This window comes from Streptomyces sp. PA03-5A (genome assembly GCF_033792725.1).
Lineage (GTDB): Bacteria > Actinomycetota > Actinomycetes > Streptomycetales > Streptomycetaceae > Actinacidiphila.
This window is the reverse complement of record NZ_JARAVL010000001.1, coordinates 225,154-281,431: the sequence shown is the minus strand read 5'-3', so window position 1 is coordinate 281,431 and position 56,278 is coordinate 225,154. Positions and strand designations below refer to the sequence as shown.

At 73.4% G+C, this 56,278-nt stretch carries 50 protein-coding genes (2 of these 50 running past the window's edge); 26 read left to right on the top strand and 24 right to left on the bottom strand.

All coding sequences use genetic code 11. The annotated features are described in order from the left end of the window. From PV410_RS01295 to PV410_RS01280, 4 genes are all read right to left on the bottom strand, one after another. Window positions 1-782 carry the 5' portion of a GH1 family beta-glucosidase gene (locus PV410_RS01295; protein ID WP_500321710.1) on the bottom strand. It extends 628 nt beyond the left edge of the window, so only the first 782 of its 1,410 coding nucleotides appear in the window; it begins with the start codon at window positions 780-782; its stop codon lies beyond the left edge, outside the window. A gap of 540 nt (window positions 783-1,322) precedes the next feature. Beyond that, window positions 1,323-2,228 carry a carbohydrate ABC transporter permease gene (locus PV410_RS01290; RefSeq protein WP_500321709.1) on the bottom strand — a complete coding sequence of 302 codons (906 nt, stop codon included), beginning with the start codon at window positions 2,226-2,228 and terminating at the stop codon, window positions 1,323-1,325. After that, a complete protein-coding gene (locus PV410_RS01285; protein ID WP_500321707.1) occupies window positions 2,225-3,181 on the bottom strand; it encodes a carbohydrate ABC transporter permease in 957 nt (318 codons plus the stop codon). The genes PV410_RS01290 and PV410_RS01285 overlap by 4 nt, the downstream gene beginning before the upstream one ends. 96 nt (window positions 3,182-3,277) lie before the next feature. Then, window positions 3,278-4,582, bottom strand: a complete 1,305-nt coding sequence (locus PV410_RS01280) for an ABC transporter substrate-binding protein (RefSeq protein WP_500321706.1) — start codon at window positions 4,580-4,582, stop codon at window positions 3,278-3,280. Between the two features lie 471 nt (window positions 4,583-5,053). On the opposite strand from PV410_RS01280, the gene PV410_RS01275 reads away from it, so the two are divergent. The 3 genes from PV410_RS01275 (at window position 5,054) to PV410_RS01265 (ending at window position 7,058) form a co-directional block, all read left to right on the top strand. Next, the gene (locus PV410_RS01275) at window positions 5,054-6,088 is read left to right on the top strand and encodes a MarR family transcriptional regulator (RefSeq protein ID WP_500321705.1); all 1,035 of its coding nucleotides are present in this window, start codon (window positions 5,054-5,056) and stop codon (window positions 6,086-6,088) included. A 60-nt stretch (window positions 6,089-6,148) separates the two neighbouring features. Next, the gene (locus PV410_RS01270) at window positions 6,149-6,583 is read left to right on the top strand and encodes a roadblock/LC7 domain-containing protein (RefSeq protein ID WP_500321704.1); all 435 of its coding nucleotides are present in this window, start codon (window positions 6,149-6,151) and stop codon (window positions 6,581-6,583) included. An 85-nt stretch (window positions 6,584-6,668) separates the two neighbouring features. Next, window positions 6,669-7,058, top strand: coding sequence for a hypothetical protein (locus tag PV410_RS01265; RefSeq protein ID WP_500321992.1), 390 nt, complete (start codon window positions 6,669-6,671; stop codon window positions 7,056-7,058). Window positions 7,059-7,069: 11 nt separating this feature from the next. On the opposite strand, the gene PV410_RS01260 is transcribed toward PV410_RS01265, so the two are convergent. The 4 genes from PV410_RS01260 to PV410_RS01245 form a co-directional block, all read right to left on the bottom strand. After that, the gene (locus PV410_RS01260; RefSeq protein WP_499514682.1) at window positions 7,070-8,119 is read right to left on the bottom strand and encodes a LacI family DNA-binding transcriptional regulator; all 1,050 of its coding nucleotides are present in this window, start codon (window positions 8,117-8,119) and stop codon (window positions 7,070-7,072) included. Window positions 8,120-8,246: 127 nt separating this feature from the next. Continuing rightward, the gene (locus tag PV410_RS01255; RefSeq protein WP_500321703.1) at window positions 8,247-9,068 is read right to left on the bottom strand and encodes a polysaccharide deacetylase family protein; all 822 of its coding nucleotides are present in this window, start codon (window positions 9,066-9,068) and stop codon (window positions 8,247-8,249) included. A 185-nt stretch (window positions 9,069-9,253) separates the two neighbouring features. Next, a complete protein-coding gene (locus tag PV410_RS01250) occupies window positions 9,254-9,736 on the bottom strand; it encodes a DUF456 domain-containing protein (protein ID WP_500321702.1) in 483 nt (160 codons plus the stop codon). Between the two features lie 79 nt (window positions 9,737-9,815). Then, window positions 9,816-10,805, bottom strand: a complete 990-nt coding sequence (locus PV410_RS01245) for a helix-turn-helix domain-containing protein (RefSeq protein ID WP_500321701.1) — start codon at window positions 10,803-10,805, stop codon at window positions 9,816-9,818. Between the two features lie 224 nt (window positions 10,806-11,029). Between PV410_RS01245 and PV410_RS01240 the strand changes: the two genes are divergently transcribed. Then, window positions 11,030-12,457: a protein phosphatase 2C domain-containing protein gene (locus PV410_RS01240; protein ID WP_500321700.1), complete on the top strand. Its 1,428-nt coding sequence runs from the start codon at window positions 11,030-11,032 to the stop codon at window positions 12,455-12,457. On the opposite strand, the gene PV410_RS01235 is transcribed toward PV410_RS01240, so the two are convergent. Beyond that, window positions 12,415-15,597, bottom strand: a complete 3,183-nt coding sequence (locus PV410_RS01235) for an alpha-mannosidase (RefSeq protein WP_500321699.1) — start codon at window positions 15,595-15,597, stop codon at window positions 12,415-12,417. The genes PV410_RS01240 and PV410_RS01235 overlap by 43 nt on opposite strands. Window positions 15,598-15,687: 90 nt before the next feature. On the opposite strand from PV410_RS01235, the gene PV410_RS01230 reads away from it, so the two are divergent. Continuing rightward, entirely contained in the window at window positions 15,688-17,103 is a 1,416-nt protein-coding gene (locus PV410_RS01230) for a glycoside hydrolase family 47 protein (RefSeq protein ID WP_500321698.1), read from the top strand. Between the two features lie 28 nt (window positions 17,104-17,131). Here the strand turns inward: PV410_RS01230 and PV410_RS01225 are convergent, their stop codons facing one another. After that, complete coding sequence (locus PV410_RS01225) at window positions 17,132-17,626, bottom strand: OsmC family protein (protein ID WP_500321697.1); 495 nt, start codon at window positions 17,624-17,626, stop codon at window positions 17,132-17,134. Between the two features lie 2 nt (window positions 17,627-17,628). After that, a complete protein-coding gene (locus PV410_RS01220; protein ID WP_499514690.1) occupies window positions 17,629-18,282 on the bottom strand; it encodes a GntR family transcriptional regulator in 654 nt (217 codons plus the stop codon). A 156-nt stretch (window positions 18,283-18,438) separates the two neighbouring features. On the opposite strand from PV410_RS01220, the gene PV410_RS01215 reads away from it, so the two are divergent. Continuing rightward, on the top strand, window positions 18,439-18,888 hold the full coding sequence (locus PV410_RS01215; RefSeq protein WP_500321696.1) for an ATP-binding protein: 450 nt from the start codon (window positions 18,439-18,441) through the stop codon (window positions 18,886-18,888). A 100-nt stretch (window positions 18,889-18,988) separates the two neighbouring features. On the opposite strand, the gene PV410_RS01210 is transcribed toward PV410_RS01215, so the two are convergent. Then, window positions 18,989-20,026 (bottom strand): DUF2637 domain-containing protein, encoded by a 1,038-nt coding sequence (locus PV410_RS01210; RefSeq protein ID WP_500321695.1) that lies wholly within the window; start codon window positions 20,024-20,026, stop codon window positions 18,989-18,991. 386 nt (window positions 20,027-20,412) lie between these two features. Between PV410_RS01210 and PV410_RS01205 the strand changes: the two genes are divergently transcribed. Next, a complete protein-coding gene (locus PV410_RS01205) occupies window positions 20,413-21,225 on the top strand; it encodes a GntR family transcriptional regulator (protein WP_500321694.1) in 813 nt (270 codons plus the stop codon). 3 nt (window positions 21,226-21,228) lie between these two features. Here PV410_RS01205 and PV410_RS01200 read toward each other — a convergent pair whose 3' ends face one another. Further along, window positions 21,229-21,996 carry a hypothetical protein gene (locus PV410_RS01200; RefSeq protein ID WP_500321990.1) on the bottom strand — a complete coding sequence of 256 codons (768 nt, stop codon included), beginning with the start codon at window positions 21,994-21,996 and terminating at the stop codon, window positions 21,229-21,231. A 250-nt stretch (window positions 21,997-22,246) separates the two neighbouring features. Between PV410_RS01200 and PV410_RS01195 the strand changes: the two genes are divergently transcribed. After that, complete coding sequence (locus PV410_RS01195) at window positions 22,247-22,633, top strand: peptidoglycan-binding domain-containing protein (RefSeq protein ID WP_500321693.1); 387 nt, start codon at window positions 22,247-22,249, stop codon at window positions 22,631-22,633. A 473-nt stretch (window positions 22,634-23,106) separates the two neighbouring features. On the opposite strand, the gene PV410_RS01190 is transcribed toward PV410_RS01195, so the two are convergent. Next, window positions 23,107-24,753, bottom strand: coding sequence for a PucR family transcriptional regulator (locus PV410_RS01190; RefSeq protein ID WP_500321692.1), 1,647 nt, complete (start codon window positions 24,751-24,753; stop codon window positions 23,107-23,109). Window positions 24,754-25,018: 265 nt separating this feature from the next. Between PV410_RS01190 and PV410_RS01185 the strand changes: the two genes are divergently transcribed. The 5 genes from PV410_RS01185 (at window position 25,019) to PV410_RS01165 (ending at window position 31,592) form a co-directional block, all read left to right on the top strand. Beyond that, window positions 25,019-25,906: an FAD binding domain-containing protein gene (locus PV410_RS01185; protein ID WP_500321691.1), complete on the top strand. Its 888-nt coding sequence runs from the start codon at window positions 25,019-25,021 to the stop codon at window positions 25,904-25,906. Further along, window positions 25,897-26,457, top strand: a complete 561-nt coding sequence (locus tag PV410_RS01180) for a (2Fe-2S)-binding protein (RefSeq protein ID WP_500321690.1) — start codon at window positions 25,897-25,899, stop codon at window positions 26,455-26,457. The genes PV410_RS01185 and PV410_RS01180 overlap by 10 nt, the downstream gene beginning before the upstream one ends. 4 nt (window positions 26,458-26,461) lie before the next feature. Next, window positions 26,462-28,843: a xanthine dehydrogenase subunit D gene (gene pucD / locus PV410_RS01175; RefSeq protein WP_500321689.1), complete on the top strand. Its 2,382-nt coding sequence runs from the start codon at window positions 26,462-26,464 to the stop codon at window positions 28,841-28,843. A gap of 143 nt (window positions 28,844-28,986) precedes the next feature. Beyond that, the gene (locus tag PV410_RS01170; protein WP_500321688.1) at window positions 28,987-30,450 is read left to right on the top strand and encodes an NCS2 family permease; all 1,464 of its coding nucleotides are present in this window, start codon (window positions 28,987-28,989) and stop codon (window positions 30,448-30,450) included. 14 nt (window positions 30,451-30,464) lie between these two features. After that, entirely contained in the window at window positions 30,465-31,592 is a 1,128-nt protein-coding gene (locus PV410_RS01165) for an XdhC family protein (RefSeq protein ID WP_500321687.1), read from the top strand. A gap of 96 nt (window positions 31,593-31,688) precedes the next feature. Here PV410_RS01165 and PV410_RS01160 read toward each other — a convergent pair whose 3' ends face one another. Continuing rightward, entirely contained in the window at window positions 31,689-34,376 is a 2,688-nt protein-coding gene (locus tag PV410_RS01160; protein ID WP_500321686.1) for a SpoIIE family protein phosphatase, read from the bottom strand. A 75-nt stretch (window positions 34,377-34,451) separates the two neighbouring features. Here PV410_RS01160 and PV410_RS01155 point away from each other — a divergent pair, with 75 nt between their 5' ends. After that, window positions 34,452-35,561, top strand: a complete 1,110-nt coding sequence (locus tag PV410_RS01155) for a winged helix DNA-binding domain-containing protein (protein WP_500321685.1) — start codon at window positions 34,452-34,454, stop codon at window positions 35,559-35,561. A 93-nt stretch (window positions 35,562-35,654) separates the two neighbouring features. On the opposite strand, the gene PV410_RS01150 is transcribed toward PV410_RS01155, so the two are convergent. Then, window positions 35,655-36,215 carry an NADPH-dependent FMN reductase gene (locus PV410_RS01150; protein WP_500321684.1) on the bottom strand — a complete coding sequence of 187 codons (561 nt, stop codon included), beginning with the start codon at window positions 36,213-36,215 and terminating at the stop codon, window positions 35,655-35,657. Between the two features lie 122 nt (window positions 36,216-36,337). Between PV410_RS01150 and PV410_RS01145 the strand changes: the two genes are divergently transcribed. Then, a complete protein-coding gene (locus PV410_RS01145; RefSeq protein WP_500321683.1) occupies window positions 36,338-36,844 on the top strand; it encodes a MarR family winged helix-turn-helix transcriptional regulator in 507 nt (168 codons plus the stop codon). A 452-nt stretch (window positions 36,845-37,296) separates the two neighbouring features. On the opposite strand, the gene PV410_RS01140 is transcribed toward PV410_RS01145, so the two are convergent. Further along, complete coding sequence (locus PV410_RS01140) at window positions 37,297-40,101, bottom strand: helix-turn-helix transcriptional regulator (protein WP_500321682.1); 2,805 nt, start codon at window positions 40,099-40,101, stop codon at window positions 37,297-37,299. Window positions 40,102-40,536: 435 nt separating this feature from the next. Continuing rightward, the gene (locus PV410_RS01135) at window positions 40,537-41,385 is read right to left on the bottom strand and encodes a helix-turn-helix transcriptional regulator (protein ID WP_500321681.1); all 849 of its coding nucleotides are present in this window, start codon (window positions 41,383-41,385) and stop codon (window positions 40,537-40,539) included. Between the two features lie 94 nt (window positions 41,386-41,479). Here PV410_RS01135 and PV410_RS01130 point away from each other — a divergent pair, with 94 nt between their 5' ends. Both PV410_RS01130 and PV410_RS01125 read left to right on the top strand, forming a co-directional pair. After that, the gene (locus tag PV410_RS01130) at window positions 41,480-43,156 is read left to right on the top strand and encodes an AMP-binding protein (RefSeq protein ID WP_500321680.1); all 1,677 of its coding nucleotides are present in this window, start codon (window positions 41,480-41,482) and stop codon (window positions 43,154-43,156) included. Then, entirely contained in the window at window positions 43,153-44,778 is a 1,626-nt protein-coding gene (locus PV410_RS01125) for an AMP-binding protein (RefSeq protein ID WP_500321679.1), read from the top strand. The genes PV410_RS01130 and PV410_RS01125 overlap by 4 nt, the downstream gene beginning before the upstream one ends. On the opposite strand, the gene PV410_RS01120 is transcribed toward PV410_RS01125, so the two are convergent. Continuing rightward, on the bottom strand, window positions 44,765-45,286 hold the full coding sequence (locus tag PV410_RS01120) for an AAA family ATPase (RefSeq protein ID WP_500321678.1): 522 nt from the start codon (window positions 45,284-45,286) through the stop codon (window positions 44,765-44,767). The two genes, PV410_RS01125 and PV410_RS01120, sit on opposite strands and share 14 nt — an antisense overlap. Window positions 45,287-45,357: 71 nt before the next feature. Here PV410_RS01120 and PV410_RS01115 point away from each other — a divergent pair, with 71 nt between their 5' ends. Further along, window positions 45,358-45,882: a hypothetical protein gene (locus tag PV410_RS01115; RefSeq protein ID WP_500321677.1), complete on the top strand. Its 525-nt coding sequence runs from the start codon at window positions 45,358-45,360 to the stop codon at window positions 45,880-45,882. Between the two features lie 228 nt (window positions 45,883-46,110). After that, window positions 46,111-47,223, top strand: coding sequence for a ricin-type beta-trefoil lectin domain protein (locus PV410_RS01110; RefSeq protein ID WP_500321676.1), 1,113 nt, complete (start codon window positions 46,111-46,113; stop codon window positions 47,221-47,223). Window positions 47,224-47,254: 31 nt separating this feature from the next. Here the strand turns inward: PV410_RS01110 and PV410_RS01105 are convergent, their stop codons facing one another. Next, on the bottom strand, window positions 47,255-48,004 hold the full coding sequence (locus tag PV410_RS01105; protein ID WP_500321675.1) for an LppU/SCO3897 family protein: 750 nt from the start codon (window positions 48,002-48,004) through the stop codon (window positions 47,255-47,257). A 237-nt stretch (window positions 48,005-48,241) separates the two neighbouring features. Here PV410_RS01105 and gcl point away from each other — a divergent pair, with 237 nt between their 5' ends. Then, entirely contained in the window at window positions 48,242-50,029 is a 1,788-nt protein-coding gene (gene gcl, locus PV410_RS01100; RefSeq protein ID WP_500321674.1) for a glyoxylate carboligase, read from the top strand. Window positions 50,030-50,125: 96 nt separating this feature from the next. On the opposite strand, the gene PV410_RS01095 is transcribed toward gcl, so the two are convergent. The 4 genes from PV410_RS01095 to PV410_RS01080 form a co-directional block, all read right to left on the bottom strand. After that, complete coding sequence (locus PV410_RS01095; RefSeq protein WP_499514715.1) at window positions 50,126-50,671, bottom strand: EF-hand domain-containing protein; 546 nt, start codon at window positions 50,669-50,671, stop codon at window positions 50,126-50,128. A 129-nt stretch (window positions 50,672-50,800) separates the two neighbouring features. After that, a complete protein-coding gene (locus tag PV410_RS01090) occupies window positions 50,801-51,529 on the bottom strand; it encodes a hypothetical protein (RefSeq protein WP_500321673.1) in 729 nt (242 codons plus the stop codon). Window positions 51,530-51,840: 311 nt separating this feature from the next. Continuing rightward, the gene (locus PV410_RS01085) at window positions 51,841-52,740 is read right to left on the bottom strand and encodes a 2-hydroxy-3-oxopropionate reductase (protein ID WP_500321672.1); all 900 of its coding nucleotides are present in this window, start codon (window positions 52,738-52,740) and stop codon (window positions 51,841-51,843) included. A 15-nt stretch (window positions 52,741-52,755) separates the two neighbouring features. Then, a complete protein-coding gene (locus tag PV410_RS01080; protein WP_500321671.1) occupies window positions 52,756-53,586 on the bottom strand; it encodes a TIM barrel protein in 831 nt (276 codons plus the stop codon). Between the two features lie 118 nt (window positions 53,587-53,704). Between PV410_RS01080 and PV410_RS01075 the strand changes: the two genes are divergently transcribed. The 6 genes from PV410_RS01075 to PV410_RS01050 form a co-directional block, all read left to right on the top strand. After that, on the top strand, window positions 53,705-53,956 hold the full coding sequence (locus PV410_RS01075; protein WP_499514719.1) for a YkoF family thiamine-binding protein: 252 nt from the start codon (window positions 53,705-53,707) through the stop codon (window positions 53,954-53,956). After that, complete coding sequence (locus PV410_RS01070) at window positions 53,953-54,333, top strand: helix-turn-helix domain-containing protein (protein ID WP_500321670.1); 381 nt, start codon at window positions 53,953-53,955, stop codon at window positions 54,331-54,333. Before PV410_RS01075 ends, PV410_RS01070 begins: the two co-directional genes overlap by 4 nt. Before the next feature lie 88 nt (window positions 54,334-54,421). Further along, window positions 54,422-54,934: a 2-oxo-4-hydroxy-4-carboxy-5-ureidoimidazoline decarboxylase gene (uraD, locus tag PV410_RS01065; RefSeq protein WP_500321669.1), complete on the top strand. Its 513-nt coding sequence runs from the start codon at window positions 54,422-54,424 to the stop codon at window positions 54,932-54,934. After that, on the top strand, window positions 54,931-55,323 hold the full coding sequence (gene uraH, locus PV410_RS01060; protein WP_500321668.1) for a hydroxyisourate hydrolase: 393 nt from the start codon (window positions 54,931-54,933) through the stop codon (window positions 55,321-55,323). The genes uraD and uraH overlap by 4 nt, the downstream gene beginning before the upstream one ends. Before the next feature lie 7 nt (window positions 55,324-55,330). After that, complete coding sequence (gene pucL / locus PV410_RS01055) at window positions 55,331-56,218, top strand: factor-independent urate hydroxylase (RefSeq protein WP_500321667.1); 888 nt, start codon at window positions 55,331-55,333, stop codon at window positions 56,216-56,218. 11 nt (window positions 56,219-56,229) lie between these two features. Next, on the top strand, window positions 56,230-56,278 hold the start of the coding sequence (locus PV410_RS01050; protein ID WP_500321666.1) for an 8-oxoguanine deaminase. Its footprint extends 1,337 nt past the window's final position; only the first 49 of its 1,386 coding nucleotides appear in the window; it begins with the start codon at window positions 56,230-56,232; the stop codon falls past the right edge of the window.

Sequence of the window (56,278 nt, the reverse complement as noted above, 5' to 3'; positions counted from 1 at the left end):
CGGTTGGCCAGCGCGTCGACCCGCCGGGCGGCGTCCTGGTCGGCGGCGCTCCCGGTGTGCGGACGTACCGCCGCGAGGTTCAGCGTCAGCGACACCTGGGCCGGTACCGGGAGCCGTTCACGCAGCACGCCGACCGCGAGGCCGTGCCCCAGCAGCAGGTGGTGGGCCGCCCGCAGCGCCGCCTCCGGCTCCGTCCGGCCCGGGGCGTGCACGCCCTGCGCGTACCCCAGGAACGCCGAGCACCACGGCTCGTTCAGCGTCGTCCACAACGGCACCCGGTCACCGAGCGCGTCCGCGACGAGCCCCGCGTACTCCGCGAAGCGCTCCGCGGTGCCGCGCGCGGGCCAGCCGCCGGCGTCCTCCAGCTCCTGCGGGAGGTCCCAGTGGTACAGGGTCAGGACGGGGCGGATGCGGTGGTCCAGCAGCTCGTCGACCAGTGCGCGGTAGAAGTCGAGCCCCTTCTGCACGGCCGGGCCCCGGCCCGTCGGCTGCACGCGCGGCCACGACACGGAGAAGCGGTAGTCCGTGAGGCCCAGCTCTGCCATCAGCGCGACGTCCTCGCGCATGCGGTGGTAGTGGTCCGCGGCGATGTCCCCGGTGTCGCCGTTGCGCACCTTGCCGGGCGTGCGGCTGAAGGTGTCCCAGATCGAGGGGGTGCGGCCGTCCTCGGCGGCGGCGCCCTCGATCTGGTAGGCCGCGGTGGCGGCGCCCCACCGGAACCCTTCGGGGAAGGCCGGTGTCGTGTGCGGGGCGTTGGTCGTCCGGGCTGCGGTCGTGGTCATCCGGGGCTCCTTGTGTGCGGTCCGTTGCTGTGTGCGGGTCGTTTGCGCCCGCGGTGGGCGTCCGCCCGCCCTCCCGATTGCCCGGCGCGGTCAGTGACCACCTCGCGCGGTCGTTGCGGGGTCGGTGCCGCGCCGGCGCACTCCCCCAGCCTTCGGCCGGGGGGACCCCATGGGGGCACCCGCCACACCCCCTCCGGCCGGTTGGGGTGACTAACAGCCGGTGGGGGTTCAGAAGGCGGTCCGGGGTTGCCGAAGGTGCCTCACTCACCCCTCACCGGCCGTCATGCGCCCATACGACGGAAGGGGGTGTGCCGGGGTGCGCCCGGAAGCGACGAGCGGCGGACCCGGTGCCGAACGATGTGGAGGTCAACCGCGAGCGCTGTGGGGGTCCCCCGGCCGAAGGCTGGGGGAGTGCGCCGACGCGCCACCGACCCCGGATGAACAGAGCGCAGGCCCGCACTGACCGCGCCGGGCAATCGGGCGGGCGGGTGGGGGAGAAACCCCAACCGCAACCACGACGGCGCCGCGGACGAGGACCCGTCAACCCTTCACCGCCCCCTGCATGATCCCGCCCACGATCTGCCGCCCCAGCACCCCGAAAACCACCAGCACCGGTACCGTCCCCAGCAGCGTGCCCGCCATGATCACCGACTGGTCGTGCACGTACCCCCCGCCCAGCTGCCGCAAGGCGACCTGCACCGTGGGCTCCTGCGACGTGAGCGCGATGATCGGCCAGAAGAAGTCGTTCCAGGACGCCATGAACGTGAGCATCCCCAGCACCGCCATCCCCGGCCGGGCGATGGGCACGACGATGCTCCAGAAGATCCGCGCCGTCGAGGCGCCGTCGACGCGGCCGGCCTCGATCAGCTCGTCCGGCAGCGACTGCGCGAGGTACTGCCGCATGAAGAAGACCCCGAAGGCCGAGACGAGTCCGGGGAGGATGACGGACTGGAGCTGGTTCACCCAGTGCAGCTCCGCGATGAGCATGAAGAGCGGGATGACGCCCAGCTGGGGCGGGATCATCATCGTGCCGACCGTCAGGGTGAGCAGCGCGTTGCGGCCCCGGAAGCGCAGTTTCGCGAAGGCGAACCCGGCGAGCGTGGAGCACAGGACGGTTCCGACGGTCACCGACCCGGAGACGATCAGTGAGTTGAGCAGGGCCTTGCCGATGTCGGCCTGTTCCAGCACCTGCCGGAAGTTGTGCACGAGGTTGCCGCCGGGCAGCAGCGACGGCGGGCTCGCGGCCAGCTCCGCGTTGGACCGGGTCGCGGCGACGATCGTCCAGTAGAAGGGGAAGGCGGAGATCGCCGCCGCGACGATCAGAAGGGCGTAGGCGAGACGGCCGCCGTGGTGCTGCCGGCCCGCCCGGGCGGAGCGCAGGCGGGGCAGGGGGCGTGCGGTCCCGGCGTCGCGGCCGGGTCGCGGCCGTGTGAGGAGCGCGCTCATCGACGGGTCCCCTTCCGTGAACGGTGCCGTGCCAGCGCGGTGTTGAGCAGCACGAGCAGGACGATGAGGACGAACATCACCCAGGCGATGGCGGCGGCGCGGCCCAGGTGGAAGTAGCCCCAGCCCTGCTCGTACATGTAGAGGCCGAGGGTCTGGTACTGGTGGGAGATGCCGCCCGAGATGCTCCCCTCGAACAGCAGCGGCTCGCCGAAGAGCTGGGTGGCGCCGATCGTGGAGACCACGATCGTGAAGAGGATCGTGGGCCGCAGGCCGGGCAGGGTGACGTGGAGGAACTGCCGCCACCGCGAGGCGCCGTCGAGTTCGGCGGCCTCGTACAGGTCCCCGGGGATGGACTGCATCCCGGCGAGGTAGATGAGCGCGTTGTAGCCGGTCCACCGCCAGGTGACGATCGTGGACACCGCGATCTGCGAGGCGACGGTCCCGGACTGCCAGTCGACGGGCCCGATGCCGGCAAGCCCGAGCAGCCAGTTGACCAGGCCGAAGTCGCGGCCGAAGAGCTGGGCGAAGACCAGGGTCGCGGCGGCAACGGACGTGGCGTACGGCAGGAGCATCGTGACCCGGAAGAAGGTCCGGCCCCGCAGCTTGTAGTTGAGCAGGTGGGCGAGGCCGAGCGCCATGAGCAGTTGCGGCACGGTGGAGACGACCCCGATGGTGAAGGTGTTGCGCAGCGCGGTCCAGAAGAAGTCGTCGTGCAGGAGCGCGGTGTAGTTGTCCAGGCCCCGCCATTCCATCGCGCCGGGGGTCTGGAGCTCGACGCGGTAGAGGGAGACGTACGCGGTGTAGAGCAGCGGGAACAGCCCGAACGCGGCGAAGAGCGCGAAGAACGGCGCGATGTAGGCGTACGGCGACAGCCGGGCGAGCAGTCGCCGCGGGGGCGCCTGGGCTGCCGGGGGCCGGGCGGGGGGCACCGGCGCGGTGGCGGTCAGGGTCATGGGGCGGGACCTTCGGGTCGGGGGCGTACCGGGGCGGGGCGGCCGGGCGCGGAGGACCGGGGAGGGGTCCGCCGCGCCCGGCGCCGGCGGGGGCCGTCAGCCGACGGCGTTCTCGACGCCCTTCCTGGCGTGGCTCCACGCCGTCGCGGAGTCCGTGCCCTTGCGTTCGACCTCGCCGAGCGCGTTGGTGATCTGCTGGTTGACGTCGCCGTCGTGCACGCCGAGCACCTGCACCGGGGAGGCCTCGGCGGCGGCGCCGAAGATCTGCCCGATGGGCGCGTCGCTGAAGTACGGGTCGGTGACGTCCTTGACGGACTCGATCGCCCCGACGTTGGAGGGGAAGCTGCCCTGCTTCTTGAAGAGCTTGGCCTGTTGTTCCGCGGCCGTCAGCCACTTGACCAGCGCGAAGGCGTCCTTGGCGTGCGCGGAGCCCTTGGGGATGGCCAGGTAGGACCCGCCCCAGTTGCCCGAAGCGCCGCCCGGGAGCGGGGCGACGTCCCACTTGCCCTTGCCGGCGTCCCCGGCCTGGCCCTTGATGTAGCCCAGCATCCAGGCGGGGCAGCCGATGGTGGCGAAGGAGCCGCTGCTGAAGGCCTGGTTCCAGGCGGGGGTCCACTGGGCGAGTTTGGCGCTCAGCCCATCCTGGGCGGCCTTCACCGACAGGTCCCAGGCCGAGGTGATGGCGGCGTTGTCGTCGTAGATCAGCTTGCCGGAGGCGTCGTAGTAACGTTCCTTCTCCTGGCCGACGATGACGGAGTAGAGGCTGCCGACGCTGTCGACCCAGGCGCTCTTGGCCCCGGCCTTGGCCTTGTACTGCTTGCCGAGCTCCAGGTAGCCGTCCCACGTGGACCACTTCTGCGTCAGCTGCGTCCGGTCGGTGGGCAGGCCGGCCTGCCGGAACAGGTCGGTGCGGTAGCAGATCGCCTCGGGGCCGACGTCGGTGCCGAGCCCCAGGGTGCGGCCGTCGGAGGTGGTGGCGGCGGCCCACTTGGCTGCGGAGAAGTCGTCCTTGAGGTCCTTGGCACCCAGGGCGCCCAGGTCCTCGAACTTGTCGGCCTGTTGCTGGGTGACCGACGCGATGCGGCCCACTTCGATGCCCTGGACGTCGGCGAGGCCGCCGCCGCCCGCGAGCCGGGTCTGCAGGGCCTTCCAGTAGTCGGCCTCGTTCTCGGTGCTGCTCTCCTTGACGGTGACACCGGGGTGGAGCTTCTCGTACTCGTCGTACAGGCCGGCTTCCTTGTAGCCGAAGGTGCCGAACAGGTCGACGGTGATCGTGACCTTGCCGTCCTTGTCCGCGGACGTGCCGGTCGAGCCGGATCCGCAGGCGGCGAGGAGCGCCCCGGCGAGCGCGACCGCCCCGAGTCGGAGGGTGGCGCGTCTGGCGGCTCGGGCGATGGGCATGGAAGCCTCCCATGGCTTCGGGACGGGTGAGAGGGCCCTTGTTCGCGGTTCTTGAGAGCGCTCTCAAGCGATGCCCAGGAGAGTGCCGCCGCATCCGGTGATTCGTCAAGAGTCGAATGGATAACGGCCGGTGGGGTGGCCCCGGGCCCTGCGCGGCTCCACGTCCTGACGGCATCGCCGGCGTCGTGACCCTTCGCGAACCTCTCCGGGCGCCTCCGCCCGTTGGCGCGGAAACGGTCGTGGAACGGCACGGAATTGACATCTGTAGGGCCCAAATACTCGTCCTCGGCCATGTCGTGCGATGCCCGGAGGAGCGTGTCGGAGGGCTGCTAGAAATTACCCGCCGGCGTGATTGTTCGTGCATGAGTACGGCATTTCCGCGCCTCCCGTCCCTATGTCCGCGAGCCCGCCCGCCCGTATGCCCGAATAACCGCAGCAAGGGGAGCGATGACCTCGGCACCATCGGGTTCCGTGCCCGCCCGGAATGCCGCTCACGGTCTGCTCGGCCGCGCGCTGTCCAGGTGCCGCGACGAACAGGCGACCGGGGTGCTGCGTGTGCAGGGCAGCCCCGGCGGGGCCTTCCATCTGCTCGACGGCGCGGTCGTGGCCGTGGAGAGTCCCGGAGCGCCGGGGGTGGGCACCTTGCTGGTGCGCTCCGGGCGCATCGACGCCGACGAGTGGAACGCCGCCCACGACGCCGCAGGTACGGGGCTGTGGCCGGGCGCGCCGATCGCCGCCGGCGGGCGGCTGGGCACGGCCGAGTTCCAGGTGCTGCACATGATGGCCGTCCAGGACGCCGTCTTCGCCGTGCTGGCCGGACGCCTGGACAACTGCGCCTTCGACCCCGCCCCGCCGGGAGCGCTGCGCACCGTGCCGCCGCCCGGCCTGGGCAACGGGGTGGAACCGGAGGAACTGCTGGTGGAGGCGGGTCGCCGGCTCACCGCGCTGGCCTCCCTGCCGCGATGGGTCTCGCCCGACCGCGACCGGGTCGCCGCCGTGGGTCCGCCCGCGTGGGCGGACGAGCCCCTGGCGCCGGTGCGCCGCGAGATCCTCGGCTGCGCCAACGGACGGCGCAGCCCCCGGGACATCGCGTTCCTCATCGGCCGCGGGGTCTACACGATCACCGTGGAGGTCGCCCGGATGTGCGCCGAGGGCCTCGTCGAGACCGTCCCGGCCCCGCCGGCCCACCCGTTGCCGCCGCCCGCCCCGGCGCCGCGGCTCTCCGACCCGTATCCCACGACACCGGCGGAGCCGGCGGGCCCTGCCGCGCCGAGTCCTCCCCTCGCCCTCCCGGAGGGCGCTGCGGACCCGTACCCGGGCTCGTACCCGCCCGTACCGGAGTGGGAACCGGGGGACGTCCCCGTCACGGCCCCCGGCGCCGAGGGGCTGCCCCGCCGAGAACCGGGCGCCAGCGGTATTCGCGAGGCTCTCGACGCGAGCCGCCCGCAATCGGGCTGGAAAGGATTTCTCCGGCCGCGAGGACGGAGCCGGACCGATTCCCCGTGACCGAAATCCGCGGGGACCAACGGAACACCGACCGAAGGGAATTCAAGGAGGTGCACGTGCATGAATCATGACGCCCTGGTCGCCGAGATGCGCGCTTTGCGGGACCAGGTGGTCGGCGTCACCGACACGGCCGTGGCGGCCGTCGACGGCCTGCTGATCGCCGCCGACACCGAGGACGCCATCGACCCCGACGGGCTCGCCGCGCTGGCCGCCGCCAGCCTCGGGCTCGCCCGGCGGATCGCCGTGGCGGCGCTGCGCGGCCCGCTCCGCAGGACCGTGACCTGCAGCAGCGGCGGCTACACCGCCGTCTACGCGGTCGGCGAGACCGCGCTCCTGGTCGTCGTGGGCGACGAGGGCATGAACGTCCCCCAGCTCCACGTGGAGGCCAGGTCCGCCGTCGAGCGCATCGGCGCGATCCTGCTGGCACCCGGGCCCGGACCGGGCGCCGTGCCCGCGCCGGAGTCCGCGCACGACCCCGAGGGAGTCCTCGGATGACGATCCAAGCCTCAGTGAAGACCGCAGAAGGAGTGCTGTGAGCACCACCGGAAAACGCCCGCACGGCAACCTGTCCGACCAGGTCATGGGCCTGGTGAAGAACCTGCGCCAGGAGGTCCCCGACTGCCTCGCCGCCGGTGTGGTCGACATGTCGACCGGCATGCTGCTCTCCGTCGACACCGTCGACAGCCATCCGCCGGAGGTCCTGGACCTGCTCGCCGCGGCGACCCTCGACCTCTTCCAGGGGCGCACGGTGGTGATGATCGAGGACGTCTTCAAGGAGCGCCGCGGGGTCACCAGTGACGCGCACTACTTCCAGGAGATCCTCGTCAACAGCGACAACCTGACCCACCTGTTCATACGCAACAACATGAACGAGGACGTCGTCGCCGTCGTCGTCTGCCGTCGCTCGGTCAACGTGGGAATGCTCTTCGCCCAGGCCCGCCGTGTGGTCAAGGAGCACAGCACGCTCTGAGCCCCGGCCGGTCAGGCGCTGGCGCGCCGCACCAGCCGGGTCGGGGTGACGAGCGAGGACAGCGGACGGCCGCCGCTGTCCTCCTCCGACCGCCGCTCCAGGCCCCGCACGAGCAGCCTGACCATCAACCGGCCCATCTCCTCGATCTCCTGACGGACCGTCGTCAGCGGGGGGTCGGCCAGCTCCGCCACCGAGACCATGTCGTCGAAGCCGACCACCGCGACGTCCTCCGGCACCCGCCGGCCCCGCTCGCGCAGCACCCGCAGAGCACCGCAGGCCATCAGGTCGGAGGCGACGAAGACGGCGTCGACGTCCGGCGCCCGGTCCAGCAGCACGGCCATGGCACGCGCCCCGCCCGCCTCGGAGAAGTCGCCCTCGACGATCAGCCGTGGATCGGCGTCCATCAGGATGTCGTGGTAGCCGTCGAGCCGGTCCACCGACGCGGTCTGGTCCAGCGGCCCGGTGACGGTCGCGATGCGTTCCCGCCCCAGCGAGACCAGGTGGCGCACCGCCTCGCGGGCGCCGCCGCGGTTGTCCGAGTCCACGTAGAGCACGCTGCGGTCCCCCTCCGCCCCCGGCCAGCCGGGACGCCCGCCGAAGACGGTGGGCAGCGCGATCCGGCGGATGATGCCGGGCAGCGGGTCCTCGGCGTGCAGCGAGAAGACCAGCGCGCCGTCCACGTGCCCGCCGGCCAGGTATCGGCCCACCCGGTCGTAGTCGGCGGTGCCCTCCACCAGCAGCAGGACGAGCTGCGAGTCGTGCACCGCCAGCTCACGGCTGATGCCGAGCAACTGCTGTGCGAAGAAGGGGTCCGCGAAGACCCGGCTCTCCGGCTCCGCGACGATGACGGCGACCGCCCCGGTGCGCCGGGTGACCAGCGAGCGGGCGGCCTGGTTGGGTACGTAGCCCAGCTCCTCGACGGCCTTGCGGACCTTGTCCACCAGTGCCTCGCGCACTCCCGTCCCGCCGTTCACGACCCGGGAGACGGTGGCCCGGGAGACCCCGGCCCGTTCGGCGACGGCTTCGAGCGTCGGGCGTGCTCCGGAGATCTGGTCGGACAAGGGGTGCTCCTCTCGGGACGGGAACAGCGTAGTCCCTCCGGGAAGCATGGAGAGAGCGCTCTCCCCGCAGCTCGCGGGCCGTTTCTGAGAGCGCTTTCTCGTCTGTTCCCGGCCGCCAGCCCGGCGCTCAGCGCATCGGGAAGCCGAAGGTGCGGCCCTGCTGCTTCAGCCAGGGCAGGATCTCCCGCAGCGCCTCGACGGTCTGGCCGCGGTCCCCGCCCGCGTCGTGGAACAGCAGCGTCGGCCCGTTGGAGATCTCGTTCTTGACGGTGGACACCAGCGCGGCGGTGCCCGGCTGCTTGAAGTCCTCGGAGTCGACGTTCCAGCCCAGCGGGCGCATGCCGCGGGAGGCCGCCAGCTGGCGGCTGTACGGGGTGAAGGCACCGCCCGGAGCCCGGTAGTACAGCGGCCTGACGCCCCCCGAGGCCTGGGTGATCATGTGCTCGGCGTCCAGGATCTCCTTCGCCTGGTACACGCGCGGCTTGCCGTTCATCGTCGTGTCGTGCGTGACGGAGTGGTCGCACAGCCGGTGCCCGGCGGCCACCACCGCCTTCACCAGGTCGGGGTGGGCCCGGGCCTGCGGGCCCACCATGCAGAAGGTCGCCTTCACGCCGTTGTCCTGCAGCACCTGGAGGATCTGCGGGGTCCACTGCGGGTCGGGCCCGTCGTCGATGGTGATGTTGACGCCCCGGGGGCCCTTGTCGGAGGCGTGGGCGATGTCCATGTTCACCACGGGAGCGGGTAGTTCGGCGTCCGGCACTGAGGTCTGCCCGGGTATGGGCCGGGGCTTGGCGGAGGCGGAGGGCTTCGCCGGACGGACCGCCGCCTGCGGCCCGTCGGGGGTGCCGGCCTGGGCGGTCCACACCGACGCCAGCGCGGCCACCCCCGCCACGCCCAGTGCCGCCGCCAGCACCCGGCCGTTCGTCCCGCGCATCCCGCTCCACCCCATGTCCGCCCCGCTCCTCGTGTCCGGTGTCCCGTACCTGCACACGGGAGGACGGGGGAGGGGCACCGGGGGATCCGGCTGTTACGGAGCCCTGACAATTCCGCCGGAGGACGGCGACGGAGCGGCCCGAACGGCCGCCGCGCACCCGCCGCTTGCGCGCGGCCGGGCTCCGGCGGGCACCGTGGGGCCTACGAGGTGACGACGGCCCCCAGCCACGCCCCGGCGACCAGCAGGCACGAGAAGAGCTCGACCAGCAGCGCCGTTCCCGCGGCCCGCATGGCCGTACGGGTGGAGGACCAGGCCGCGCCGTGGCTGCCGAGCCGCATCCGCTCGCCGCCGTAGAGGGACAGCGTGAAACCGGCCGGCGCCCCCACCACCGGCAGCAGGAAGAAGCCCGCGACGGCGCACAGCCCGGCGACGAGGAAGGCCCGCCGGGGGACCCCCGCGTCCCGCACCGACCGGGCGGGCAGCAGCAGTTGGGCGGCCTGGTTGAGCAGCAGCACACCGGTGGCCGCCGCCAGGACGCCCCACGACACCGTGGTGTGCAGATGGGTCGCCCACCACAGGACCGCGGCCCAGCACATCAGCGGGCCCGGCGCGCCCGGTACGAGCACGCCCCACAGTCCGGACAGCATGACGGCACCGATCAGGCACAGCTGTCCGGTCCCCATGGGCCCAGCGTGCCCGAAGCCGGGCCCCGGCGCCCCCTGGTTTTCCGGCCGCGCCGGCGGAGCCCCAAGTCCCCGCGCCTCAGCCGGGGGTGCGCTCCACCCAGCCCCGCTCGTACGCGTGCCAGCCCAACTGCAGCCGGGTCGACACCTCGGCGAGCTCCATCAGCCGCTTCACCCGGCGCTGCACCGTCCGCAGCCCCAGTTCGAGCTGCTTGGCGACGCTGGCGTCGGTGAGCCCGGCCAGCAGCAGCGACAGGATCTGCAGGTCGACGGCGTCGGGCGCGTCCGGGGACTCCTCCCGCAGGGCGCCCCCGGTGTCCAGGCGGATCGGCAGGGCCTCGCGCCAGACGTTCTCGAAGAGGGCCATCAGCGAGTCCAGCAGACCGCTGCCGTGGACGACCAGCGCCGCGGGGCCGCCCGCGTCCCGGGCCATGGGCACCATCGCCAGCGAACGGTCGGCCAGCACCAGCTTGGTGGGGACCCGGTCCACCACCCGCACCTGCTCCTCGCGGCCGAGCGCCGCCGTGAGTTCCGCGATGCCGTTGGGTCCGCTGATGACCTCGCGCTCGATGACCACGCGGAAGGTCACCCCGCGTTCCACGGCGCGTTCCTCGGCGGTGTTCTCCATCCCCGACACCACCATCGGGGTGCCCGTCACCAGGGCGCAGACCTCCTTCTCCGCACCCAACTGGAGCTGGTTGAAGCGGTGCGCCACCGCGCTCGCGCCGGTCACCACCTCCACCAGGTCGTGCGCCGACGGCTCCGCGGCCTCGCCGCGGTACTCCTGCGCCAGCACGGCGGCCGTGAGTTCCGCCTGTTCCAGATGGTGCCGCTGCTGGGTGAGCAGGGCGCCGAGCGCCACCGTGGGCGGGGCGGCCACCCAGCGGCCGGGCCGGGCGGAGGACTGCGCGACCAGCCCCTGCCGCTCCAGCAGGCGCAGTATCCTGGCCGCCTCGTCCTCGGGCATGCCGAGCCGGTGCGAGAGGTCGACGACCTCGGCGGCTCCCAGCCCCACGAGGGCGCGGTACGCCGCCTCCTGGGCATCGTCCAGCCCTATGGCACCGAGCACGGGCACCCCTTCCGGATCCGAGGAACGCAATACGCGGGCATGGCGGGAATGAGCCATGGCGTAATCCCGCCGCCCGCCATCATCCCTGCTCGAACCCCTGTCCTGGCAAGGTGTCCCTACTGGATCGTCCGACGTGCGGCCCGAGGAGGGAGCCGGCCGCCCGTCGGACCATTCGCGTGTCCGAACCCTGTTTCGCCGCGGGCCCGCCGGTGGACAATAGGGGCATGAGTCAGCAGGGGGAGACGGACCGCCGCCAAGAGGACGAGTGGTGGCGGCAGTTGTACGGGCAGCCCGACCCCGCGGGCCGGGAGCCCGGCGACACGCTCGACGACCGCTACAGCTCGGCGCTCTCCGCGCTCGGCGAGGAGCCGGAGGGCGAGGAGCCGGACGGCGGCGGCGAGGCGCCCTGGCGGACCGTGCCGCAGGACACGGCCGCGCCGGCCGCGCCCGGTGACACCTGGTACCTCGGCACCGATGCGGGCACGGACCCCGGCAGCGATGCGGCCGGAGAGGCCGGTGGTACCGCCGCGGACGACGCCGGCCCGCCCGACACCCTGCGGCTGCGCCGTCCCGCCCCGCCCCCGGCTGCCGCCCCGCGCCCCTGGCAGTACCAGGGCCCGCCCCACCCCCAGGCGCTGCCCGAACCGGCCTCGGAGCCGCCCGGCCTGCCCCCGGGATGGGCCCCCGCCGAACCCGCCCCGGACCCCGCGCGGTCCGCGGCGCCCCCGGAACCTCCCGCGCCGGCCGTCCGGTCCGCACCGGCCGGCCGGCCGGAGCCCACCCTCCCCGCGGTGCCGTACGTCGGCGACGGCCCGCCCACGTACGACCCCGAGCCGACCGCCTGGCCTGCGGCCGACCCGGACGACCTCGACGACCTCGTCCCGGACACGGAGCTCGACGGCGCCCGGTACGGCCTGCTGACGATCCGCACGGCCTCGGTGCGCGGCGACTCCGCCCGCTACCGGGGCGAGCCGCGCCGCGACGCGGTCCTGACCGCCCGCTTCGGCAGCGGCGACGACGCTCTGCTGCTGATCGCCGCCGCCACCGGCCCGCGCACCTCCGACACCGCCCACCGCGCGGCCCGCGACGCCTGCACCTGGATGGCGGCGGCGGTGGGCCGTAGCCAGGTCCGGCTCAGCGAGGACATCCGCGCCTCCCGCCGGGGCTCCTTGAAGTCCGGCCTGCACCGGCTCACCGACCGCTGCTACGGACGGCTGCGCGCCCGCGGCGAGGACCTGGGCCTGGACCCGGCCGAGTACAGCGCCACGCTCCGCTGCCTGCTGCTGCCCGCCGACCCCGACTGCCGCATCCGCCTCTTCTTCGGAGTCGGCGACGGCGGGCTCTACCGCATCCGCGGCGGGGAGTGGCAGGACCTCGACCCCTGGCGGCCCGACGAGCGCGCCGAGACCGAGGACAGCCCGGCCGTACGCTTCCGCTTCCGCGCCTCCGTGGCCCGTTCCGGCGACACCCTGCTGCTGTGCAGTGGCGGACTGGCCGGGCCGCTGCGGGGCGAGCCCGCCCTCGTCGCCCGCCTGACCCAGCGGTGGGGCGCCGCCGAGCCCCCCGGCCTGCCGGCCTTCCTCGGCGACACCCAGACCCGGGTCAAGGGCTACGCGGACGACCGTACGGCGGTCGCCGTCTGGGATGCCTGACGCGGCCCCGGGGTGAGCCGCAGCGTCAGGATCTGGAACGGGCGGAGCGCGACGGCGACCGCGTCGCCCTCGCGTTCGGCGTCCTCCAGCGGCCTCTCCAGCAGGTCGGTGACCCGGGCGCGGGCGAGCGGGAAGCCCGTGGTGAGCGCGCCCGAGGCGCGGTCGCCCCGCGACTCGTACAGGCGCACCACCACGTCGCCGGAGCGGTCGTCGGCGAGCTTGACCGACTCCACGGTGATGCCGGGGTGACCGACCCGCAGCAGCGGCTGCAGCGGCGGCAGTGAATCCGCCCGCCGCAGCGGCAGGTTGAGCGCGAGCCCCGCCGCGACCGCTTCGCCCACCGCCGCTCCGGGCAGCAGGGCGTAGGTGAAGCGGTGCATGCCCTGGTCGGTGTGCGGATCAGGGCTGTGTGGGGCGCGCAGCAGGGTGAGCCGGACGGTGGTGTCGGTACCGGAACGGCTCGCGTCGTGGCCGTAGGTGGAGTCGTTGAGCAGCGCCACCCCGTAGCCGGGCTCGCCGACGTGCAGCCAGCGGTGGGCGCAGATCTCGAACCGGGCCGCGTCCCAGCCGGTGTTGGCGTGGGTGGGGCGGTGCACGTGCCCGAACTGGATCTCGGCGGTGGAGCGCTCGGCGAGCACGTCGAGCGGGAAGGACGCCTTCAGCACCTTCTCCGACTCGTGCCAGTCGGCCTCCGTGAGCACGTCGAGCCGGCGGCTGCCGGCGGTCAGCCGCAGTTCCTGGACGACCCGGCTGCCGCCGAAGGCCCGTACGACCCGGACGGCGGCCCGCAGCGGGCCCTCCTCGACGAGTTCGACGGACTGAGCCGACGTCAGGTCGGTGTGCTTGCGCCGGTAGTGGCGGTCGATGTCCCAGGCGTCCCACTTGGTGGGGTGGTCGGGGTGCAGCTGCAGCAGGTTGCCGCGCTTCCCCGGCGCCAGCACCTCCCGGCCGGCGGTCAGGTCGCGGACGGAGGCCAGCAGCCCGTCCGCGTCGACGGCGACCCGCAGTAGGCCGTTGCCGAGCACGATCAGCCCGCCCTCCCGCACCGCCCGCACCGGGTCCGCGGCAGTGGCGCCCCGGCGGTCCAGGGCGGCCGCCGTGCCAAGCGCCGGGACGCTCGCGGCCACCACCGCCCGGCCGTCCGCCAGCGGCTGCGCGCCGCTGCCCTCCGGCAGGGCGGCCGCCGCCGTGACGTCCAGCTCGACGACCTCCTCCCGGGCGTACGGCGAGGCGTTGAGCAGGGCGGGGGAGCCCTGGGACCCGTCGCCGCCCAGCGCCCGCACCGCCCCAGCGATCAGGTCCTCCAACTCCTCCCGCACCGCCGCGTAGGTGTCGCGCGCCTCGCGGTGCACCCAGGCGATGGAGCTGCCCGGCAGGATGTCGTGGAACTGGTGCAGCAGCACCGTCTTCCAGATCCGGTCCAGCTCCTCGTACGGGTAGGCGTACGAGGACGCAGCGCCCAGCGCGGCCGCCGCGCACCACAACTCGGCCTCGCGCAGCAGGTGTTCGCTGCGCCGGTTGCCCTGCTTGGTCTTGGCCTGCGTGGTGTACGTCGCGCGGTGCAGCTCCAGGTAGAGCTCCCCGGACCACACCGGGGCCCGGTCGCCGTACTCGGCCTCGGCCGCCGTGAAGAAGGCGGCGGGCTTCTCGATCTCGACGCGGGGCGCCCCCTCCAGGGAACGCAGCCGGCGCGCCTTCTCCAGCATCTCCCGGGTGGGACCGCCGCCGCCGTCGCCCCAGCCGAACGGCACCAGGGAGCGGGTGGCGCGCCCCTTCTCGGCGAAGTTGCGCACCGCGTGCGCCAGTTCGCGGCCCGCGAGCTGCGCGTTGTAGGTGTCGACGGGCGGGAAGTGGGTGAAGACGCGCGTGCCGTCGATGCCCTCCCACCAGAAGGTGTGGTGCGGCATCTTGTTGGACTGGTTCCAGGACAGCTTCTGGGTGAGGAACCAGCGGACCCCCGCGAGCTTCGCGAGCTGCGGGAAGGCGGCGGTGTAGCCGAAGGTGTCCGGCAGCCAGACCTCCTCGGTCTCCACGCCCAGTTCGTCCAGGAAGAAGCGCTTGCCGTGCACGAGCTGCCGGGCCAGCGCCTCGCCGCCGGGCATGTTGGCGTCGGACTCGACCCACATGGAGCCGACGGGCGCCCAGTTGCCGTTCCTGACGGCCTGCTGGATGCGCTGCCACACCACCGGCTGGTGCTCCTTCACCCAGGCGTACTGCTGGGCCTGCGAGCAGGAGAAGACCAGCTCGGGGTAGTCGCGGGCGAGCGCGGTGACGTTGGCGAAGGTGCGGGAGGCCTTGCGGACGGTCTCCCGCAGCGGCCACAGCCACGCCGAGTCGATGTGGGCGTGGCCGGTCGCCGAGACGCGGTGCGCGCTGGCGTGCGCGGGCCGGGACAGTGCCCCGGCCAGTTCGCGACGCGCGTCCGCGGCGGTGCCGTGCACGTCGTGCAGGTCGAGCGCGTCCAGGGCGTCCTCCAGCGAGCGCAGGATCTCGTGGCGCCGGGGATCGTGGAAGTCCAGCTCGTGCATCAGGCCCTCGAGGACCTCGACGTCCAGCACGAGGTGCCAGACGTCCTCGTCCAGGACGGCCAGTTCGGCGGTGTCGAAGCGGTAGAGCGGCTCGGACCCCGCGGTCAGCACGTCGCCGAGCGGGGTCGGACGCCAGTCACGGAGCACGGCGGGGTTGGCCGCGGCTTCCAGCAGCAGGCTCACCCGTTCGCCCCCGGCGGCCGGACCGGCCACCGGGACATGGCGGTTGAGCGGGTGGACGCCCTTGATCGGCACCCCCTCGGCGTCGTACACCATCCCCTCGGCCACGAAGCCCGGGCCGTCGTTCCCGAACCCCGGGTCGATCACGGCCTCGACCCGGCGGCCCGCCCAGGCCGCCGGCACCGTGCCCTCCAGCCGGAACCAGCTGGTCGACCACGGCGGCCCCCAGAGCGTGCCCACGGAAAACGGTTCGAACGCTCCGTCCGACGAGGCCTTCAGCGCCTCACCGACCGGCACGGGCCCCCCTTTCCCGTCCTCCACATGCCACACCGACATGCCCAGCGGCACCCGGTCGGCGTAGCGGGCGGGCCGGACGAACTGGTTCATGGCCCTGGTCAGACGGCCCTCGACCAGCAGACGGTCGTCGTGCATCTCAGCTCCTCGGGTCGGCTCACCGGATGGATTCCCCGTCAATGCGCTGGTGTCCCGTAACGCCCGGAAGGCGGACGGGGTTTTCGGAGCATGAGAAAAATCGCGCGTCCCGGCGGGCTCTCCCGGCGCAGATTGCTCGGTGCCGCCGCACGGCTCGCCCCCATCGCCGCCGTCCCCTCCGTGTCCCTGCCCGGGACGGCGGCGGCCGCCACCGACCCGTACGCGGCGCTCGCCCGCGCGTCCGTCACCGAGTTCCGCAGCGCCTGGGACGCCTATCGCAGACTCGCCTGGGGACGCGACGAGTTGCGGCCGCTCGCCGGAGCCGGCTCGGACTTCTTCATCCCGGGCAGCACCCTCGGCCTGACGATCGTCGAGGCGCTGGACACCCTCTACCTGATGGAGCTGGACGAGGAGCTGGACGCCGGCGTCCAGTGGGTGCGCGACGACCTCGTGCTCGGCCAGGACGCCCCCGTGCAGGTCTTCGAGACGATCATCCGCCTGGTGGGCGGACTGCTCTCGGGACACCTGGCCACCAAGGAACCCGTCCTGCTCGACCGCGCCCGCGAACTGGCGGACCGGTTGCTGCCCGCCTTCACCCGGTCGCCCACCGGGGCCCCCTACCGTTACGTGAACCTGGTCACCGGCGCCGTCTCCGGCAAGGAGAACTACCTCGCCGAGATCGGCACCTGCATCACCGAGTTCGGCGAGCTGTCCCGGCTCACCGGCGACCGGAAGTACTACGACGCCGCCAAGAAGGCCCTGCGCGCCGTCTACGACCGCCGCTCACGGCTGGACCTGCTCGGCACCGGAATGAACGTCGAGACCGGCGCGTGGACGGGCACCACCGCCACCCTCGACCCGCCCGTCGACTCCTTCTACGAGTACCTCTGGGACGGCTGGGAGCTCTACCGCGACGAGGAAATGCGCACCTGGTACACCACCCTCACCGCGGCCGTCCTCACGCACCTGACCGAGCGCCGCTCGGGACGGCTCTGGTTCCGCCAGGCCGACATGCGCACGGGCGCCGGCACCGGGCACGCGCAGTCCGAACTGACCGCCTTCTACGCCGGACTGCTCGCCCAGAGCGGCCGCGTCGCCGAGGGCGAGGCCTACCACGACAGCTGGGCCGCCACCCTGCGCTCCTTCCGCCTGCCGCCCGAGAGCCTCGACTACCACGGCATGAGCGCCCTGGACGCCTCCTACCCGCTGCGTCCGGAGTACGTGGACTCCTGCCTCTTCCTGTGGCTCGCCACCGGCAAGGAGCTCTACCGGCAGCGGGCCGCCGAGATGTTCCGGCGGCAGAGGCAGTACTGCAAGGTGGCCAACGGGTACACCGTGGTACGTGACGTGACCGCCCGCCCCATGAAGCTGGGCGACCTGACCCCGGCCTACTGGTTCAGCGAGAACGCCAAGTACTACTACCTGCTGTTCGCCCGGGCGCGCCGCTTCGACTACCGCTCCCACTACCTCACCACCGAGGGCAACGTCCTGCGCGGCCTGCGCTGACCCGGGCGCCGCACGGGGCGGCGGACGGTCAGCCGCCCGCCGTGACCGTCACCTCCGCCTCGTGGTCCACGGGGAAGGCCACGGAGTTGGCGATGAAGCACAGCCGGTTGGCGTCCGCGTGGAGTTTGACGGCGGCGTCCACCATGGCGGCGGAGGCCACTTCCACCCGGGGCCGCAGCAAGGCCCGGGTGAAGTGGCCGCCGCCGTCGGCGGTCTCCTCCATCGTGCCCTCCGCCCGGTCGGTGTAGGAGGTGACCACGACACCGGCCACCGTGCACACGTGCAGGTACGACAGCATGTGGCACTGCGACAGCGCGGCCAGCAGCAGCTGTTCGGGGTTCCAGCGCGCCGGGTCGCCGCGGAAGGCGGGGTCGGAGCTGCCGGGTATCGGCGGTACGGGCAGACCGGGCGCGGCGATCTCGTGCTCCCGGCCGTACCCGCGGTACGTGCCGGTGCCCGTGCCCCGGTTCCCCGTCCAGACGACCTCGGTGGTGTACGTGTGGCGCTTGCTGATGTCGGGCACGGCTAACGCTCCTCCTCCGCCCCGTCCCGCTCGTAGGCGGCACAGGTGTCCATGACGTGCTCACGGGCGGCCGCGTGGGCCTCCCCGGCGTGGCCGGCGGCGATCGCGGCGAGCAGCCGGCGGTGCTGCGCGGCGACCTGACCGGGGCGCAGCGGTGCGGCCAGCGAACGCCGTGTGGAGACCTGGATCTGGTCCCACAGCCGCTCCAGCGACCCGGCGGCCACCGGGTTCGCCGACAGGGTGGCGATCCGGGCGTGGAAGCGCCGGTTGTGCCGGACGGCCTCGACCAGCCGGCCCGCGGCCGTGGCCTCCTCCGCGTCCGCCGCGAGCCGCTCCAGCGCGGTCAGTTCGGCGGGCGCTATCTCCCCGCGCCGCTGCCGCTCCGCGGCCAGCTCCGCCGTCAGGCCCTCCAGCACGCCCCGCACCTGGTACGCGTGACGCAGCGCCTCCGGCCCCATGTCGACCACGCTCACCCCGCGCCCCGCCGAGCGCACCAGCCCGTCGGCGACCAGCGCCCGGAACGCCTCCCGCACCGGCGTACGGCTCATGGCCAGCACCGCCGCGGCCTCGAGCTCGGTCAGGCGCTGGCCGGGCGCGTACACCCCGTCCAGGATCAGTTCCCGCAGCCGCGTGCGCGCGGCGTCCGTCTGCTGCACCCCACCACTGTATCCACTGTATGCATTGCATGCAATGCATACAGTGGATACAGGAGCGCTCCGTCCCCGGTCCATGACTGGACGTGGTCACGGTGGGGCATGCATTGCGCGTAGATGTTCGAACCCGAAAGGGCGTCAGCGGCCGGAGCGGAGCCGATGGAACGTCAGCCTGTCCAGCCGGGCGGCAGGGAGGCCGGGGGGCCCGTCGAGGCGCGCCGGCTGCACCGGCCTGTCCAGCACGCCGACCTGCCGGCCGTCGCCGACGTCCGCAGGCTGCTGCGCGAGGCGTTACGGAGCTGGGGCGTGCCCGCCCTCGCCGACACCGCCGAACTCCTCACCACCGAACTCGTCACGAACGCCCTCCGCCACACCGACCGCGGCGCCGTCCTCACCGTGACGCTGCTGGCCGGGGCCGACCACCGCCTGCGCGTCGAGGTCCGTGACTTCACGACCCGTCATCCGCGCCTGCGCGCCCCCTCCGACCGTCGCACCTCAGGCCGCGGACTGCTGCTCGTCCAGTCGCTCGCCGACGCCTGGGGGGTGCGCCCCGACGGGGACGGCACCGGGAAGATCGTCTGGTTCGAACTCGACGCCGGGGCCTGCTGACCCGCAGCCGGCCGCGCCGGCGCCTCCGGACGCGCCGCTGCCCCGGCCGGAGGTCCGGGCCGGGGCAGCGAATTTGACGAGGCGTCACAGATGCGTGGGATCAGCCGTACTGGCGCTCCAGGTCGGCGAGCTTGCGCTCCAGCGAGTCCAGCTTGGGGAGGGCCATGGTGTCGTCCTCGGCGGTGAGGTCGATCGTCGCACGGGCGACCTCCTCACGGACGGGCGACAGGGCGGGCCGGGAGCGCGAGGGCAGTTCGGCCTTCTCCGGTTCTATGGCAGGCTCCGCGCCGGCCTGGGCACCCGCCGCGGCCGAGGAGGGAAGTTCGTACTTGCTGCCGCCGCGGTTCCAGATCCGGTGCTGCCGGTTGATCGCCTTGATGCGGGCCCGCTCCAGACGCTCGTGCTCGCGGCGGCGCAGGGCCTCCTGCTCCTTGCGGGCGCGGTCCTCGCGAACCTCCTCGACGGCCTCGTCCAGGGTGCGGACGTTCTCGAGCAGCATCAGCGACCATGCGCCGTACGTCTCGCGGGGCGCACGCAGCCAGCGGACCATGCGGATCTGCGGCAGCGGCCGCGGGATCAGCCCCTGCTCGCGCAGGGCGGCCCGGCGGGTCTGCTTGAGGGCGCGGTCGAAGAGCACGGCCGCGGAGAGCGACATGCCCGCGAAGAACTCCGGGGCGCCGGCGTGGCCGCCGCCGCGGGGCGCGTGCACCCAGTTGAACCAGGCCGCCGCGCCCGCGAACAGCCACACCAGCAGGCGCGAGCCCAGCGCCGCGTCACCGTGGCTCGCCTCCCGCACGGCGAGCACCGAGCAGAACATGGCCGCGCCGTCGAGCCCGAAGGGAACCAGGTACTCCCAGCCTCCGGAGAGGCCGAGGTTCTGCTGGCCGAAGCCGACCAGGCCGTGGAAGGACAGCGCCGCGGCGACCGAGGCGCACCCGAAGAGCAGGACGTAGGAGGCCGTGCCGTACAGGGCCTCCTTCTTGCGACGCCGCTCCTCCGAGCGCTCCCAGGAATCGGCCTGACCCGTCTCCTCCTTGCGGGCCTTGCGGTTGCGCAGGAACACCGCCGCGGCGGCGAGGACCGCCAGACCCACGGCGCACGGGAGCGCCCAGTCCAGCGTTGTGTCCGTAAGTCTCATCGAGCGATTCCTTGCGTCGCAGTACCGTCGCGCTCGGGCCGCGAGACGGCGTCCGCGCGCCATCCTGGCGAACGCCTCGGGCGCGCGATGCGGTTTCAGGGCAAGAGAACGCCAACGGAGGGGTGGCGTGGGACGAGATCGTCAGAATACTCGAACTGGGGAGCGGGTTTGGTTCAGTTGATCGAGTCGAAACCTGTGACCTGACGGGTGATCGGATGACATGGGCGAAAGATCCACATGAGATGTGGCAAGCCTCGGACGATCTTGCCGGGGGAGAGCCTTCGCCCAGGGGGCTCGAAGCCGGTCGCGGAGCGTGTTGCAATAGATGGCGGCGCACGTTCCCCACGGGAGTGCGCCAGCGCACACGACTGTCCTAAGGAGCCTCTGTGGAGTACGCCCACCGCGCCGCGCGGCGCCCTGCGGCGCCCGCCGCGGCGGCCCCCGGGGTGCCGCCCGGCCACGACGAACGTGTCCGGGGTGCCCACCCGCACGCCGAGCCCGGCACCGAGGCCGTTCCGGACCGCGCCGAAGGGCTCCCCCGGCCGCGCCGGCTGCCCGAGCGGCACACCGTGCGGGACCAGGTCCTGCGTGCCCTGCGCGGCGCCCTGCTCACCGGCGAGCTGCGCCCGGGGGCCGTGTACTCCGCGCCCGCGCTCGCCGAGCGCTTCGGGGTCTCCGCCACCCCGGTGCGCGAGGCGATGCAGCTGCTGGCCCGCGAGGGCGCGGTGGAGGCCATGCCGAACAAGGGCTTCCGGGTCGCCGAGCGCAGCAGCCGGGACCTCGCCGACCTCGCCGAGGTGCGCGCGCTCCTGGAGGTCCCCGTCGTGCTGCGGCTGGCCCGCACGCTCCCCGCGTCCCGCTGGGAGCAGCTGCGCCCGCTCGCCGAGGCCACGGTGGCCGCCGCGGCCCTCGGCGACCGCGCCGCCTACGCCGAGGCGGACCGCGCCTTCCACCGCGCCCTGCTGGAGCTCTCCGGCAATCGGCAGCTCGTCGCCGTCGCCGACGAGCTGCACCGCAGGTCGCAGTGGCCGGTCACCGATGACCACGGCCACGCCCGTCCCGGGGCCGCCCCGGTGCGCGGCATCAGCGCCCGCTTGATCGCCGACGCCACGCAGCACGCGGCGCTGCTGGAGGCGCTGGTCTCCGGTGACCTCAGCACCGTCGAGTCACTGGTGCGCGAGCACTTCTCCGGGGCGTGACGCTCAGCCGGCGTCCACGTCCAGCTCCCCGGCCAGCCACACCGGCACCCCGCCCAGCATCCGGAACAGCCGCGCCGCCTCGGCGCGCAGCCGCCGCGCCTCGGGGTCCGGCTCGACCCCGGCCAGCGCGGTCAGGGCGGGCGCGACCCCGACGGCATGGCCGAGCTCCACACGGATCCGCAGGGACTCGGTGAAGCCGTGGCGGGCTTCGGCGAGGTCGCCGTCGCGGGCCGCCAGCCCGGCCAGGTGCCGCCAGGTGTAGGACGTCAGCAGCACGTCGTCGTGGGCCACCGCCCCCGCGTGCGCCCGGCGGTACGCGGCCTTCGCCGCGTCCGGGTCGTCGCCCAGGTTCTCCGCGATCAGGCCGCGCCGGAAGTCCAGCAGCGGCCGCCCCGCAGCACCGGGTGCCAGCAGCGCGGCGCTGCGCATCAAGGCGGCGCGCGCCTCGTCGGCCCGGTCGCGGATCCCGAAGAGCGTCGCCACGTACGCGAGGTTGCCGCGTTCGCAGGCGGCCTCGCCGCGCTCGTCGTCCGTACGGGCCAGGGCCTCCGCTGAGCGCAGGGCGTCCTCGGCCTCCGCCCAGCCGTCCAGGGTGAACATGCAGCGCTCGATCAGCAACGCCGCCCGCTGCGTCGCCGCCGCCGGCGACCGCTCCGCGTGGGGCGCCAGCAACTGTGCGGCCTCCGCCCAACACCCGCGGCCCCGCAGCCGCGACACGTCGGGCGGCGCACCACCGCCCGGCACCGTCGGTCCCACCTCTGCGTCCGACATGGCGGTGTCCGCCACTTGCCCTCCCCGAAGCGCGTCATCGAGCCGGTTGGGCCGAAGTCCAGCACGACACCGGGTGCCACGCCAAGAGGGCGGACGGCGTGTGATCGATTTCCTGCCTCCCAGTTGGCCGGTCCCGCTCGCAACCGTGGCGCAACCACGGCGCATCCGTACCGCATCCGGCGGGGCGGACGCTGTTCACCGGCCCTCGAAGGGGGGTCGCGTATCCGGCAGTTCGTGGAGGGGACAGATCATGCGCATGAACCGTGCCCGCATCGGCGCCGTGGGTGCCACCGTCGCCGCGCTGTGCCTGGGAGGGCTGGTGGCACCGACCGCGGCGCACGCGGCGGACACCTACGGAGAGTGCAACTACGTGAACGACTGGTACCGCCCGACGCTCAAGAAGGGCCCCTACAACGCGAGCACGGCGGCCGCCGTGAAGCAGATCCAGTGCCTCATCAACGTGGGGAGCAGCGCCTACGACTACTGGCTGTCCGAGGACGGCGAGTTCGGGACGAAGACCGACGAGGCCGTTCGCGCGGTGCAGCGCTGCAACCGGACGCCCGGTGGCGTGGACGGCGTCGTCGGGTCCAACACCTGGCTCGATCTGTACATCCCCAACCGCGACTGCGCGCTCTGACCGGACCCGGTTCCCGGACGCCCCCCGTCGGGGTGGTCGTCACCGGGGTCCCCACGGCCCTTCGGGATCCCACGGGGACCCCGGGCGGCGGCAGGGCGAAAGCCCTGCGGCCCGTGGTGCAGCCGCTCCTCCAGGCCCAGCTCACGGCGGAGCCGGTGCACGTGGACCTTCAGGGTCTTGCGCCAGCTCGGCGGGGGCCCGCCCTCCCACAACGCGTCCCGCAACCGCCCGGCGGACACCGGCCGCCCGCCCCCCCCGCCAGCAGCAGGCACAACAGGCGGCGCAGCATCGGGGCCGGCAGCGCCACCGTCCGACCCTCCCGGCGCACACGCAACGACCCCAGGACATCGAACTCGAACACCCGGCCCCCCGAATTTCTGACCGAGCCTGCCCGAGCCGCGACCACGGGTCAAGATCCACGGCGACCGCGGCGCACGCGGCGTGCCGGCCTCCGCCGACCGGGCGGGCCGCCGTCAGCTCATCCGCAGGGCCAGGAAGAAGTCGAGCTTGTCCTCCAGACGCGACAGGTCGCGGCCCGTCAGTTGCTCGATCCTGCCGATGCGGTAGCGCAGAGTGTTGACGTGCAGATGCAGCCGGTTCGCACAGCGCGTCCAGGAGCCGTCGCACTCGAGGAAGGCCTCGAGCGTGGGGATGAGCTCCGCGCGGTGCCGCCGGTCGTAGGCGCGCAGCGGGTCGAGGAGCCGGGCGGTGAAGGCGCGGCGGACGTCGTCGGGGACGAAGGGCAGCAGCAGGACGTGCGAGGCCAGTTCCTCGTGGCCGGCGACGCAGACCCGGCCCGGGCGGGCCGCGGCGACGCGGCGGGCGTGGCGGGCCTCCTCCAGGGCGCCGCGCAGCCCGTCGGCGGAGTGGACGGTGGCGCTGACGCCGATGGTGAGCCGTCCGTCGCCGTCGAGGCCCCGGGTGAGGGGCCCGCGCAGGACGGAGAGCAGCCCCTGGGCGGACAGTTCGGGGGCGGCGCCGTCGGACTCGAGCGACGACAGGGGGACCAGGGCCATCGCCTCCTCGCCCGTGTGGGCGACGGCGATGCGGTCGGCCGGGTCGGGGCCCACCGCGCCCGGATCGACCAGGGCCTCCTCCAGCAGGGCCTGGGCGACCGGACCGGCGGCCGGCCCGCCACCCGCCCAGTCCACGCGGGCGACGACGACCTGCCAGTGCGGCGCGGTGCCGAGCCCCGGCACCAGTACGGGCGCGGCCACGCGCAGCCGCGCGGCGATCTCGCCCGGCGGCGCGCCGGTCTGCACCAGGTCCATCACCTCTGCGGCGAGGCGGCGGCGCACGGTGCGCGAGGCGTCCCGCCGGTCGCGCTCGACGGCGATGAGCTGGGTGACGCCGTCCAGCAGGTCCAGGCGTTCGGCCGGCCAGTCGCCCGTGTCGGCGTCGACCGCCAGGAACCAGTCCGAGAGCAGGGTGCCGCGGATGTCGTCGGCCGGGTCGCCGCTGCGGATGGGGAAGAGCGAGTAGTGGCGGCCCGCGGTGTAGGCGCGGTGCGGCCAGGGGCGGTCCGTCCGGGCGGCGGCCAGGTGCTCGCCGGCGAGTTCGGCCCGTACGCCGGCGGGCAGCGGGTGGTCGGAGCCGGCGATCCTGCGGCCGGTCGTGGACAGCACCCAGGCGCGCAGGTCGAGGTCGCTGCCGAGCAGGTCCAGGACGGCGTCGGGCCCGCCGCCCTCGGGCCCGGAGGTCATCAGCCGGCGGTGCCGTTCCACCACGGCGGCCAGGTCCCCGGCCCGCTCGGTGGACACCTGGCGCACCACGTGCTCGGTGATGGAGGCGAAGGCGACGTCCTCGTCGACCGCGAACAGCGGCAGCCGGTGCCGGGCGCAGGCCAGGACCAGGTCGTCCGGGACCGAGCCCAGCTCGGCCTCGCCGGCCGCGAGACCGGCGACACCGGCCGCGGCGAGGATCCGCACGAAGCGCTCGGAGTCGTCCGGCGCGCGGCGCCACGCCAGGCCGGTCAGCACCAGCTCGCCGCCGGAGAGGTAGCGGCTGGGGTCCTTCAGGTCGGTGGTCATCACGCCACGGACCGTGCGGTCCAGCTCCTCCTCGCCGCCGAGCAGCCGCAGGCCGAGGGCATCGGTGTCCAGCAGTGCGCGCAGCCGCATCGTCGTCGCCTTGTCTCGAACGCTTCCGTCTCTGAGGCGGTACCAGGGTGGCGCCCACTCGATTGCATCGGTGTTGCCGTGTCGATGCCGACAGGTTTCAGGTCCGCGTCTTTCGGAGGAATCTACAAGACCAGCTTACCGACCAGCGAAGTGCTTCATGCGTTCGGTGACTGCACCCGGCACGGTGCCCGGACGTGTACTGGGTCACACAGCGTGAACAGGACATGAAAAGCCATCCCGTCCCCCGACGAAGAAGAGAGCGCTCATGGACTTCCTGCGTCCCGCGACCTGGGAGGAGGCCCTCGCCGCCAAGGCGGAGCACCCCACGGCCGTACCCATCGCGGGTGGCACCGACGTGATGGTCGAGATCAACTTCGACCACCGCCGGCCCGATGTCCTGCTGGACCTGAACCGGGTCCGTGACCTGTACGAGTGGGAGGTGGGGGAGGAGACCGTACGGCTGGGCGCCGCGGTCCCCTACACCCGCGTCATCGAGGCCCTGGGCAGGGAACTGCCCGGCCTCGCGCTCGCCGCCCGCACCGTGGGTTCGCCGCAGATCCGCAACCGCGGCAGCGTCGGCGGCAACCTCGGCGCCGCGTCGCCTGCCGGGGACTCGCACCCTCCGCTGCTCGCCGCCGGTGCCGAGGTGGAGGCGGTGTCCGTACGCGGCACCCGGCTCATCCCGGTCGAGGAGTTCTACACCGGGGTGAAGCGCAACGCCCTCGCGCCGGACGAGCTGATCCGCGCCGTGCACATCGCCAAGGCCGACGGCCCCCAGCAGTTCTCCAAGGTCGGCACGCGCAACGCCATGGTCATCGCGGTCTGCGCCTTCGGCCTGGCCCTGCACCCGGCCACCCGCACGGTGCGCACGGGCATCGGCTCGGCCGCGCCCACCCCGGTCCGTGCCACCACCGCCGAGGAGTTCCTGACCGCGGCGCTGGAGGAGGAGGGCCTGTGGGACAGCGCGGGGAGCGTCCCGCCGTCCGTGGCCCGCCAGTTCGCGGAGCTGGTCGCCGCCTGCGCCAGCCCCATCGACGACGTACGCGGCAGCGCCGCCTACCGCCGCCACGCACTGCAGGTCATGGCCCGCCGCACCCTCGGCTGGACCTGGGACGAGTACCGCGGCAACGAGAGGAGCGCCCGATGCGCGTGACCTTCACCGTCAACGGACGGCGCCAGGACGCCGACGACGTGTGGGAGGGCGAGAGCCTGCTGTACGTCCTGCGCGAGCGCATGGGCCTGCCCGGCTCCAAGAACGCCTGCGAGCAGGGCGAATGCGGCTCCTGCACGGTCCGGCTGGACGGAGTGCCGGTGTGCGCGTGCCTGGTCGCCGCCGGCCAGGTGCAGGGCCGCGAGGTCGTGACCGTCGAGGGCCTGGCGGACTTCGCCAAGGAGCGCGCCACGGGGGAGGCGGGCCCCGGCACCGACCCGGGCGCCGCACAGCAGTGGCAGGCGCGTCCGGCCGGCCCGGCCACGCAGCTGTCGCCGGTCCAGCAGGCCTTCATCGACGCCGGCGCCGTCCAGTGCGGCTTCTGCACCCCCGGGCTGCTGGTCGCCGCCGACGAACTGCTGGAGCGCAACGCCCAGCCCACCGACGGCGACATCCGTGAGGCGCTCTCGGGCAACCTGTGCCGCTGCACCGGCTACGAGAAGATCCTCGACGCGGTCCGCCTCGCGGCCGCCCGCACGGGGACGGAGGCCTGACGCCATGGGCGTGACCCGCACCCCCACCCCCACCACCCAGGGCAGCGAGACCCGCGGCGGCATCGGCGAGTCCACCCTGCGCCCCGACGGCGTCCTCAAGACCACCGGGGAGTTCGCCTACGCCTCCGACCTGTGGCACGAGGACATGCTCTGGGGCCACACGCTGCGCAGCCCGCACGCGCACGCCGAGATCGTCTCCCTCGACGTCTCGCAGGCGCTGGCCCAGCCCGGTGTGCACGCCGTGCTCACCTACGACGACCTGCCGACCGCCGTGCGGCACTACGGGCTGGAGATCCAGGACACCCCCGTCCTGGCCCACGGCCGGGTCCGCCACCACGGCGAACCGGTCGCGCTGGTCGCCGCCGACCACCCCGAGACCGCCCGGCGCGCCGCCGCCAAGATCAAGGTCGAGTACCGGCAGCTGCCCGTCGTCGTCGACGAGGCGACCGCCACCGCCCCGGACGCGCCCCTGCTCCACGCGGGCCGCACCGACCACCACAGCGGCCACGTCCCGCACCCCAACGTCGTGCACCGCCAGCCGATCGTCCGCGGCGACGCCGACGCGGCCGCCCGGCGGGCCGACGTGGTCGTCACCGGCGACTACGAGGTCGGCATGCAGGACCAGGCCTTCCTCGGCCCCGAGTCGGGCCTCGCCGTCCCCGCCGAGGACGGCGGCGTCGACCTCTACATCGCCACCCAGTGGCTGCACGCCGACCTCCGCCAGATCGCGCCCGTCCTGGGCCTGCCCGAGGAGAAGGTCCGCATGACGCTCTCCGGCGTCGGCGGCGCCTTCGGCGGCCGCGAGGACCTGTCGATGCAGATCCACGCCTGCCTGCTGGCGCTGCGCACCGGCAGGCCCGTCAAGATGGTCTACAACCGCTTCGAGTCCTTCTTCGGGCACGTCCACCGGCACCCCGCCAAGCTGCACTACGAACACGGCGCCACCCGCGACGGGAAGATCACCCACATGCGGTGCCGCATCGTGCTGGACGGCGGCGCCTACGCCTCCTCCTCCCCGGCCGTCGTCGGCAACGCCTCCTCCCTCAGCGCCGGCCCGTACGTCATCGACGACGTCGACATCGAGGCGCTCGCGCTCTACACCAACAACCCGCCCTGCGGCGCCATGCGCGGCTTCGGGGCGGTCCAGGCCTGCTTCGCCTACGAGGCGCAGATGGACAAGCTCGCGGCGGCGCTCGACATGGACCCGGTGGAGTTCCGGCGGCTCAACGCCATGTCCCAGGGCGGCACGCTGCCCACCGGGCAGGTCGTCGACTCCCCGGCGCCCGTCGCCGAACTGCTGCGCCGCGTCAAGGCGATGCCGATGCCGCCCGAGCGGGAGTGGGAGAGCGCCGGCGGCGCCGTGGACGTCCGCGCGCTGCCCGGCGGGCTGTCCAACACCACCCACGGCGAGGGCGTCGTCCGCGGTGTCGGCTACGCCGTGGGCATCAAGAACGTCGGCTTCTCCGAGGGCTTCGACGACTACTCCACCGCCCGCGTCCGCCTGGAGGTGATCGCCGGCGAGCCGGTGGCCACCGTCCACACCGCGATGGCCGAGGTCGGCCAGGGCGGCGTCACCGTCCACGCCCAGATCGCCCGCACCGAACTCGGCGTCACCCAGGTCACCATCAACCCCGCCGACACCCAGGTCGGTTCGGCCGGCTCCACCTCCGCCTCCCGGCAGACGTACGTCACCGGCGGCGCGGTGAAGCACACCTGCGAGGCGGTGCGCGAACGCGTCCTGGAGATGGGCCGCGCCAAGCTCGGCACCCACCACCCCGCCTGGGCCACCGCCGAACTCCTGCTGGAGGGCGGCAAGGTCGTCACCGACGGCGGGGAGGTGCTGGCGGAGCTCGCCGAGGTGCTGGGTGACGAGGCGATCGACGTCGAGCGGGAGTGGCGGCACCGCCCCACCGAGCCCTTCGACCTGCGCACCGGCCAGGGTCGCGGGCACGTCCAGTACTCCTTCGCCGCGCACCGCGCCGTCGTGGAGGTGGACACCGAACTCGGCCTGGTCAAGGTCGTCGAACTCGCCTGCGCCCAGGACGTCGGCAAGGCGCTCAACCCGCTGTCGGTCGTCGGCCAGATCCAGGGCGGCACGACCCAGGGCCTGGGCCTGGCCGTCATGGAGGAGATCCTCGTCTCCGACAAGGCCACGGTGCGCAACCCGTCCTTCACCGACTACCTGATCCCCACCATCCTCGACACGCCGCCCATCCCGGTCGACGTCCTCGAACTCGCCGACGACCACGCCCCGTACGGGCTGCGCGGCGTCGGCGAGGCCTCGACCCTGTCCTCCACCCCGGCCGTCGTCGCCGCGATCCGCGCGGCGACCGGTCTGGCCCTGGCCCGCGTACCGGTGCGGCCGGAGCACCTGACCGGTACGTGAGACAGCTCCGCCCGGCGCCGTCCGGCGCCGGGCGGTCGCCGCACCACTCTCGGGCCGTCCCCCGGGTCGTGCTGCGGACCATCCCAAATCCCGCACGGCGCAGGCCGTCCGGGTGTCCCTGTGAACCTTGGGAGTGGCACCGCATGACCCAGTCGACCCCGTCAGCCCTGCACAGAACCGCCCCGGACGGTCCCGGCGCGCAGCCGCGCCCGCCGGCCGGACGCGGCAGGCTCGACCGGTACTTCCACATATCCGCACGCGGCTCGACCGTCGCCCGCGAGCTCCGCGGAGGTCTGACGACCTTCATGGCGATGGCGTACATCCTGCTGCTCAACCCGCTGCTGCTGTCCGGGCCCGACGTGGACGGGCACCGGCTCGGCCAGACCGGGCTGATCACGGCGACCGCGCTGGCCGCCGCCGTCTCCACCCTCCTCATGGGCCTCGTCGGCAAGGTGCCGCTCGCTCTCGCCGCGGGGCTGTCCGTCTCCGGGGTGCTCGCCACGCAGGTCGCCCCGCACATGACCTGGCCCCAGGCGATGGGGATGTGCGTGCTGTACGGCGTGGTGATCGTGGCTCTGGTGGTCTCCGGTCTGCGGGAGGTCATCATGAACGCGATCCCGCTGCCGCTCAAGCACGGGATCACCATCGGCATCGGCCTGTTCATCGCCCTCATCGGGCTGGTCAACGCCGGGTTCGTGGGCCGGGGCGAGGGCAGCCCGCTCACCCTGGGTGCCGGCGGACAGCTGGCCGGCTGGCCGGTGCTGGTCTTCTGCGTCACCCTGCTGCTGATCTTCATGCTCCAGGCGCGCGGGACCCCCGGTGCCATCCTCATCGGCATCGTCACCGGTACCGTCCTGGCCGTGGCCGTCCACGCGGCCGGCGGCACCGACGCGAAGGTGTGGGGACTGACCGTCCCCGAACTGCCCGGACACCTGGCCTCCGCGCCCGACTTCGGGCTGTTCGGGCAGGTCGAGTTCGGCGGGTGGCAGCACATCGGGGCCCTGAGCGTCGGCATGATCGTCTTCACGCTGGTGCTGGCCGGCTTCTTCGACGCGATGGCCACCATCATCGGCGTCGGCACGGAGGCGGAGCTCGCCGACGACCAGGGACGCATGCCGGGGCTCGGCAGGGCCCTGTTCATCGACGGCGCGGGCGGCGCGGTCGGCGGGTTCTCCGGGGCCTCCGGTCAGACCGTCTTCGTCGAGTCCGCGACCGGCGTCGGCGAGGGCGCCCGTACGGGCCTGTCCTCCGTGGTCACCGGCGTGCTCTTCGCCGCCGGGCTGTTCTTCACCCCGCTGGCGCAGATCGTCCCCGGCCAGGTCGCCGCGGCGGCCCTGGTGGTGATCGGCGCCATGATGATGGGCAACGCCCGGCACGTGGACTGGGGCGACCGCTCGGTGGCCGTGCCCGTATTCCTCACCGTGGCCCTGATGCCCTTCACGTACTCCATCACCGCCGGGGTCGGCGCCGGGGTCATCGCGTACACCGCGATCAAGTCGGCCCAGGGCAGGTTCCGTGAGCCCGGGGTCTTCATGTGGGTGCTCACGGCCGTCTTCGTCGTCTACTTCGCCCTGCACCCGCTCGAGGGCTGGCTCGGCGTCAGCTAGAAGGAGTCCCCGCCATGCTGGACATCGCCGACGAGCTCGACCGCTGGTCCGCCCAGGGCAGGCCGTTCGCCGTCGCTACCGTCGTCACGGTCGGCGGCAGCGCCCCCCGGCAGCCCGGCGCCGCGCTCGCCGTCGACGCCGAGGGCACCGCGGTCGGCAGCGTGTCCGGCGGGTGCGTGGAAGGCGCCGTCTACGAACTCTGCCAAGAAGTGCTGGAGACCGGCGAGCCGGTCCTCCAGCGCTTCGGGTACTCCGACGACGACGCCTTCGCCGTGGGGCTGACCTGCGGCGGCGTCATCGACATCTTCGTCCAGCGGATCGTGCCCGGGGCGCAGCCGCAGCTCACCGCGGCACTGGCCGCCGCCTCCCGCGGGGAGGCGGCGGCCGTGGCGAGGGTCGTGGCGGGTCCCGCCGGCCTGCCCGGCCGCACCCTCCTGGTGCGCCCCGGCGGATCGTACGAGGGCACCCTCGGCGACCCGGATCTGGACCGCACCGCCGCGGCCGAGGCCCACGCCCTGCTGGACGCGGGCCGCACCGCCACCGTCAACATCGGCGCGGACGGCAGCCGCTGCGGTGAGCCGCTCACCCTGCTCGTCGAGGCCGCCACCCCGCCGCCGCGCCTGCTGGTGTTCGGGGCGATCGACTTCGCCGCCGCCCTGGTGCGGGTCGGCACGTTCCTCGGCTACCGGGTGACGGTCTGCGACGCACGCCCGGTCTTCGCGACCGCCCGGCGCTTCCCGGAGGCCGACGAGGTCGTCGTCGAGTGGCCGCACCGCTATCTGGAGCGCACCCCGGTCGACGGCCGCACCGTCGTCTGCGTCCTCACCCACGACGCCAAGTTCGACGTACCGCTGCTGGAGCGGGCCCTGCGCATGCCCGTCGCCTACGTCGGCGCGATGGGCTCCCGGCGCACCCACGAGCAGCGCCTGGCCCGGCTGCGCGAGACGGGCCTCGGTGAGTCCGAACTGGCCCGGCTGCACAGCCCGATCGGGCTCGACCTCGGCGCCCGCACGCCCGAGGAGACCGCGCTGTCCATCGCCGCGGAGATCGTGGCCCACCGCCACGGGGGATCGGGGCGTCCCCTGAGGGGCGTGGACGACCCGATCCACGGTGCGCGCCCTGCGGGGCTGTGCGGGGTGTGAAGGTGCGGGCGGCTGCGCCGGGTCGCCCGGCTGTTGTGCGCAGGCGCAAACAACCCGCACACGACAACCGGGCCCCACAGAACGCACCCCGGACGGCTACCGCAGCAGCTGCTCGGCCCAGATCACCTTGCCCTCGGGCGTGTAGCGCGTGCCCCAGCGCTCGGCGAACTGCGAGACGAGGAACAGCCCCCGCCCGCCCTCATCCGTCGCGGCCGCGTAGCGCAGGTGCGGGGAGGTGCTGCCGGCGTCGGAGACCTCGCATATCAGCGCCTGGTCGAGGATCAGGCGCACCCGGATGGGTTCGGCCCCGTACCGGATGGCGTTGGTGATGAGCTCGCTCAGCAGCAGCTCCGTCGTGAAGGACAGCTCCTCCAGCCCCCACGCCGCCAGCCGCCGCTGGACCGCCGCGCGCACGCCGGAGACCGCGGCGGGGTCGCTGGGCACGTCCCAGTCCGCGACGCGGTCGGCGGGCAGGACCCGCGTGCGGGCGACGAGGAGCGCGATGTCGTCGCCGGGCCGGGCGGGCAGCATGGTCTCGAAGACGTCCCGGCAGGTCTGCTCGGGGTCGCGGCCGGCCCGGGACAGGGAACGGCGCAGGAGTTCCAGGCCCTCGTCGATGTCCCGGTCGCGGTCCTCGACCAGGCCGTCGGTGTACAGCACCAGGCTGCTGCCCTCGGGGAGCGTCAGTTCCACCGCCTCGAAGGGCAGTCCGCCCAGGCCCAGTGGCGGCCCGGCCGGTACGTCGGGGAACTCCACGGTCCCGTCGGGGTGCACGACCGCGGGGAGCAGGTGCCCGGCGCGGGCCATCGTGCAGGTGCCCGTCACCGGGTCGTAGACGGCGTACAGGCAGGTCGCGCCCGCGACGGTGGTGCCCGCGGGGGCGGCGCCGTCGCCGGCGGGCCCGGAGTCGTTCTGGTCGATCCGGCCGACCAACTCGTCGAGGTGCCCGAGCAGTTCGTCGGGCGGCAGGTCCAGGGTGCTGAAGTTGTGCACCGCGGTGCGCAGCCGGCCCATCGTGGCGGCCGCGTGCAGCCCGTGGCCCACGACGTCGCCCACCACCAGGGCGACCCGCGCTCCGGGCAGCGGCAGCACGTCGAACCAGTCGCCGCCCACCCCCGCCTGCGCGGGCAGGTAGCGGTAGGCAGCGTCCAGGGCGGTCAGCCGGGGCAGTTCCCGCGGCAGCAGGCTGTGCTGCAGGGTGACCGCCATCGTGTGCTCGCGGGTGTAGCGGCGGGCGTTGTCGATGCACACCGCGGCCCGCGCCGCCAGTTCCTCGGCGAGCGTGAGGTCATCCTCGTCGAAGGGCTCCGGGGCCTGCGAGCGCCAGAAGTTGGCCATCCCCAGGAGCACGCCGCGGGCGCTCAGCGGGGCGCAGATCAGCGAGTGGATGCCGAAGCCGACGACCCGGGCGCTGCGCTGCGGGTCCTGCGCCTGCCAGCCGGGGGAGTCCGCGAGCCGGGGCTCCAGGACGGCCCTGCCGCCGGCGATGCCGGCCGCCTGCGGGCTGGACGGCACGAAGAGCAGCGGGTGCCCCGCGGGGTACAGCGGGTGGTCGTCGCGGATGCCGTTCACCGCGACCCGGCGCATCTCCACCGACGGGCCCGTCAGCGGCTCGTCGCCGCGCAGCACCCGTGCCGCGAGGTCCACGGTGACGTAGTCGGCGAAGCGCGGTACCGAGACCTGCGCCAGTTCCTCGGCGGTCCTGCTGATGTCCAGCGTGGTGCCGATGCCCATGCTCGCGTCGTACAGCAGCCGCAGCCGGGTCCTGGCGGTCTCGGCGCGGCCGGACAGCACCCGCAGTTCGGTCGCGTCGCGCAGGGTCGCCACGCTGCCCGGCGGGCCGCCGTTGCGGTCGGTGTGGCGGTTGTTGAGCACCAGCAGCCGGTCGCCGGCGGGCAGCACCTCGTCGGTGGCGTCGCGGCCGGAGGCCAGCAGTTCGCAGGCCCGCTCGTCGAGCCCGAGCCTTGTGACGGGCCGGCCCTCCGCGTCGGCGGGCAGGTCCAGCAGACGTCGTGCCTCGTCGTTGGCGAGCAGCAGCCGCCGGTCGCCGTCCAGGATGAGGACGCCCTCGCGCACGGCGTGCAGTACGGCGTCGTGGTGCTCGTACATGCGCGTCATCTCGACCGGGCCGAGGCCCCTGGTCTGCCGGGTGAGGCGTCTGGCGATCAGCCAGGTGCCGCCGGTGGCCAGGGCCAGCACCGCTGCCGCGACGCCCAGCATGACCGGCAGTTGGTCGTTGACCGCGCCGCTGACCTTGGCGATGGTGATGCCGGAGGACACCATGCCGACGACCTCGCCCCGGTCGTCGAGGACCGGCACGTTCGCCTGCACCAGCGGGCCGATGGTGCCGACGATGTTCTCGGTGACCATCCGGCCGTGCAGGACCGGTTCGATGTCCCCGACGAACGTCTTGCCGATGCGGTCGGGCTTGGGGTGGGTGTAGCGGATCCCCTGCCGGTCCGTCACCACGATGAAGTCCACACCGGAGAGCCGGCGGGCCCGTTCGGCCTCCGGTTGCAGGACCGCCGTCGGGTCGGGCGACTCCAGCGCCGCCACGATGCCCGGCGAGCTCGCGAAGGTGGTCGCCACCGCCACCGACCGGTTGCGGGCCTCCTGTTGGCTGTCGTGCCGTGCCTGGACGACGAGTTCGACGACCGCCGCGGCGACCAGCAGCACCACGACCACGACCTGCAGCAGGAAGACCTGTCCCGCCACGCTGCGTCCGGCCAGCAGCGCTCGCAGCCCCCGCTCCCTGGAGGCGCGGTGATCGCTCGGCCCGGCCATAGGCTATGTCTACACTCCCGGGCACGGCCGGGGCGAGCGTTACCCCCGAGTTCTTCCGGGCCGTACGGTGTCCGCATGCGCAGGACGACACCGGGGGCCGTACTGGGCCGCCGTACGCTCAACCGGGCCCTGCTGGACCGGCAACTGCTGCTGGAGCGGTCGGCGATGGGCCCCCTGGAGGCGGTCGGGCATCTGGTGGGCCTTCAGTCCCAGGCCCCGCACGCGGCGTACGCCGCGCTGTGGACCCGGCTCGACGGCTTCGCCTTCGGCGACCTGTCCCGTCTGCTGCTGGACCGGGGGGTCGTCCGGATCGCGCTGTTGCGCGGCACCGTCCACCTGGTCACCGCGGACGACGCCCTGCGGCTGCGGCCGGTGCTGCAGCCGCTGCTGGACCGGCAGATCGCCCAGGGCACCTGGGGCCCGGGGGTGCGCGGGGTGGACCGCGACGAGGCCGTCGCCGCCTGCCGGGCGCTGGTCGAGGAAGAGCCGCGCACCCCGGGCGAGCTGCGCGACCTGCTCGGCCCGCGCTGGCCGGACGCCGATCCCGCCTCCCTGGTCAACGCGCTGCGCAACTGGCTGCCGCTGGTGCAGGTGCCGCCGCGCGGCGTCTGGGGGGTGTCCGGACGGACCGCGTACACCACGGCCGGGTCCTGGCTCGGACGTCCCCCTGCCGCGGCCTGCGACCCCCAGGAGCTGGTGCGCCGCTACCTGGCGGCCTTCGGCCCCGCCTCCGTCGCCGACGCGCAGAAGTGGTCGGGGCTCACCGGGTTGCGCGAGGTCTTCGCCTCGATGGATCTGCGCGGCTACCGCGACGAGGACGGCCGGGTGCTCTACGACGCCCCCGACGCCGCGCCCCTGCCCGACCCGGACCTGCCGGTGGGCGCCCGCTTCGTCGCGGATTTCGACAACCTCGTGCTCTCCCACGCCGACCGCTCGCGGATCCTCGCCCGGGAGCACGTCCGCCGGGTGATGACGGCCAACGGCATCGTCCGCGGCACGGTCCTCGTCGACGGATTCGTGGCCGGCACCTGGAGCACCGACCGGTCGCGTGGCTCCGCGGTCGTCACGGTGGTGTCGTTCGCGCCGCTCGCGGCCGCCGACCGTGACGCGCTGGAGGCCGAGGGCAGGCGGCTGCTCGCCGCCTCCGACCCGGAGGCCGACCACCACGACGTGCGCTTCGCCTGACCGGAACGGGCAGCACGCCGGGGCCGGGCGGAGGATCACCCCGCTCGGCCCCGGTCCTCGCGTGCCCTGCCCGGTCGCCGGACCGGTGCGGGGTCAGCCGCGCAGCGGCGCCAGAGCGCTGCTCCACTCGATGACCTCGTCGATGAGGGTCGACAGGCTGGCGGCCTGGTGCTCGCCGGGGGCGAACTCGCTGAAGTTGACGAAGTCGGTGAAGAGGGAGAGCGCGACCTGGGAGCGCACGTCGGCCATCTTCAGCTCGCCGGCGATCAGCCGCAGGTGCTCGGCGGCGCGGGCGCCGCCCACGGAGCCGTAGGACACGACGCCGAGCGCCTTGTGGTTCCACTCGGCGTGCAGGTAGTCGATGGCGTTCTTCAGCACGCCCGAGGTGGAGTGGTTGTACTCCGGGGTGACGAAGATGAAGCCGTCGAAGCCGGCGATCTTGGCGGCCCACTCCTTGGTGTGGGCGTTCTGGTACTGGCCCATGGCCGGCGGGATCGGCTCGTCGAGGTGGGGGAGCGGGTAGTCGGCGAGGTCCACGAGCTCGAAGGTCGCGTCGCCAGCGTGCTTGGCGGCCTGCTCGACGACCCAGTGGGCGACCTTCTCGCCGTTCCGGCCGGGGCGGGTGCTGCCGAGGATGATGCCGATCCTGGTCATGAGGCGTGATTCCCGATCTGTGCGGTGCTGGGGGGGGTACGAATTGAAGCTTCAACTTGAAGCTTCAAGTGCACTGTAGCAGATCGACTTGAAGCTTCAAGCGGTCCGATAGCCTGGGGAGCATGACGAAGAACACAGCGGTACCGCCCGCCCCCGCCGCGATGGAGCCGCGCTGGCTGCAGGGCGGCGAGCTGACCGCGTGGATGTCGATGGCCAGGGTCATGGCCCGGCTCCTGCCGGCCCTGGAACGCGAGCTGGAGCGCGACGCCGACCTGAACTGGATGGAGTACCACGTCCTCGCGATGCTCTCCGAGCAGGAGCGGCACACCATCAGGATGAGCGTGCTCGCGGACCGGGCGAGCTCGTCCCTGTCGCGGCTGTCGCACGTGGTGCGGCGCCTGGAGCACCAGGGCTTCGTCCGCCGCGAGCCGGACCCCGGGGACGGCCGCTACACCCTGGCGATCCTCACGCCCGAAGGGTACGAGAAGCTCGTGGCCTCCGCGCCCGCGCACGTGGAGACGGTGCGCCGGATGGTCCTGGACCCGCTGGAGCCGGGCGAGCTGGAGAGCCTGGGGCCCGTCTTCGACCGCATCTACGCCGCGGTCGACGCCGCCGACCGCGGCCGCTGACATGGAGAGGGGTCGCTGCGGGCGGCTCGTGGCAGCCCGCAGCGACCCCTGGCGCAGCCTGACTCATGGTCAGGAGTTCACTCGGGCCGCCGCCCCGGCGGCCGCGGTCGCCGCGACCGCGGCGGCCTTCCTCGCACGGTCGAGCCCTGACGTGGAGCTCCTCAGGATGCCGGTGGGGGGAACGCGCGGGTCACCGGTGGGGCGGCGCTTCATCCCACGCGTACGGCACGGCCTGGGCCGACGTCATCGTCGACGACCGTGAACGAGGGGCGAGTTGGCGCACGTGCACTCGTGGGACGGGTCAACCTGCTTGCTCTGTGCGGGACCCAGGCTAGGGTCGCGGCCCCCGCGCCCCAATGAGGGAACCCCCTAACCCCGGTTGCGTAGGGAAACCCCTCGGTCACGTCACGTGTCCGGTGTGCGCCGAACAGCGCCGCCGGGCCGGGCTCGCCTCAGCCGGCCCGGCGGCCCGCGGCCAGTCGCACGATGTCCACCCGTGAGCGGATGCCGAGCTTGCGGTAGACCCGGGTCAGGGTCGCCTCGACCGTCTTCACGCTGATGAACAGCGTCGCGGCGATCTCCCGGTTGGTGGCACCCTCCAGGACCAGCGCGGCCACCTGACGTTCCATCGAGGCCAGCCCGTCCAGCTCCGGCGGCGCGGCCGCCGAGGGGGCCGCGGGGGCCGGGCCCACCTGCCCCAGCCACGGCAGGGCCTTCGACCGCCGGAACAACCGGCCTGCCTCGTCCAGCGCCACCCGGGCCGCCGCGCGGTTGCGCCGGTCCGCCTCCACCTGGGCCAGCGCGAAGACGGCGCGCGCCTCCTCCAGCCCGTACCCGAGCGCGACCAGCCGCTGCCGGGCCCCGTTCAGCACCGCCACCGCCCCGTCGGTGTCGCCGCGGGCGGCGAGCAGCATCCCCTCGGCGCGCTCCAGGACGGCCAGGATGCTCTGCCGGCCGAGCCGCAGGGCGTGCCTGCGGGTCTCGTCGATGACCTCACGCGCCTCACCGAGCGCGCCGGTCAGCACCAGTGCCTCGGCCAGGTCGCCCTGCCAGCGGCCGCGCGCGGGCTCCGTCACGCCCATCTCGCGTTCCAGCGCGCGCACCACCCGCAGCGCGTCCACCGCGCCCTGCGGGTCGGCGCCGACCAGCCGCGCGTGCCCGAGCGCGTACAACGCGCGTGTCATGTACGGCATGTCGCTGTCGGCCTCGGCCCGCCGCACCGCGTCCCCGGCCAGGGACAGGGCGCGTTCCACCGTGCCGCCCGCCGCCTCCGTCAGGGCCGAGATCTGCAGCGCGAAGCCCTCGCCGATGCCGGTGTCCTCGGCCAGCCGCAGGCTCTCGCGGGCCAGGTCCAGCGCCGTGCCGCAGCGGCCGGAGCGCAGCTCGATCTCGGCGAGGCTGCGCACCGAGTAGACCTCGCTCTCCACCGCGCCCCGCTGACGGGCCTCACCGGCCAGCCAGGTCAGCGCGGTGCGCGCCTCGTCGAGCTGATCGCTCATCAGCAGGTAGCGGGAGCGGATGTAGACCGGGCCGTTGTGGTTCATGGCCACGTCCGGGTCCTGCGGCTCCGCGGAGGCCTGGGCCAGGGTCGCGGCGGCGTCGGGATGCCCTACCAACGTCTCGTTGAGCGCCTTGAAGGACAGCGCCAGCAACTCGGTGCGCCGGTCGCCGGCCCGCGCGGCGAGCGCCGCCGAGCGGGCGGCCTCGGCGCGCGCCTCGTGCATCTGGCCGTCCACCAGGGCCCGCCAGGCGAGCTGGTAGCGCACCAGGCCCTGCAGCCGCGGGTCGTCGCCCGCGTCCGCCAGGGCCTGCGGGAAGACGTCGTCGACCTCGGACAGGGCCTGCCCGACCGAGTCGATCACCACGCTCCACGCCCGCACCCGGTCCGCCGGGACCGTGGCCTGCGCCAGCACCTCGCGGGCGGTGGCCCGGGCGAGCTCGGGCTCGGCGGCGGTCAGCGCGTCCTCGGCGGCCCGCAGCCGCCGCTCGTCCGCGGTGGGCACCGCGCCCTCGGGGGTGTGCCGGGCGGCCAGCAGGCCGAGTTGGGCGGCCACCGAGGGGGCGCCGCGGGCCCGGGCCTCGTCCGCGGCCTCGGCCAGGCTCGCCGCGACCCGTTCGTCCTTGCCGCTCGTCGCCAGCGCCAGGTGCCGGGCCCGCTCGATCGGGTCGCCGGCCGCCGACGCCAGCGCGGCGTGGGCGCTGCGCCGGTCCTCCGGGGTCGCCTCCGCGTACAGCGCCGCGGATATCAGCGGGTGCGCGAATCGCACCAGGCCGGTGCCGTCGTGGTGGTCCATCTCCACCAGGCCGAGCGAGGCGGCCACGCCCGTCTCGCTCTCGGCGTTGGCGCGGCCGGCGCTGCGCAGCGTCGCAAGGGTCGGGCGGGCGCCCGCGCTGGCGATGAGCAGGGTGCGGCGGGTGTCCGCGGAGAGCATCTCGAGCCGGTTGAGCACCAGGGTGCGCAGCGAGGTCGGCACCGGCAGCGGCTCCCCGGGGCGGGGCGGGGTGCGGCTCTCCGCGAGGGCGCGGCCGAGCTCCAGGGCGAAGAGCGGATTGCCGCCGCTGGTGCGGTGGATGTCCCGGACGACCGCCCGCGGCAGCCCGGTGTGACCGCGCCCGTCGAGGAGTTCGGAGACCTCCGGCCGGGACAACGGGGTCACCCGCAGCGTGCGCACGTCCTGCGGGAAGGCGCGCAGGTAGCGGTCGTGCTGGTCCTGCGGATCGGCCTCGGTGCGTACGGCGCCCAGCACCCGCACCGGCAGCTCGGCGACCCGGCGGGCCGCGAAGGCCAGCAGCTCGGCGCTGGCGGGGTCCATCCACTGCAGGTCGTCCACGACGATCAGCACCGGGCCGTCGGCGGCCAGTGCCCGCAGCACCGACAGCACGGCCAGCCGCAGGGCGAGCCCGTCCCGTTGCAGGGAGGACTCCCCGCGGCCGGTGAGCGCCGACTCCAGCGCGGCCCGCTGCGGTGCGGGAAGGCTGTCGGACACCTGGTCGGCGACCAGGCCGAGCAGATCGACCAGGGCGAGGAAGGGCAGGTGCGATTCGGACTCCGTGGCGGAACAGCGCAGTACCGTCGGCTCGCCACCGTATTCCTCGGCGAGCGTCCGCAATACGGTGGACTTCCCGATTCCGGCAGGTCCGTACAGCAGCAGGCTGCCCCCTTGGGCCAGATGCCCGCGGGCCCGCGCGAGGACGTCACCTCGCCCGATCACCTGGTCGGGTCGGGGTCTGGCCGGCACGTCGAAGACCTGCTCCACGGTCGCCGCTCCCCTCGTGTCGTGTCCGGGACAATGTTATGCAAAGAGCCACGGAAATCCGCCGGTGCGGGCGCGGCCCTTCGACTTCCGTCCGGTGTAGGGAAATTCACCGCCGTCGCCGAATGGATGTCGTGCAATGGGCGGCACATCGGGAAACGCACGGGGGCAACGGTCTGTTGAACACCGGACCATTCGTCAGGCCGGCCCCCGTCCCGCGCGTGCCGGTGGACACACCCCGAATGATCGGTCCGATCCCGCCGGCGGTCAAACCCCAAAATAACCCTGGGTGAACCGAACATGGCGGCTTGTCCGGACTTCCGGTCCTGCCCCGCTCACGGTGCTTTGCGGGTGAACGCGCCACCGGGGAGCGGCCGACGCGGCCGCTTTGTCGTCAATGTCGCACCGGGTCCGCAGCGGTCCGCGCGGGCCGGCACCTCAGGGGAGCAGGCCGGCACGGCGGGCGGCGACGACCGCCTCGAGGCGGGTGCGGGCGCCGAGCTTGCGCATGGCCGAGCGCAGGTAGCTCTTGACCGTCTCCGGGCGCAGCCCCAGCCGGTCGGCGGCGGCGGCGTTGGTGGCCCCCGTGGCCACGCACGCCAGTACGTCCAGCTCCCGGGAGGAGAGCGCCACCGGCCACCCGGTGGGGGAGCGTTGCCCGGCACCGGCGGCGCCGGTCGCCGCCGCCAGCCGGCCGCACGCGGCGAGCAGTTCCTGCCGCAGCAGCGGATCGGCGACCCGGCCGGCCAGCGCCCGCAGTTCCCCGTGGGCCTCGCGGACCTCCTCCCAGGCCGCAGGGTCGCCCGTGGTCGGCTGCCGGCACGTCGACAGCAGGCGGTCGGCCTCGTCCCGGACCACCAGCCGCTGCTCCAGTTCGCGCGCGGCCTCCACCGCGGCGCTCACCGGGCGGTCGCCGAGCGCCAGCGGATGGCGCAGCGCACCGTAGAGCACCCCGCGCACCCGGCGCCGTACGACCACCGGCACCGCCAGGACCGAGCGCAGGCCTTCGGCGCCCACCGCCGCGTCGTACTCGTGGCTGATCACCCGCGACGTGCTGTAGTCGGTGACGGCGAGCGGCCGGGAGAGCGCGATCGTCTTGCCGCCGAGGCCGTTGCCCGCGGTGACGGTGAGCCCCTGGAGGGAGGCCGTGGCCGTGCCGGACAGCTCGGAGATCCGCAGCCGCCCCGGTTCCGGGAGCAGCCCTCCGAAGGCCACCGGCAGACCGCTGGTGCGCCTCATCCGCAGCAGCGCCGCCCGCAGCTCCGCCGCCTCGCCCGATCCCGTCACGCCCTCGCCGCTCCTTCACCCCCGTCCGGGGGTAGTGAGAGCCTCGTCACTGACAACAGGATGCTACTGAGCGGGCCGGCAACGAGGAGGACACATGACGGCAACCAGCCGGACGGAAGAGTTCCGGGAGGCCCGGGACTTCCTGCTGCGCCACCGCGAGGACTACAAGGCGGCGTACGAGGGCTTCCGCTGGCCGCGGCCCGAGCACTTCAACTGGGCGCTGGACTGGTTCGACGTCATCGCCCGCGACAACGACCGCACCGCCCTGCACATCGTCGAGGAGGACGGCACCGAGTCGGCCGTCTCCTTCGCCGCGATGTCCGAGCGCTCGGCCCGGGTCGCGAACCGCCTCCGCGGCCTCGGGGTGGGCGCCGGCGACCGGATCGTGGTCATGCTGGGCAACCAGACCGAGCTCTGGGAGACCGCCCTGGCCGCCATGAAGCTGCGGGCCGTGGTCATCCCGGCCACCCCGCTGCTCGGTCCCGCCGACCTCACCGACCGCGTGGAGCGCGGCCGGGCCCGGCACGTGATCGTCCGCGCGGCGGACGCGGCGAAGTTCGACCAGGTGCCGGGGGAGTACACCAGGATCGCCGTCGGCGGCGCGCCCGCGGGCTGGCACGCCTACGAGGACGCGTACGACGCCCCCGCGGACTTCGCGCCCGACGGGGACACCCGCGGCGACGACCCGCTGATGCTGTACTTCACCTCGGGCACCACCGCGAAGCCCAAGCTCGTCGAACACACCCACCTGTCCTACCCCGTGGGCCACCTGGCGACGATGTACTGGATCGGCCTGCGCCCCGGCGACGTCCACCTCAACATCTCCTCGCCCGGCTGGGCCAAGCACGCCTGGTCCAACCTCTTCGCGCCGTGGAACGCCGAGGCGACGGTCTTCATCCACAACTACGCGCGCTTCGACGCGGGCCGCCTCATGGCCGAGATGGACCGGGCCGGCGTCACCAGCTTCTGCGCGCCGCCCACCGTCTGGCGGATGCTGATCCAGGCCGACCTCGGCGCGCTGCGCACCCCGCCGCGCGAGGTCGTCGCCGCCGGCGAGCCGCTCAACCCGGAGGTCATCGAGCACGTGCGACGCACCTGGGGCCTCACCATCCGGGACGGCTTCGGCCAGACCGAGACGGCCGTCCAGGTCTCCAACCCGCCGGGGCAGCCGCTCAAGCCGGGCTCCATGGGCCGTCCGAGCCCCGGCTACACGGTGGAACTCCTCGACCCGGTCACCGGCAAGCCCGGCGACGAGGGGGAGATCTGCCTCGACCTGTCCGCCCGCCCGGTGGGCCTGATGACCGGCTACGAGGGCGACCCGGAGCGCACCGCCGAGGCCATGGCCGGCGGCTGGTACCGCACCGGCGACATCGGCTCCCGCGACGCCGACGGCTACATCACCTACATCGGGCGCGCCGACGACGTCTTCAAGGCCTCCGACTACAAGATCTCCCCCTTCGAGCTGGAGAGCGCCCTGCTGGAGCACGAGTGCGTGGCGGAGGCCGCCGTCGTCCCGGCGCCCGACCCGCTGCGGCTGGCCGTGCCCAAGGCGTACGTCGTCCTCGCCGAGGGCTGGGAGCCGGGCCCGGAGACCGCCGCGGCGCTCTTCGCGCACTCGCGGGCCGTGCTCGCCCCGTACAAGCGGGTGCGGCGCATCGAGTTCGCCGAGCTGCCCAAGACCGTGTCCGGCAAGATCCGCCGCATCGAGCTGCGCCGGCGCACCGCCGAGGGTGCCGTCGGCACCGAGTACCGCGAGGAGGACCACAGGTGAGCACCCCCGCGAGCCCCGTCGAGCCGTCGTACGCGAGCGGCACCGGCACCACCGCGCTGCTCGGCGACACCATCGGCCGCAACCTGGACCGGGCCGTCGCCGCCTGGCCGGACCGCGACGCGCTGGTCGACGTCCCCAGCGGCCGCCGCTGGACCTACGCCGCGTTCGGCGCCGCCGTCGACGACGTGGCGCGCGGCCTGCTCGCCAAGGGCGTCGGCAAGGGCGACCGGGTGGGCATCTGGGCCGTCAACTGCCCCGAGTGGGTGCTCGTCCAGTACGCCACCGCCCGCATCGGCGCGATCATGGTCAACATCAACCCGGCCTACCGCGTCCACGAGCTGGCGTTCGTGCTCGACCAGGCCGGCATCGAGGTGCTGGTCGCCTCCACCGCGTTCAAGTCCAGCGACTACCGCGCCATGGTGGAGCAGGTGCGGGGCGGGTGCCGCTCGCTCACCGAGGTCGTGTACATCGGCGACCCGACGTGGGACGCCCTCGTCGAGGCCGGGGCCCACGTCCCCCACGAGCAGCTCGCCGAGCGCGGGGCGGAACTGTCCTGCGACGACCCGGTCAACATCCAGTACACCTCGGGCACGACCGGCTTCCCCAAGGGCGCGACCCTCTCCCACCACAACATCCTCAACAACGGCTACTTCGTGGGCGAGCAGGTGGGCTACAGCGAGCAGGACCGGGTCTGCCTGCCGGTGCCCTTCTACCACTGCTTCGGCATGGTCATGGGAAACCTGGGCGCCACCTCGCACGGCGCCTGCATCGTCATCCCGGCACCCGGATTCGACCCGGCGGCGACGCTGCGCGCGGTCGAGCAGGAGCGCTGCACCTCGCTGTACGGGGTGCCGACGATGTTCATCGCCGAGCTCAACCTGCCGGACTTCGCGACGTACGACCTCTCCTCGCTGCGCACCGGCATCATGGCGGGCTCGCCCTGCCCGGTCGAGGTGATGAAGCGGGTCGTCGCCGAGATGCACATGGCCGAGGTGTCCATCTGCTACGGCATGACCGAGACCTCGCCGGTCTCCACCCAGACCCGCCGGGACGACGACCTCGAGCGCCGCACCGGCACCGTCGGCCGGGTGCTGCCGCACGTCGAGGTCAAGGTCGTCGACCCGGACGGCGTGACGGTGCCGCGCGGCACGGCGGGCGAACTGTGCACCCGCGGCTACTCGGTGATGCTGGGTTACTGGGACGAGCCGGACAAGACCGCGGAGGCGATCGACGCCGGCCGCTGGATGCACACCGGCGACCTCGCCGTGATGCGGGAGGACGGCTACCTGCAGATCGTGGGCCGCATCAAGGACATGATCATCCGCGGCGGTGAGAACGTCTACCCGCGCGAGATCGAGGAGTTCCTCTACGCCCACCCCAAGATCGCGGACGTCCAGGTGGTCGGCGTCCCTGACGAGCGGTACGGCGAGGAGATCCTGGCCTGCGTCATCCTCAAGGACCCGGCGGCCGCGCTGACGGTGGAGGAGCTCGGCGAGTTCTGCCGCGGCCGGCTCGCCCACTACAAGGTGCCGCGCCACCTGCGGCTGATGGACGCCTTCCCGATGACCGTCAGCGGCAAGGTCCGCAAGGTCGAGCTGCGGGAGTCCTTCAGGCCCGCGTGAGGTCCGCGACCTGCCGCGCCACCGCCTCCGGCGGCGCGGCGGTCGTGTCGAGCACCGTCGCCGCCGCCCGCAGCCAGGGCAGGGCCTTGGCGTACTCCTCCAGGTGGTCCAGCCGCCACTGCCGGGCGCCGGTCTCCACCGTGTCCCGCTCGATCCTGCGGGTGAGGGTGGCGGGGTCGGTGTGCAGCAGGAAGTGCCGCACGGGCAGCCCGGCCCGCTCCAGCCCCGCCTCGACCTCCCGCCAGTACCCCTCCACCAGCACGGTCTGCGGCACGATCAGCGTCCCGCCGAGGTAGGCGTGCACCTGGGCGAGCGACGCCACGGTGAGCGCCCGCCAGGGGGGCCACTCCTGGAAGTCCCGTACGGGCACGGCCTCGTGCAGCACGTGCCCCAGCATGAAACCGACCTGTTCGGTGTCGAAGACGTGGGCGCCGGGGACGAGCCGCACCAGGTGCGAGCACGTCGTGGTCTTGCCCGCGCCGAAAGTGCCGTTCAGCCAGATGATCACGCGCGCCACAGTAGCCGCCGCCGTTACCCTGACAACACACCGGAGACGTACGGGAGATGGGGGCGACGGGGATGGCTCACTGGGAGGACGCCCGGCCGGGGAGCGGTGACCAGTCCGCGATCCCGGAGCTGGTGTCCGCGGTGGTCGGTGCGGGCGGGGTGGTCCTGCTGAGCTCGTTCCTGCAGGCGGTGGGGACCAGGCTCGGCGAGATCACGGCGGCGCGCATGGGCGGCCGGGGCTTGTGGCGGCGGCGCGGGGCCACCGAGGAGGAACGGACGGCGGCCGCCTTCATCGCGGCGGTGCAGAAACTCGGTTCGGTCCGGCGCGAGGGCGGCGGGGTGCTCCGGCTGGAGGACGAGGCCTCCCGCACCCGGGTGCAGGTGCACCCCTTGCTGCCGGTCGAGGCGGTCGCCCAGTTCCAGCGGCTGGACCTCGGCCATCCGGAGGTCGCCGGCCTGGAGATCGCCTGGACCGACACCCTCGGCGACCACCCGCAGGGTGTCTGGGCCACGACCGGCGGGGCCGAGGGCGCCGGCACCCGCTACCTGTGGAACGACGTCCGCCGCACGTGGGAACCCCACCGCCGCAGGCCCTGAGGGACACCGTCACCCACAGGACGACCTCCGTTCACCGGGCGGCCACAGTGCCGTCATCAGGCGCGTCGTCACGGCCGGGAGCGGTTGCTAGGGTGCGAGCTGCACTGCCGCGTGAGCCCTGTCCGGGCTGACCGCGCAGCGCGGATGCCCCTGGGGGACGGTGTGCCGAAAGCAGCTCCGGACCACGCGGCGGGGCTGCTGTGTGCACATCTGGGTTTGGAAGGATTCATGACGGCTTCTCCCGACGGGCCGGCGCCCACGGCCGACGAGACCCCGGCGGCGCCGTCCCCCGCCGGTACGGCGCTGCCACGGCGGACCCGGAGGACGTCCGCGATCGCCGACGCATCCGCCACCACCAGCCGGAACCCCCCGGACTGGACCGGCGGCGACGCCCCGACGCTGCGGGCCAGGCAGGCCGCCGCCCTTCCCGAGCGGCCCGAGGAGGCCGCGGAACCGGAGTCCTCCTACGCGGACGGCTTCGCGGCCGGGCTCGCCTTCGCGTCCCGTACCGCGCCCGCGCCCGCGCACGACGAGGGGCACCTGCCGGCGACGGCTGTGGGGACGGGCCCGCAGGCCCCCGCCGCGGCGGAGCCCGCGCCTTCCCGTGCGCGCCGCGGGTGGTCCCGCCCGCTCCTGCTGCTCGGCGCGGGTCTCGCGGTCGGCGTGCTGGTCTGCGTGCCGTTCCTCGTGCGGGGTTCGGGTGAGGAGGACCACGGCCCGGCCGCCGCCACCCTCGCGGACGAGGGCCCGGCCGGCGAGGCACCGGGGGCCGGCCCCGCCACTGCGAGCCCCTCCGGCGGGCGGTCACCGTCCCCCGGGGACACCGGGCGGCGGTCGCCGGAGGCCGGTTCCCGAGGCGGCCCGACCGCCACCCCGAGCGCGACCGGGGGCAAGGCCACGGCCGGCGCCACGGGCGGGGGAGCGGTGCAGCATCCCACCGCCGGCCCGTCCCGTTCCGCCGCGGGCTCCGGCACGGCGATCCGGAGCCACGACTCGGGCCGTTGCATCGACGGCAGCCCTCCGTGGGGCTCGCCGCTGCAGATCTGGGACTGCACGGGCAGCGCGGCGCAGTCCTGGCAGATCAAGCCGGACGGCAGCATTCGCTCCCGGGGCAAGTGCATGGACGTCGCGGGCGGTTCGCGGGACGACGGCGCGGCCGTCCAGCTGGTGGACTGCAACGGTACCGGCGCCCAGCAGTTCCGCCTCAACGCCGCTCACGACCTGGTCAACGTCCAGGCCGACAAGTGCGTGGAGGCGGAGGACTCACCGGGGGTCAACGGCACCAGGCTGCGGCTGTGGAGCTGCACCGGCGCGGACGACCAGAAGTGGAGCCGCGGCTGAGGCCCGGTCCGGCGGTCCGCGCGGGCGGCGGTCAGGTGTTGTCGTTCCGCGCCAGGCACAGGACGTACTTGGTCGAGCCGTGCTCCGCCCGGAACGTGGCCACCGTGCGGGGGTAGGCGTCGCAGCGGCCGGTGTCGGCGGTGTCGTCGAAGCGCCCGACGACCTCGAACTCGGCCTTCGCGGAACCGCAGTCGACGACCGACACGTCCGGGAAGAGGACGTCGCCGCTGCTGTGGACGCAGTCGCCGACCTCGGCGTACTCGGCGTCGTCGTGGAGCACCAGCCAGCCGCCGCCGATGAGGATGACGGGTATCAGCAGGCCCAGGGCGGTGGGGCGGAGCAGGATCGGCCGGCCGGGGTCGGCGGGCGTGCCGGGGGCGCCGGGGACCGGCTCGGGCAGGCGGTTGATCTTCCAGCGCTGGAACAGGTTGACCAGCAGGGTGAGCGGGTTGAACAGCATCGAGGTCGGACTCCACCAGCCCTGCACCAGGCTGTTGGAGACCATCTCGCGGTGCTTGGCGATGCCGCAGCGCCGGCAGAACGGCGCCCGGACCTTCAGGAAGCGCATCATCACGACCATGCCCTGGTGGCCCCGGACGGTCGCCTGGACCGCCGGCACCGAGCCGCAGAACAGGCAGGAGCGTCCGTAACCGGGCACCTCCTGCCCGAAGGGCGGCAGCGGCCTCGGCCGAGCGGCCGGCGGCACCGCCTGTGCCTGCGGCTGGGGTTGGGGCTGGGACGGGTGCTGGGACTGCGCGGGCGACGGCGTCGGCGTGGTCAAGGAGATCACCTGGGGTCCGTGTGAAGCCGATGTGAAGGGCGAGCGGAACCCTACTGGTTGGTACCGACATCGATCGACCCGATTGCCGAACGGCTTTCGCGTCCCCTTCTTGACCCGCGCGCCGGGGGCGCCCTATGTTCACAGTAGTTCCGCATAATAAAAGACAACTTCCGTAATGCGGAATATGGAGCACCGGGCGCGACAACCTGGACCGCAGGACGACGCAGGAGTGACCGAATGCCTCGAATGACCGCCGCCCGAGCGGCAGTGGAGATCCTCAAGCGCGAGGGCGTGGACACCGCGTTCGGCGTGCCCGGCGCCGCGATCAACCCCTTCTACGCCGCCCTCAAGGCCTCCGGTGGCATCCAGCACACGCTGGCCCGGCACGTGGAGGGCGCCTCGCACATGGCGGAGGGCTACACACGCACCGCCCCCGGCAACATCGGCGTGTGCATCGGCACGTCGGGGCCCGCCGGCACCGACATGATCACCGGCCTCTACTCCGCGACCGGCGACTCGATCCCGATCCTCTGCATCACCGGGCAGGCGCCCACCGCGGTGATCCACAAGGAGGACTTCCAGGCCGTGGACATCGCGGCCATCGCCGCGCCCGTGACCAAGGCGGCCACCACCGTCCTGGAGGCGGCCCAGGTCCCCGGCGTCTTCCAGAAGGCCTTCCACCTGATGCGCTCCGGGCGTCCCGGCCCGGTCCTGATCGACCTGCCGGTCGACGTCCAGCTCACCGAGATCGAGTTCGACCCCGAGACGTACGAGCCGCTGCCGGTCTGGAAGCCGGCCGCCACCCGCCGTCAGATCGAGAAGGCGCTGGCCATGATGACCGCCGCCGAGCGGCCGCTGATCGTCGCGGGCGGCGGGGTGATCAACGCCGACGCGGCCGGTCTGCTGGTGGAGTTCGCCGAACTGACCGGCACCCCGGTGGTGCCGACCCTGATGGGCTGGGGAGCCATCCCGGACGACCACGACCTCAACGCGGGCATGGTCGGCCTGCAGACCTCGCACCGCTACGGCAACGCGACCTTCCTGGAGTCCGACTTCGTCCTGGGCATCGGCAACCGCTGGGCCAACCGCCACACCGGCCGGATCGACGTCTACACCGAGGGCCGCACCTTCGTGCACGTCGACATCGAACCCACCCAGATCGGCAAGATCTTCGCCCCCGACTACGGGATCGCCTCCGACGCCGGCGCCGCGCTGCGGCTCTTCGTCGACGTGGCCGCCGAACTCAAGGCCGCCGGCGAACTGCCCGACCGCAGCGCCTGGGCCGCCTCGGCCCGGGAGCGCAAGGCGACCCTGCACCGCCGTACGCACTTCGACGACATCCCCATCAAGCCCCAGCGCGTGTACGAGGAGATGAACCGCGCCTTCGGCCCCGACACCCGCTACGTCACCACGATCGGCCTCTCCCAGATCGCGGGCGCGCAGATGCTGCACGTCTACCGGCCGCGCCACTGGATCAACTGCGGCCAGGCCGGCCCCCTCGGCTGGACCGTGCCGGCCGCCCTGGGCGTGGCGAAGGCCGACCCGGGGACGCTGGTGGTGGCCCTCTCGGGCGACTACGACTTCCAGTTCATGATCGAGGAGCTCGCGGTCGGCGCGCAGCACCGGATCCCGTACGTCCACGTCCTGGTGAACAACTCCTACCTGGGCCTGATCCGCCAGGCGCAGCGGGCGTTCGACATCGACTTCCAGGTCAACCTGGAGTTCGAGAACGTCAACTCGCCCGAGCTGGGCGTCTACGGCGTCGACCACGTCAAGGTCGCCGAGGGCCTGGGCTGCAAGGCGATCCGGGTCACCGACCCGGCCGGGCTAGGCGCGGCCTTCGAGCAGGCCAAGAAGCTCGCGGCCGAGTACCGGGTGCCGGTCGTCGTCGAGGCGATCCTGGAACGGGTCACCAACATCGCCATGAGCGTCACCAACGACATCGGCAACGTCGTGGAGTTCGAGGAGCTGGCCACCGAACCCGGCCACGCGCCCACCGAGATCATCCCGCTCACGGGCACCTGAGCCCGGGCCCGACCGCGCCACCGGCCGCCCCGCCCTGACCTCCCGGGCGCGGCGGCCGGGCTCCACGACCGCCCCGGGGAGGGCCCCGGCGGTTCGCTAGAGCGGCCCGAACAGCCAGTTGCCGGGGGCCTCGGGGTCGGTGCCGATGTAGTAGGCGCGGATGGCCGCCACCAGCTCGGCCGTGCTCACACACCCGTCGCCGTCGGTGTCGATGCGGTTGAAGGCGGCGGCGATGTCCGTGACGGGCGTGTTGAAGGCCCGCTGCAGGACCTCGAACTCCCCGCGCACGACGTGGCCGTCGCCGTCGGTGTCGCACAGATGGGCGACGGCCTCGGCCGCCGGGTGGAAGACCGGGTCGAAGGCCGGTCCCTCGATGAAGGCCTTGGTCATGCCGTGGTGGTACTCCGCGGAGGACAGCCGGCCGTCGCGGTCTCTGTCGGCGTACGCCGCCAGCTCCGCCCAGACGGCGTCGAGCCGTACCGCCACCGCCTTTCCCTTGGGCGAGGTGGGGGACATGCCGAAGCCGTGGATCAGCCGCGCGCCGACGTCCTGGAAGTCGGCGCGCTCGGCATATCCGTTGCCGTCCGTGTCCAGACGGCGGAAGGATTTGTCGAGCTTGCGCTTCAGAAGGGCCGTAGACATCGCTGCGTCCTTGACGTAGTCCTGGGGTTGCCGTACGGAGGGGGAACCTCTCGATACTCCCCCGGGAGCGGCGGTCGCGCGACCCGAGTGACCACGGACGGTGAAGGGCGGGGCTGAGCTCGTCCCGGCTCAGGGCGTGGCGTGCGGGCCCGTCCTGATCAGGACGTCGGCGGCGTCGTTGACCGGCTGCGGCGTGCCGGTGAGGTCCATGACGAAGAGCGGCACCCCCAGCCGGTCCGCGCGCAGCCGCGCGTCATGGGCGTAGCCCGCCAGGGAGAAGAAGGCGCCGGTGGAGTCCTCGTTGAGGCAGTTGAGCCAGAGGGTCTCCACCTCCCGCAGCGGTGTCGGCCGCGTCGTCGGGTCGACCTGGGCCACGACACCCTCACCGCGCAGGTCGATGCCGTTGGCCGAGCGGTCCTCCGCGGAGCGTACGCCCGCGAAGCCGAGCCACTTCAGGTACTGCGCGGCGGCGGCGACCGCGTCCCGCGCGGTACGGATGGTCACCGGCCGGAACGGCGGCCGCGGCGCGGGCGCCACGGGCCCGGGGCCGGCCTGCCGCACCGGCGGGACGGGGCGCCGCTCGGGCATCCGCAGGGCCCGGGTGTCCACCGGCAGCCGGACCACCGCCCCGCAGTCGCAGCCGAGTTCGGGCTGCGGCCACTGCTCGTCGCGGCCGCAGTCCGGGCAGCGCATGGCCACCCAGGAGTCGTCCCAGGACCGGTGGCGGATCTGCAGCGGGATGCCGCCGCGCAGGATCGGCAGGGCCAGCGGTGTGCCGCAGGCGCAGGGGAAGGTGGGTGCGGTGTAGGCGTGCTCCCGGCGGCAGGCCGGACAGCGCACGGGCACGCTCTCTGCCATGGTTCGCGACTCCTGGGCGGTGCGGCGGCGCAGGGTGCTCGCCGGGACGGTCCTGCCGTCCATGGTCCCGCAAGGGGAGCCCGTCGCGCACCCGTCTTGCCGTCCCGGTCGCGCCGGTGCACGCAGCCGCCCGGGGACCCGCTCCGCGTCCGGCCCGGCCGCGGAACGGGTCCCCGGGCGGGGACCGGTCCGCGCCGCCTCGACCTACCCCTCAGAAGTTCTCGGCGGCGCGGACGTTCGTGGTTCCGGGCGGCGGCGCCCCATCGGGCGCGACAGGACAGGTCAGGGCGCCGCCGCCCGGAAGTCGGGGGTCAGCCGGTGACCGGGAGACCGGAAAGGCGCTCCACGCCGCGCAGCAGGGCGGAGTGGTCCAGGCCGCCGTCGCCCTGGGCCCGCAGTGAGGCGACGAGGTTCGCCACGACCGAGCCGACGGGCAGTGCGGCGCCGACGTTCCGGGCGGCGTCGGTGACGATGCCCATGTCCTTGTGGTGCAGGTCGATGCGGAAGCCCGGGGCGTACGCGCGGTCGAGGAAGTTGCGCTTCTTGCGGGTCAGCACCGTGGATCCGGCCAGGCCGCCGCCCAGCACCTCCAGGGCCGCGGTGAGGTCGACGCCGGACTTCTCCAGGAAGACCACGGCCTCCGCGCACGCCTGGATATTGACTGCGACGATCAGCTGGTTGGCCGCCTTCACGGTCTGGCCGGCGCCGTGCGGACCGCACAGGACGACGGTCTTGCCGAGGGCGTCGAAAAGGGGCCGCGCCTCGTCGAAGTCGGCCCGCGCCCCGCCGACCATGATCGACAGCACCGCCTCGACGGCTCCCGCCTCGCCTCCGGAGACGGGGGCGTCCAGGACCCGGATGTGCCTTTCGGCCGCGGCCTTCGCCAGGTCGACGGAGGTCTGCGGGGTGATCGACGACATGTCGATCAGGAGCGCGCCCGGCCGGGCGTTCGCCAGGATGCCGTCCTCGCCGTAGGCGACGGCCTCCACCTGGGGGGAGGCGGGGACCATGGTGACGACCACGTCGGCGTCCTTCACGGCTTCCGCGACCGAGGCGGCGGGCGTGCCGCCGGCCGCGGCCAGGCGGTCGAGCTTGTCCTGCTCCAGGGTGTGGCCGGTGACGGAGTACCCGGCCTTGATGAGGTTCTCCGACATCGGGGAGCCCATGATGCCGAGGCCGATCCACGCGACCGCGGGAAGTGTGGTGGTCATGATGTCCTCTCCGGATTACTTGTCGGCGTCGGCGAGCCAGTCGAAGGAGGCGGCGCTGCCCTGCGCGCCCGGCTTGTACTCCAGCCCCACCCAGCCGTCGTAGCCCCGGTCGCGCAGCCGGTCCAGGAGGGCGGACAGCGGCAGGGAACCCGTGCCGGGCGCGCCGCGGCCGGGGTCGTCGGCGATCTGGACGTGGCCGGTGCGGTCCGCGTAGGCGTCGATGACGGCGGGCAGGTCCTCGCCGTTCATCGACAGGTGGTACAGGTCCAGCAGGAACCTTGCGTTGCCCAGGCCGGTCTCGGCGTTGACCTTGTCGACCACCTCGACCGCGGCGGCCGCGCTCACCAGCGGATAGCGCGGCGACTCGGGCTTGTTGAGGGCCTCGACCAGCAACACCGCGCCGACCCGGTCGGCCGCGTGCGCGGCCCGCACCAGGTTCTCCAGGGCGAGTTCGTCCTGCGCATCGGGACTCACGCCGTCCACCCGGTTGCCGTACAGCGCGTTGAGCGCCGTGCAGCCCACCGAGCGGGCGAAGTCGGCGGCGACGTCGATGTTGGCGCGGAAGCGCGCGGACTCCTCGCCCGGTACGGACAGGGCGCCGCGGTCGGGGCCGGGCAGTTCGCCCGCGTAGAAGTTCAGCCCCACCAACTGGGTGCCGGCCCCCTCCAGCGCGCCGCGCAGCGCGTCGAGTTCGGCCTGCGGAGGGGTCGGCATCCGGGTCCACGGCCACCACAGCTCGACCGCGGAGAAGCCGGCCGCGGCGGCCGCCGCGGGGCGCTCCAGGAGCGGGAGTTCGGTGAAGAGGATCGAGAGGTTCACATCGAAGCGCGTGGAGTCGAAGCCCATCACATGCGCCCTTCCGTATTGCGGAAAGTAGTTTCTACTTAACGGAAGACTCCACGAGCCGACGGGCGGCTGTCAAGGGGGATGTCCCGGAAAGCCCCTGACCAGCTAGGTTGTGGACGTGCGCCTGAAACTCGAATTCACCACCGAGCCGTTCGACCTGGACGAGCCCCCGCGGCACGCCGTGGTGGGGCGTGAGGTCCTGGAGGCGGCCGGGCTGGACGCCGTCGACGTCGGGCCCTTCGGCAACTCGGCCGAGGGCGGCACCGAGCAGGTGGTCGCCGTGGTCGGCGATCTGCTGCGGCGCACCCTGGAGGCCGGCGCGACCCGGGTGTCGCTGCAGGTCAACGTCGTGGGGGAGGCGGACCGGTGACCGGGCCGGTCGAGCATCCGCTCAGCGCGGCGATCAAGCCGCTCGCCGACGCCATGGGCGCCGAACTGGTGCCCCCGGGCGAGGCGCGCGGTGACGACGTCGTGCTCAGCTGGGAGGGCGCGCAGGTGGTCGCCGTACGGCTGCCGCACCTCGCGGACTCGCTCGACCACATCCTGGCCGACCTCGAGCGCCGGCACGGCAAGGCGCTGTCCGAGCTCGGGCGCAAGGAGAAGCAGACGGTCGTCCGCATTCTGGAGGAGCGCGGCGCCTTCTCGGTGCGGCACGGGGTGGAGACGGTCGCGTCGGCGCTCGGCGTGAGCCGCTTCACCGTCTACAACTACCTCAACAGGGAGAACGCGGCGAAGGAAGGCCGCTAGCCGTCCCGAGGCGTCCGTCCGGGCGTCATCGGCGCCATTTTTCAACAAACTGTTGACGTCGCGTGGTGAGGGCTCCTAGCGTGCCGTTGTGACTTCCAGCCCATCCCCGGGCCTGGCCCGGCTCAACGCCGCCGGCGGACCGGAGGCGGTCGCGCTGCTGCACGAGGTCTGCGCGAGCCGCTCCTGGGGTGCCGCCGTCATGGCGGCCCGCCCGTACGACACCCTCGACGCGCTGCTCGCCGCCTCCGACACCGCGACGGCCGGCCTCACCGCCGGCGACCTGGCCGAGGCGATGGCGGGACACCCGCCGATCGGCCGCCCCCGGCCCGGCGACCCGGTCTCCGCCCGCGAACAGGGCGGGGTGCGGGACTCCGAACGCGAGGAACTGCTCGCACTGAACCTCGCCTACCAGGAGCGGCACGGCCACGTCTTCCTCATCTGCGCCACCGGCAGGACCGGGGAGCAGATGCTGGCCGCGCTCAAGGAGCGCACCGGCAACGACACCGGCACCGAACGCGAGATCGTCCGCACCGAACTGGGGAAGATCAACCGCATCAGGCTCACCCGGCTCGTCGAGACCGCCGCAGAGGACCCCTCATGACCTCCGTCTCCACGCACGTCCTGGACACCAGCGCCGGCCGCCCCGCACGGGGCGTCGCCGTCGCCCTGTCGGTGCGCACCGGGAGCGGGGCCCCCTGGGTGCCGCACGGGGCCTCGGCGACCGACGCCGACGGCCGCTGCAAGGACCTGCCCGACCCGCCGGAGGGCACGAGCCACGTACGGCTGGAGTTCGCCACCGAGCCCTACCTCTCCCGTGAGAGCACCGCCCACCGCAGTCGAGCCGAGGACCAGCAGGACGCCCCCCGCACCAGGGACAGCGGAGCCTTCTTCCCGGAGGTGGCGATCGTCTTCGCCGTCGAGCCGGGCGAGCACTACCACGTACCGCTGCTGCTCAACCCGTTCGGCTACTCCGTATACCGAGGGAGCTAGCACCGACATGTCGCCCACCCGACTCGGCCAGAACCAGTACGGCAAGGCGGAGACCCGCGTCGTCCGCGTCACCCGCGACGGCGGGACCCACCACGTCAGGGACCTCAACGTCTCGGTCGCCCTCTCCGGCGCCATGGACGACGTCCACTACTCCGGCAGCAACGCCGCCGTACTGCCCACCGACACCACCAAGAACACCGTCTTCGCCTTCGCCAAGCAGTACGGCATCGACTCCCCCGAGCAGTTCGGCATCCATCTCGCCCGGCACTTCGTCACGAGCCAGGGGTCCATCGAGCGGGCCAGGATCCGCATCGAGGAGTACGCCTGGGAGCGGATCACGCAGGAGCACTCCTTCGTCCGCGGCGGCCGGGAGACCCGCACCACCGAGGTCACCTTCGACGGCGGGCGGTGGCAGGTCGTCTCCGGACTGAAGGACCTCGTGGTCATGAACACCACCGACTCCGAGTTCTGGGGCTTCGTCAAGGACCGCTACACCACGCTGCCGGAGACCCGTGACCGCGTCCTCGCCACCGAGGTCAGCGCCCGCTGGCGGTTCGGCTGGACCCGCGACGAGGACCCCGCCCCGCCCTGGGAGGAGTCCTGGGCCGAGGTCCGCCGCCACCTCCTCGACGCCTTCGCAGGCACCTACTCGCTCTCCCTGCAGCAGACGCTGTACGCGATGGGCGACCGGGTCGTCGAGCACCGCCCCGAGATCGACGAGGTGCGGCTCTCGCTCCCCAACAAGCACCACTTCCTCGTCGACCTCGAGCCGTTCGGCCTGAAGAACGACACCCCCGACAGCGCGGTGTACTTCGCGGCCGACCGCCCCTACGGCCTCATCGAGGGCACGGTCCTGCGCGCCGGCACCGAGCCCCGCATCCCGGTGACGGACTGAGAGGCCCCGCCATGACCGCCGCAGCAGAGCGCATCGTCATCGAGAACTGCGCCGTCGCCA

Bases quoted from the DNA above. Each gene is read 5' to 3' on its own strand.
- PV410_RS01190 (WP_500321692.1), bottom strand. From the start codon at position 24,753: ATGCGGCTGCGCGCACTGCTGGACACCGATGCCCTCGGCCTGCGGCTG.
- PV410_RS01185 (WP_500321691.1), top strand. From the start codon at position 25,019: ATGGACTTCCTGCGTCCCGCGACCTGGGAGGAGGCCCTCGCCGCCAAG.
- PV410_RS01110 (WP_500321676.1), top strand. From the start codon at position 46,111: ATGACGGCTTCTCCCGACGGGCCGGCGCCCACGGCCGACGAGACCCCG.
- PV410_RS01080 (WP_500321671.1), bottom strand. From the start codon at position 53,586: ATGGGCTTCGACTCCACGCGCTTCGATGTGAACCTCTCGATCCTCTTC.
- PV410_RS01180 (WP_500321690.1), top strand. From the start codon at position 25,897: ATGCGCGTGACCTTCACCGTCAACGGACGGCGCCAGGACGCCGACGAC.
- uraH (WP_500321668.1), top strand. From the start codon at position 54,931: ATGACCTCCGTCTCCACGCACGTCCTGGACACCAGCGCCGGCCGCCCC.
- PV410_RS01270 (WP_500321704.1), top strand. From the start codon at position 6,149: ATGAATCATGACGCCCTGGTCGCCGAGATGCGCGCTTTGCGGGACCAG.
- gcl (WP_500321674.1), top strand. From the start codon at position 48,242: ATGCCTCGAATGACCGCCGCCCGAGCGGCAGTGGAGATCCTCAAGCGC.
- PV410_RS01090 (WP_500321673.1), bottom strand. From the start codon at position 51,529: ATGGCAGAGAGCGTGCCCGTGCGCTGTCCGGCCTGCCGCCGGGAGCAC.
- pucL (WP_500321667.1), top strand. From the start codon at position 55,331: ATGTCGCCCACCCGACTCGGCCAGAACCAGTACGGCAAGGCGGAGACC.
- PV410_RS01285 (WP_500321707.1), bottom strand. From the start codon at position 3,181: ATGACCCTGACCGCCACCGCGCCGGTGCCCCCCGCCCGGCCCCCGGCA.
- PV410_RS01235 (WP_500321699.1), bottom strand. From the start codon at position 15,597: ATGCACGACGACCGTCTGCTGGTCGAGGGCCGTCTGACCAGGGCCATG.
- PV410_RS01240 (WP_500321700.1), top strand. From the start codon at position 11,030: ATGAGTCAGCAGGGGGAGACGGACCGCCGCCAAGAGGACGAGTGGTGG.
- PV410_RS01210 (WP_500321695.1), bottom strand. From the start codon at position 20,026: ATGAGACTTACGGACACAACGCTGGACTGGGCGCTCCCGTGCGCCGTG.
- PV410_RS01085 (WP_500321672.1), bottom strand. From the start codon at position 52,740: ATGACCACCACACTTCCCGCGGTCGCGTGGATCGGCCTCGGCATCATG.
- PV410_RS01165 (WP_500321687.1), top strand. From the start codon at position 30,465: ATGCTGGACATCGCCGACGAGCTCGACCGCTGGTCCGCCCAGGGCAGG.
- PV410_RS01160 (WP_500321686.1), bottom strand. From the start codon at position 34,376: ATGGCCGGGCCGAGCGATCACCGCGCCTCCAGGGAGCGGGGGCTGCGA.
- PV410_RS01290 (WP_500321709.1), bottom strand. From the start codon at position 2,228: ATGAGCGCGCTCCTCACACGGCCGCGACCCGGCCGCGACGCCGGGACC.
- PV410_RS01155 (WP_500321685.1), top strand. From the start codon at position 34,452: ATGCGCAGGACGACACCGGGGGCCGTACTGGGCCGCCGTACGCTCAAC.
- PV410_RS01170 (WP_500321688.1), top strand. From the start codon at position 28,987: ATGACCCAGTCGACCCCGTCAGCCCTGCACAGAACCGCCCCGGACGGT.
- PV410_RS01145 (WP_500321683.1), top strand. From the start codon at position 36,338: ATGACGAAGAACACAGCGGTACCGCCCGCCCCCGCCGCGATGGAGCCG.
- PV410_RS01200 (WP_500321990.1), bottom strand. From the start codon at position 21,996: ATGTCGGACGCAGAGGTGGGACCGACGGTGCCGGGCGGTGGTGCGCCG.
- PV410_RS01095 (WP_499514715.1), bottom strand. From the start codon at position 50,671: ATGTCTACGGCCCTTCTGAAGCGCAAGCTCGACAAATCCTTCCGCCGT.
- pucD (WP_500321689.1), top strand. From the start codon at position 26,462: ATGGGCGTGACCCGCACCCCCACCCCCACCACCCAGGGCAGCGAGACC.
- PV410_RS01215 (WP_500321696.1), top strand. From the start codon at position 18,439: ATGGAACGTCAGCCTGTCCAGCCGGGCGGCAGGGAGGCCGGGGGGCCC.
- PV410_RS01265 (WP_500321992.1), top strand. From the start codon at position 6,669: ATGGGCCTGGTGAAGAACCTGCGCCAGGAGGTCCCCGACTGCCTCGCC.
- PV410_RS01230 (WP_500321698.1), top strand. From the start codon at position 15,688: ATGAGAAAAATCGCGCGTCCCGGCGGGCTCTCCCGGCGCAGATTGCTC.
- PV410_RS01250 (WP_500321702.1), bottom strand. From the start codon at position 9,736: ATGGGGACCGGACAGCTGTGCCTGATCGGTGCCGTCATGCTGTCCGGA.
- PV410_RS01130 (WP_500321680.1), top strand. From the start codon at position 41,480: ATGACGGCAACCAGCCGGACGGAAGAGTTCCGGGAGGCCCGGGACTTC.
- PV410_RS01255 (WP_500321703.1), bottom strand. From the start codon at position 9,068: ATGGGGTGGAGCGGGATGCGCGGGACGAACGGCCGGGTGCTGGCGGCG.
- PV410_RS01115 (WP_500321677.1), top strand. From the start codon at position 45,358: ATGGCTCACTGGGAGGACGCCCGGCCGGGGAGCGGTGACCAGTCCGCG.
- PV410_RS01195 (WP_500321693.1), top strand. From the start codon at position 22,247: ATGCGCATGAACCGTGCCCGCATCGGCGCCGTGGGTGCCACCGTCGCC.
- PV410_RS01280 (WP_500321706.1), bottom strand. From the start codon at position 4,582: ATGCCCATCGCCCGAGCCGCCAGACGCGCCACCCTCCGACTCGGGGCG.
- PV410_RS01150 (WP_500321684.1), bottom strand. From the start codon at position 36,215: ATGACCAGGATCGGCATCATCCTCGGCAGCACCCGCCCCGGCCGGAAC.